This is a genomic window from Nocardioides sp. Soil796 (genome assembly GCF_001429525.1).
GTDB lineage: Bacteria > Actinomycetota > Actinomycetes > Propionibacteriales > Nocardioidaceae > Nocardioides.
On record NZ_LMSQ01000019.1, the window covers coordinates 459,220 to 508,350 of the forward strand.

Here is a 49,131-nt window from a genome sequence, read left to right on the forward strand (position 1 = left end):
CCTCGATGCTGGTCGCCGGCCAGCAGATCTACGTCCCGCTCGGCTGAGCCAGGACGCCACTGAATTTCTGCAGGTCGCCTCGACCCCGGCCTGCGGATGGGGAAGACAAAGGGCGGGACTCCACCACGGAGGCCCGCCCTTTGCGCTCCCCGAACTCCCGAGACCCGACCCGAGAGACTGCTCGAAAACCTTTGCGACACGTTCGAACAGGTGTTTGAAGCCGTCGGGTTTTGGGGCTACGTTGAAAACCCACCAGGAACAGCACTGCGGAAGGCACCCCGATGGCATCGAAGGACAACGTCGCCGAGTTCCCCGACGGCCCCCCGGACGCAACGGGCCTCACCCCCCGCCAGCAGCGCATCCTGAACACGATCCGTGATTCCCTCGAGCGACGCGGCTACCCGCCGAGCATGCGCGAGATCGGCGAGGTGGTCGGGTTGACCAGCTCGTCCTCGGTCTCCCACCAGCTCAAGGTGCTCGAGGCCAAGGGCTTCATCAAGCGCGACCCCAACCGTCCTCGTGCCCTCGAGGTGTTCCTGCCCGAGGTGCTCGCCGCGCGCCGTTCGATCAGCGCGGCAGACGAGTCGCACATCGACGAGACCGGCATCGGTGACGCCATGCCGGCCGCCACCTACGTGCCGATGGTGGGCCGCATCGCCGCTGGTGGCCCGATCCTGGCCGAGGAGCGGGTCGAGGAGATCTTCCCGCTGCCCAAGACCCTGGTGGGCGAGGGCACCCTGTTCATGCTCGAGGTCTCCGGCGACTCGATGATCGACGCCGCCATCTGCAGCGGCGACTACGTCGTGGTCCGCCAGGAGCAGACCGCCCGCAACGGCGAGATCGTGGCCGCTCTCATCGACGGCGAGGCCACCGTCAAGACCCTGCAGCGCAAGGACGGCCAGGTCTGGCTGATGCCGCACAACGATGCCTACGACCCGATCGACGGCACCAACGCCTCGATCCTCGGCATCGTCACCGCGGTCCTGCGCCGCGTCTGAACCAGCCACCACAAAGGCGTCGTACGCCGACCGCGCGGTCGTCGTACGACGCCTTTCGTGATTTCGTCGCACACCGCACGTTTAGTGACATAAGGTGTCCGCGGTTCCGGTCTCGGGACATCCAGATCGGCGGAGCTCTCCGCCACGTTTGTGTTCGGGGGAACCATGCGCGCACCACGCCTCTTCGCCACCCTTCTCACTGCCAGCGTCGTGGGCAGCGGACTCGTCGCCCTGACCAGCGCCCCCGCCCAGGCGGAAGACCTGAACGCCACCCTGATCACGCCCACCACGGGTGACCAGGTCAGTGGCGACCTGTCGATCGAGGTGGCACTGACCGGCACTGACAACGCCATGGTCACCTTCCGCTCCGGGGCCCAGACCAGGAAGCAGATGATCGCCGACTACACGAACGGTGATCCGGTCGACGGCGTGGCTCGCTGGACCCTGCCGAGCTTCGGCCTCGACGCCGGAACGGTCATCACGGTCGCGCCCTGTGGCACGAGCACACCGTCCACCTGCCTGAGCACGCCGACCGACACGTCCACCCTCGACGTCTCCAACCCCGTCACCTGGGACGCCCCTACCGAACCGGTCTTCGTCGACCTCCGATCCGAGGCCCTGCCAAGCGTGACCGTCCACGACGACGGACCGGGAGAGCTCAACCTCCTCTGGGCGAACCAGGCCCAAGGGCCGGCGCTGGTTCGCGACCAGCCACGGCAGCTGACCGCGTCTCCCTACGCCAACGTCGTCTCGGGGGAGCTCGTCGTGCGCCGATGCATCCGTGACACCAGCGCCACGTTCTACGGGGTGTGTGCCACCGAGAACACCAGCGCGGTCGTGACCGCACGGCGCAGCCTCACCATGCACCTCACCACCGACTCTCTCCGCCTCCTCAGCCCCAATGGCGACGGAATCCTCGACACCGCCAAGGTCACCCTCGACACCGAGGGCCTGCCCGGCCAGAGCGCCACCTGGCAGATCGAGACCATCGGAGGTGAGGCCCTGACGGGGCCGATTCCCGTCGAGCTCGACACCCAGGGCAACGCCGTGATCACCATCGACCCCATCGCGGCGGGCGTCACGCCCACGACCGGCCAGCACCGCATCCGGGTGACCACGCAGGCGGTGGACCACGGCCACGAGTTCACCGCCGACACCTTCACGTCGTTCGAGATCGACGTGACGCCGCCGCGGGTCACCAGCCTGGTCCGGCAATGGGCCACCTTCTACCCGTACGACGACGAGTATCGAGACGAGGTGGGCCTGACGCCCAAGGTCGAGGGCCAGGTGAGTGACGCGAAGGTCGAGGTCCTGAACGCGGACGGCGCAGTCGTGGACACCATGCCCGGTCTGGGCGACCAGGGCTTCTGGTGGGACGGACGCAGGCAAGACGGTCGTACAGCGCCTGCCGGCACGTACCGATTCCGGATCACGCTCACCGACCGGGCGTGGAACACCTCCGTCTTCACCGGCGCACCCGTGGTCCTCTCCACGAAGCGTCTTGTCCGCAGGACCTGGGACCGCACGATCTCTGCGCAGGCCTCCCTCCACCTGAACTGGTCCGGCAGATGCTCCTCGCTGCGCAAGCCCGGGCTGCGCCGGATGACCGGTTCGATCGGCTACTACAGCATGTCCCGCTGCTCCGGCAGTAACGTCGACGACCGGACGGCCCTCGCCCTGCACGACGTCAGGATTCCCAACGCCATCAAGTACCACGGGCTGACGATCAGGGCGTACGGCGGCGCGGTCAAGCGGTCGACCGGCCACCGCGGCACCATCTGGATGCTCAACAACACCGACGGCGCGCCGCTGACCCGACGGGCACTTTCGTCGTCATTGACCTGGCACAGCGGCGGCACCGCCAACACCAACCGCATGCGTTACGCCAACGGCTACGTCTACTGGGCTGTCGGCACGGGGTACGGCCAGCGGTACGACGTGAAGTCGTTCAGGCTCACGCTCGAATATTACGTGCTGGGCTGACCACAGCGACCTCCTACAGGACCTTGGTTGGAGGCCGCTACGACGTCAAGAAGTTCCTCATCAAGGTGTTCTACAAGGTCTTGCAATGAGGCCCGACCGCCCGCAGCGTGCCGCAAATCAATCGTGGGAGAATCGCCCAATGCTCCGGACCACAACGCTGACCCTGACCGCCGTGTGCGCCCTCGCCCTGGGCGGCCTCGCCGCCGTACCAGCGACGGGCAGCACCGACGGAGACCACGAGTTCACCTCGGCCGACGGCCAGCGCGTCGACGACTCCGAGCTCTCGACCGCGGCGCGGCTGGCCGGGCAGGCGACCGAGGAGGTCAAGGGCCTGCTCACCGAGGACCCGGCCGCCCGACTGACCGCCGGCGACCGGCTCTACTACGCCGACACCTTCGAGGGCTCCGGCGAAGAGGCCGGCAACGAACCGGTGGCCCGCGCCTCGGCGCCGCTGTCCCAGACGTTCCGGCTGCACTCGCGTCCCGGGTCGCGTCGCACGATCTACCTCGACTTCAACGGCGAGCAGGTCTGCGACTCCGAGTGGAGCGACGGTCTGCGTCCGCGCTGCTACGACGCCGCGGGTTTCGACACCGACGGCCGTTCCGGGTTCAGCGCCGGCGAGCTCCGGGCGATCCAGAGCACGTGGCGCCGGACCGCGGAGGACTACGCGCCGTTCCAGGTCGACGTCACCACCGAGCTTCCGGACGCGGGTGCGCTGACCCGCTCGGGCTCGGCCGATGCGACGTACGGCGTGCACGCGGTGATCACCCGCTCGACCACGGTCCGCAACCAGGTCTGCGGTGGCCCGGGCTGTGCCGGCGTCGCGTTCGTCGGAGTCTTCCCCTACGCGGCGGCCAACAACGCCCGCGTCTTCTGGGTCTTCCCGCGTGAGGTCGACAACCGTCCCCAGCAGATGGGCCTCGTGGTCGCCCACGAGGCCGGGCACACCCTGGGGCTGAGCCACGACGGCAAGAACGGCGACGCCTACTACTCCGGCCACGGCATCTGGGCCCCGATCATGGGCTCCTCGATGCGCCCGCTCACCCAGTGGAGCCGGGGCGAGTACACCGGCGCCACCGAACGCGAGAACGACCTCTCCGTGATGCGCGCCTACGGGGCGCCGTACCGCGCGGACGACCACGCCTACCGGCTGAGCCGAGCCACCGTGCTGCGCGCCGGTGTCGCCCGACCCGGAGTGATCGGCAAGCGCAACGACACCGACGTGTTCCGCCTGCGTACGACGTGCCGCGCCCGGCTGAGCGTCCAGGTCGCCAACGCGCCGTACAGCCCGAACCTCGACGTGTCGCTGACCCTGCTCAACCGCAGCGGTCGGGTGCTGGCGCGGCGCAACCCGCTGTCGGCGGCCTCGGGCTCGCCGACCGGCCTCGACGCGACCTACCTCGCGACCCGGGCGGCCGGCACCTACTACGTGCGGGTCGACGGCGTCGGGGCACGCGACCCGCGCAGCACCGGCTACAGCGACTACGGCAGCCTGGGCAACTACCGCGTGAAGTTCCGCTCGCGTTGCGGCGTGCGCTGAGCTGAGTCTGGGCTCAGTCGGCCGCGAGGCGCTTGAGCGCGTTGCGGGCGATCTGCGGGTCGGTGGTCGCCCACATGGGCGGAAGGCTGGCCTTGAGGAAGTTGCCGTAGCGCGCCGTCACCAGCCGAGGGTCGAGTACGGCGACCACGCCCCGGTCGGTGTGGGTGCGGATCAACCGGCCCGAACCCTGCGCCAGCAGCAGTGCCGCATGCGTCGCGGCGACCTGCATGAACCCGTTGCCTCCTGACCGGTCGGCGGCCTTCTGGCGCGCCGACATCAGCGGGTCGTCGGGACGCGGGAACGGGATGCGGTCGATCAGCACGAGCTGGCACGTGTCGCCGGGGACGTCGAGGCCCTGCCAGAGGCTCAACGTTCCGAACAGGCAGGTGTGCGGGTCGGCGACGAACTGCTTCTGCAGCTCGGCCAGCTGGGCCTCGCCCTGGGCAAGCGTGGTCAGGTGCGGCAGCCTCTTGCGGACCTCTTCGGCTGCGGCCTCGGCGGCCCGCTTGCTGGAGAACAAGCCGAGGGTGCGGCCGTCGGCGGCGTCGATCAGGTCGACGATCTCGTCGAGCTGGGCCTTGCCGAGGCCGTCGCGCCCGGGCGGCGGCAGGTGGCGGGCGACATAGAGGATCGCCTGTTGGCCGTAGTTGAACGGCGAGCCGACGTCGATGCCGCGCCAGGGCAGCACCTCGTCGGTGCGTTCGACGACCTCGGTGGACGCGATGCGCTCGGTGGGCTTGAGACCCAGTGAGGAGGCGACGGTGGTGAAGTCGCCCCCCAACATCAGCGTGGCGGACGTGAAGACCACGGTCTTGTCGGTGAGCAGCTTGTCGCGCATCGGACCCCACACCTGGAGCGGTGCCACGCACAGCTGCGGCCCGCCGCGTTGCGGCTCGCGGTCGTTGCGCCACAGCACGTCGGACTCGAGGTCGGCGGCCATCCGCTCGGCGGTGGCGAAGATCTCCTGCACGCCGGCCTTGGCCTGGTTCTTGCCGGGGTCGGGGTCGTCGGACTCCTTGGGCATCGCGCCCAGGCACGCCCGCGCCCCGTCGCGCAACAGCACCAAGGCGTCGGCGAGCTGCTCGTCGACGCGGTCGATGCGCCCGGCCTCGGTGCGTTCGAGGGCGTCCTTCAACGCCCCGGCAGCGTCATCGAGCTCGTTGGCCTCGTCGCCGTCGACGTACCGCTGGGCACGTCGCGCGGCCCGCTCGACGTCACTGACACTCAGCTCGTCGGTGGCCGCCTGCGTGACACGGGCGGTCACCTCGTGGGCCTCGTCGACCACGACCACGTCGTAGTCGGGGATCATCGGGACGCCTTCGATGGCGTCGATGGCCAGCAGGCTGTGGTTGGTCACGATCAGCTGACTCTGCGCGGCCCGGTCGCGCGCAGCCTCGGCGAAGCACTCCTCCCCGAAGGGGCACTTCGCGCGACTGAGGCACTCGCGGGCGCTGACCGCGACCTGACGCCAGACCTTCTCGGTGTGGCGCGGCGCGTTGTCCTTCTCGCCGGTGCCGCCGGACTTCGCCTCCTCCTCGGCCCACTCGCGCAGCTTGATGACCTCGGCGCCCATCGACCCGGTGGGCAGCTCGACCAGGGCGCCCTGGTCGTCGGGCGCGCCCTCGCGCACCCGGTGGAGGCAGGCGTAGTTGGAGCGGCCCTTGAGGACGGCGTACGACGTGTCGATGCCGGGCTTGGCCTTCAGCGCATCGACCAGCCGCGGGATGTCGCGCTCGACGAGCTGGTGCTGCAGCGCGAGGGTCGCCGTGGCGACCACGACCCGCTTCTTGTGCAGCAGGCTCGGCACCAGGTAGGCCAGCGACTTTCCGGTGCCGGTGCCCGCCTGGACGAGCAGGTGCTCGTCGTCGGCCATCGCCCGGGCGACGGCCTCGGCCATCTGCACCTGGCCCGGGCGCTCCTGACCGCCGAGTGCCTCGACGGCTTCACCGAGGAGGGCGGCAACGGGGGTCAGGGAATCGGGGCTTTCAGGCACCCGGAAACCCTAACCGCCGGCACCGACAAGGGTCGGACGACGGCTCTGTCGGTCGCTTCACCACGAACCGCTCGTCCCTCGCTCCCCTGCCTCAGACGACGGCGCCGGAGTCCTGTGCATCGCGGACCTTGCGCTCCTTCTTCTCACGCGAGAACGGCGCGACCTTCTGCAGCAGGATCAGTGCCGGGGTCGCGGAGAAGACGGACGAGTAGGTACCGATGATCAGGCCGAGGAGCAGTGCGATCGCGAAGTCCTGCAGCGAATCGCCACCGAGCACCGCCAGGGCACCGAGGATGAACATGGCGCCGAGACCGGTGTTGATCGTGCGCGGCATGGTCTCGATGCAGGCCGTGTTGCTGACCTCGGCGAAGGTGCCTGTTCTGGTGCCCTGCCATCGTTCTCGAATGCGGTCGAAGACGACCACGGTGTCGTTGACCGACAGTCCGACGATGGTCAACGCGGAGGCCAGGAAGATGCCGTCGATCGGCTTGTCGAGCCAGGCGAAGATGCCGGTCACGATCAGCACGTCGTGGAACATCGCGCCCACCGCCGAGACAGCGAAGGTCCAGTGGAACCGGAACGCGAGGTAGATCATCTGCGCGATCAGCGCGATGAAGAAGGCCAGCAACGCCTTCTCCTTCAGCTCGTTGCCGAGGCTGGCGGCCACCGTGTCGTCACTGAACTGGGTGGTCTTGCCGGCCTCTGCGGTGAGGCCCTTCTCGATCTCGGCCTTCGTCGCGTCGTCGATGTCGCCGGCACGGATCGAGACCCGCTCGACGTCGTCGCTGCCCTTGACGATCTGTACGACGGCCTCGGGCACTCCCGCGTCGGCCACGATCTCACGAGCCGTGTCGGCCGAGATCGGCTTCGCCGTGGTGTATTCCATGGAACGACCGCCGGTGAACTCCAGGCCGTAGTTGAGCCCGTGCCCGAAGATGCCGACCAGGGCGAGGACCAGCGCGGCACCGGAGATGCCGAGCCAGATCTTGCCCTTGGCCATGATGTTCGGGTTCTTCTTGGTCAACCAGGTGCGGGCCCGTCCGACGTTCGCCAGACCGGTGATCCGCGGGCGCCTGGCAACGGCCTTGGTCGAGACGCCGATCTCGGTGAGCACGCGGGCGATCACCAGCGCGGAGACCATCGAGGCGATGACACCGATCGACAGGGTGACACCGAAGCCCTTGACCGAGCCGGAGGCCAGCAGGAAGAGCAGCGCAGCGGCCAGCAAGGTCGTGACGTTGGAGTCGATGATCGCGGTCCACGCCTTGTTGAAGCCGATCTGGAGGGCACGTCTCATGCCCGCCTTCGGATTCTCGGCGTACTCCTCCCTCGCTCTCTCGAAGACCAGCACGTTGGCGTCGATCGCGAGGCCGATGGCCAGCACGAACCCGGCGAGGCCGGGCAGCGTCAGCGTCGAGCCGAGCGCCAGCAGCATCGCGTAGGAAAGGACGGCGTACGACGTCAGCGCGATCGCCGCGAGCGCACCGACGAGGCGGTAGACGATGATGATGAAGAGGCCGGTGATGATCAGGCCGATGATGCCGGCCTCGGCGGAGGCGTCGATCGCCGCGTCACCGAGGGTCGGGCCGACGGTGCTCTGCGAGATGATCTTGACCGGAACGGGCAGGGCGCCGCCCTCGATCAGGATGGAGAGATCCTTGGCGGCCTTGTTGGAGAAGTTGCCGGTGATGTCGGTCTTGCCGCCCGTGATCCCCACGTTGCACTGGATGTCTTCGTTCACCTGAGGCGACGAGATGATCTTGCCGTCGAGCACGATGGCGATGCGACGCTTGGGGTCACCAGACGGGTTGCATGCCGCCTTGCCCGTGATTTCCCCGTATGCCTTGCCGCCACGGTCGTCGAAGTCGATGCTGACCGACCAGCCGACAGCGTTCTGGGCCTGGGTCGGAGTCGCTCCCTCGATGTCCGAGCCCTGAAGGGCGGCGGGGCCGAGTTCGAGGACCGATGAGTTGTCCTCATCGGGAAGGACTATGTCGCCCTTCTTGGTGGGCTTGGCATCAGGAGATGCTGCCGCTGCGACAACGGGATGCATGCTCAGCTGGGCGGTCTTGCCGATCGCTGCGACCGCGCGCTTGGGGTCCTGCAGGTCGGGCAGCTCGACGAGAATGCGATCGTCGCCGACCCGGGTCAGCGTCGGCTCGGCGACACCGAGAGCGTCGACACGACCACGCAGGATCTCGATCGCACGGTCGACGGACTCTGCGTCGGCCTTGACCTTGTCCGTGCTCTCGGCCTGCAGCATGATCTGCGTGCCGCCGCGAAGGTCGAGCCCGAGACGAGGCTCCTTGTTGAGGGCCAGTGCGACGCATCCGGCGAGAAGGCCGATGACGAGCAGGAGGCGAATGAGCGCACCACGTGACATGAGCGACATCTTCCCCCACACCTCCAAGCGGCCACGAATCGCCCTCTGAACGTGACCCGCTCGTGATCTCCGGGTTGATGCCTACGGGAGCCGGGCGACGACCAGGTCCCCGAAGGCGCGATGCCCGTCACGAGTCAGGTGCAGGCCGCCGTCGAGGTAGGCGAGATCGGCGTCGATCATCGACACGTAAGGCACGTGCGCACGAGCTGCCTCCGAGGCCAGGATGGAGTCCACATGCGCCGCTCCGGGCATGCGGTCGGGCGCCGGAACCGGGCCGACGATCACCACGCGGACGCCCTTGAGCACGCCCAGGACCCGGCGTACGCCGGTGCGCAGGGCGGTCTCCGACGAGTGGACGTCGTTGAGCCCGCCCTCGAGGATGACGAGGTCGGCTCCCCCACGCACTGAGCGCGCGGCACGGTCGGCGTACGACACCCGCCCGCACGGGCTGGCGTGGGCGCTGAAACCGGACCCGGAGAAGCCGTGGACGTGCACCTCGCCGGGCAGCTCCCGGGGCCAGGCCCGCGCCGCGTCCTCCAGGCCGAGGCCGACGGAGTAGGAGTCGCCGATCACGACCACGCGCTGGCCGCGGCCGGTGACGATCTGCTGCCGGTTCTGCGACTCGGCCGCGAACCGCTCGCACTTCGGCACGTCCTCACCTGTCGCCCGCTCGACGAGCGCGTACGACAACGCCGACACGAGCAGCACAGCGAGCAGTACGCCGACCCGGGCCGGCCACCGCGACACCAACGAAATCCCCACGTGCTCATTCTCCGTCGGAGGTGCTCGTTCGACCAATCAGACGGCGTACGCCGCCAGCTCGCCCGCGAGGTCCTCGTGGGCGCGGCCCTTGACCAGGGTGCCCTCGGCGGTGTGCTCGAGGGTCTCGATCTCGCCGCGCTGGTGCAACCGGTTGATCAGGTCGCCGCGCTCGTAGGGCAGCAACGCCGTGAACTCCACGCCCGGACGGGGCAGCTCGGCCTCAACCAGGGCCAGTGCCTCGGCGATGCCCTCGCCGGTCTTCGCGCTGACCACGACCGAGTGCTTCTCGCGCTGGCGCAGCCGGGCCAGCACCATCGGATCGGCGGCGTCGGCCTTGTTGATCACGATCAGCTCGGGGACCTTGCTGGCGTCGATGTCGGCCAACACCTCGCGCACCGCGGCGATCTGGCCCTCCGGGTCGGGGTGCGACCCGTCGACCACGTGCAGGATCAGGTCGGAGTCGGCGACCTCCTCCAGCGTCGAGCGGAACGCCTCGACCAGCTGGTGCGGCAGGTGCCGGACGAACCCGACGGTGTCGCTCATCGTGTAGATGCGGCCGTCCGCGGTCGTCGTACGGCGGGTGGTCGGGTCGAGGGTGGCGAACAGCGAGTCCTCGACCAGCACACCGGCGTCGGTGAGCTTGTTGAGCAGCGACGACTTGCCGGCGTTGGTGTAGCCCGCGATCGCCACCGACGGGATCGCGTGGCGCTGGCGCTCGGCGCGCTTGGTGTCGCGGGTGCCCTTCATCGCCTTCAGCTCACGACGGAGCTTGGCGATCTTGGTGTTGATGCGGCGCCGGTCGGTCTCGATCTTGGTCTCACCGGGACCACGGCCACCGATGCCGCCGCCGTCGGCGCCGACCCGCCCACCGGCCTGGCGGGAGAGGTTGCCACCCCAACCACGGAGGCGCTGCTTCATGTAGCTGAGCTGCGCCAGCTCGACCTGCGCCTGGCCCTCTCGAGACTTGGCGTGCTGGGCGAAGATGTCGAGGATCAGGGCGGTGCGGTCGATCGCCTTGACCTTGAGCTTGTCTTCGAGGTTGCGCAGCTGGCTGGGCGCCAGGTCACCGTCGAGGATGACCGTGTCGGCGCCGTTGGCGGCCACGATCTCGCGCAGGCCCTCGACCTTGCCGCGGCCGATGTAGGTCGCCGGGTCGGGCTTCTGACGACGCTGGTAGACGTTGTCGAGCACCTCGGAGCCGGCGGTCTCGGCGAGCAGGGCCAGCTCGGCCATGGAGTTCTCGGCGTCCTCGATGCTGCCCTCGGTCCAGACACCGACCAGGACGACGCGCTCGAGGCGCAGCTGGCGGTATTCGACCTCGGTGATGTCCTCGAGCTCGGTGCGCAGCCCGGCGACCCGGCGCAGCGCGTGACGCTCGGCCAAGTCCTGCTCGCCGGTGGTCAGCTCTTCGGGGTCGGGACCCTCGGTCGAGACGAGCTCGTCGGCCCCTTCATCGGCGTAGCCCGACTCGAAGTCGTCGTCGTCCCAGGTGTCGGTCTCGGCGAGCTCGGCGTCGAGGGAGAAGTCTTCAGATGCGTTCGTCATATGCCTTCAAGAGTAGGCCGCTCCCCCACGCCGTGCGAGCGAGTTTCAGTTCTGATGTCCGCTCAGCGGCCGCGGTTGATGCGCTCCGCGAGCTCCTCGGCCGAGTCCTTGGTGAAACCGCCGCTGATCTGGGTGCCGTCGTCGAGCTGCTTCCCGCACTCGACCTGGACGACCGGGGCGGAGACGATCTCGTCGTCGATCACGATCGCGATCTGGTTCGCAGGAGGTTCGGCGCAGGCCGCCGCAGCCGTGAGCTCACCGAACTTCTGGTCGCCCTGGTGGTTGAAGTCGAGCATGATCAGCCAGTCCACGGAATTGTCCGGAATCTCCGCCCTGGCGCTCGAGATGTCGTTCGCGACCAGCTCGGGAGGGCCCAGCTCGAGGACCTGCTTGCGGTCCGGATCCTCGAGCACGACGCCGCCCGGGCGGCTCGGCTCGGCATTGACTCCGGACGCGATCGCGACCACCGGATGGATGCTGAGCTTTGCCGGCTTCGCGGCCGACGAGGTCGACACCTTCGCGCGGTCGTCGCTGTCGTCGTCGTTGCAGCCCGTGAGTACGACGAGCAGCAGCACGCCGAGGCAGGTCCCGAGACGGCGCGTCACTTGGGAGGCATCCTGATACCGCCGTCGACGCGGATGACCTCGCCGTTCATGTAGGAGTTCGTCACGCACTCGACGACCATGCTGGCGAGCTCGTCGGGCACGCCGAGCCGCTTGGGGAACAGCACGCTCTCGCCGAGCTTGGCCTTGAACGCCTCGGACTCTGGCCCCTCGCCGTAGATCGGGGTGTCGATCAGGCCGGGCGCCACCGTGTTGACGCGGATGCCCGAGGACGACAGGTCGCGGGCGACCGGAAGGGTCATGCCGACGATGCCGCCCTTGGAGGCGCTGTACGACGCCTGCCCGATCTGGCCGTCGAACGCGGCGACCGAGGCCATGTTGACCACCACACCGCGCTGGCCGTCGGCGTCGGGGTCGTTGCGGCTCATCGCCGTGGCGGCCAGACGTAGCGCGTCGAAGCTGCCGATCAGGTTGATCGCGATCACCTTGCTGAAGGCACCCAGGTCGTGGGCGGAGTCGAACTCGCCGTCGCGACCGATCGTGCGCTGGGCCCACCCGATGCCGGCTGAGTTGACCAGCACCTTGAGGGGTCCGAGCTCACCGGCGGCCTCGACCGCCTGCTTGATCTGCTCCGTGTCGGTGACGTCGACCGCGACGAAGGCGCCGCCCACCTCGTCGGCGAGGGCCTGGCCCTTGTCGGCCTGGAGGTCCGCGACCACCACCTTCGCGCCCCGCGCGGCCAGCTGCCGCACCACGGCCGCGCCGATGCCCGAGGCGCCGCCGGTGACGATTGCACTTGCTCCTGTGATGTCCATGGGTCCGATCGTAGAAGAACGGCCGTGGCGTTCTCCGGCCGTTCGTTCGCCGGACCACCCCCGTTGGTTGTAGTTTCTCCTCACTGTTCCCTGTCGAAAGTCCCCGTCGAAAGTTGGCCCACGCATGACTTCTGCTCAGTTGCACGACTACTGGGACGGGTTCTACGACAGCGTGGCCTCCGGTGGCGTCCCCGGCGAGCCCTCGGCCTTCGCCCGGTGGGCGCACGAGCGGATCGCCCCCGGCGCCCCGGTCGTGGAGCTCGGCTTCGGTACGGCGCGCGACGCGTTCTTCTTCGCGAACAGCGCGCACCCGATCCGCGCCTACGACTTCGCGGAGGCCGCCGTACGCCATGCGCGCGAGCGTGCCGCTTCCGAGGCGCTCGACGCCGAGTTCGACGTACTCGACCTCTACGACGCCGACTCCGTCCTGTCTGCCGCAGCACAGCTGTCCGCGCTGACCGAGCCGGTGGTCTACGGACGCTTCCTGATCCACTCGCTGGAGGACCACGGCCGCACCAACCTGCTCGACCTGGCCGCGAAGGCGCTGGCCGGCGGCGGCGAGCTGCTGCTCGAGTTCCGCACCGGGCTCGATGCCGGCGGCACCCACCTCTTCGGCGACGACCACTTCCGGATCTACCTCGACCCCGACCACGTGGCCGGGGAGATCGTGGCGCGAGGCGGCACGATCACGCACCGCGAGGCGGGGCACGGGCTCGCGGTCTACAAGACCGAGGACCCCCACGTGGCGCGTCTGGCTGCCACCTTCAGCTGAGCCTCGCCAACGCGGCGGCGACCTTCGCGTCGTCGCGGTCCATGGCCGGGACGAGCAGCTCGGAGACGACGTCGACGACCTCCGCGAGGCGGCGGTTGACCATGCGGCACTCCTGCACCTCGTCCTCGAGGGCGGCCACGCGCCGGGTCAGCGCGGCGATCTGTGCACCGGCGGTCCCTTCGGGTTCGGTCTTGCTGTTCCTTCTCATTCGTTCCACCTCACGACCAGTCGACACACATCAGGGTCTTCGTTGCGGAAGCGGGCCAGCCCGCGCCCTTCCACGCGTTCGACGACGCGCCCGCCGCGCGCCTCGATCTCGCCGACGATGACGTCGGGGTCGAGGTGGCGACGCCGGGGCCGACGGAAGACGGTCGGCTCGCCCCTGCTCCGGTGGGTCCGGAACTCCAGGAACGTCCGTCCGCCTCTTCGCTGTGCCATCGACGCCAGCAACCAGAAGTCGCGGCGGCTCTGCAGCGGCAGTCCGTCGATCAGGAACCGGGCGTAGAGATGCGCGGGTGTGTCGGCGAAGGCCAGCCGTGAGCCGGCGATCAGCACCGACCGCGGGCTGTTCAGGTTGAGCGCGCCGAACGTGGCGGACGCCCCGTGCTGGTCAGCCAGGCTCCTGGCCCGTTCGATCGCGCCGGGTGCGAAGTCGAGGCCGGTGACCCGGAAGCCCCGGCCGGCGAACCACACCGAGTCCCTGCCGTTGCCCTGGCCCCGTCGACGACGGTGGCACCGGGCGGCAGCCGCTCGGCGACCCACTCCGCGAAGGCCGACTGCTCCTGCGGCACCCGGTCGGCGTTGGCCGAGCGGTAGAACTCATTCCAGACCCGGCGGCCCCGACGCGCGCCCTGCCAGTAGCCGGCCATGTGACGCGTGATGTCGACCGGGTGCTCGTAGCGGAACGACGGGTCCGGCACTCGCCATCCGGATCCGTAGATCACCTCGAGCAGCTCGTCGGGCCTGGCCGGCGCCACCACCTCGAGGCCCTCCAGCGTCACTGTCGAGGTGGGCAGCAGCGCCGAGCGGTCCAGGTCGCCGCGCACGTTGGGCAGCATGTGCAGCCGTCCGCCGAAGTAGTAGGCACCGAACACGTCGATGCCGACGCGTTGTCCGTCGGGCAGGTGCGCCCAGATCTTGAAGTCGTTGGCCGACATCCGGGCGATCTCGTAGCCGAGCGAGGCCAGCACCCGCTGTGCGGCCCGGGACTCCCGCGCGATGTCGAAGGGATGCGTGTGCCGGCTCAGGTAGGAGACGTCGGCGTCGGAGTCATGGCCGATCAGCCGCCCCTCACGCACTGCGCCGAGCAGGCAACCGAAGCTGAGGCACGCGTCGAGGCCGGCCTTCTCGCGCAGTCCGGCCAGCACCTGTCGGACCACCTCCACGAGCTCGCGCCGTGACTCCGGGCTGGCCGAGGCGAAGCTGGCCTGGAGCCGGCCGCCCTTGTCGACGACCAACGGTTGACCGGCACCGTCGCGCACGGACACCCGGTCGCCGGACGCGCCGAAGGTGACCTCCTCGTCGTACGCCGCGACGGCGGAGCCGATCGGTCGCACCGTCACGCGCGCCACGCCGTCGAGGAAGGAAAGCAATGCGGCCGGCCAGGGCACCACCCAGCCGTCCGCCTCCTCCGCGCCGTCACGGGCGGGGTGGAACGACCACACCCGGACACCGTCGAAGAGGACGTCCATTGCCTGGAGCGTCGGGTCGAGGCGGATGCCGTCACGCGACACGTTCCACCCACGCTCCATGTGACCCTCCCGGTCGTCAGGGAGAAGCGTAGGGACCGCCGCTCGTCAGCGGGCGCGAATCGCCGGAACCGCGGGCGCCCGGTTGAGGGTGCCGGGTTCAGAGGGAGGTGACGCCCTCGGCCACGAGCACGGCCGGGCCGGTCATCAGGACGCGGTCATCCCGGGTCCACGTGATGCTGAGGGACCCGCCCGGCACGTCCACGGTGTACGGCGTACCGCGCTCGGCGCCGTCGGCCCGCGCGGCGGCCACCATGACCGCGCAGGCACCGGTGCCGCAGGACCGGGTCTCACCGGAGCCGCGCTCGTGCACGCGCATCGCGACGTGCTGCTCCCCGCGGCGTACGACGAACTCGACGTTGACGCCCTGCGGATAGACGGCGTGGTCGTAGTCCGGCTCGTCGAACAGCCGGCCTGCATCATCGAGCGAGTCGACGAACGTGACCGCGTGGGGGTTGCCCATGTCGACGTTGACCGCGGCCCACGTGTGCTCCCCGACGGTGACCTTGGAGTCGGAGCCGAAGGTCGGCGTGCCCATGTCGACGGTGATCTGGTCGGCGCCGTCGAAGGTGATCGTCTTGATGCCGTCGCGGGTGGCCACCGGCAACGGGTCGCGCGGGTCGACCGATGCGTGGGTGGCGAGGTAGAGCGCGAAGACGCGGATGCCGTTGCCGCACATCTCCGAGAGCGAGCCGTCGGAGTTGCGGTAGTCCATGAACCAGCGCGCCTGCCCGCGGGCGGCCACGGCAGCCGGGTCGTCGGTGGCATCGGTGCGGACCACCCGGATCACCCCGTCGCCGCCGATGCCGGCTCGGCGGTCGCACAGTCGGGCAACCTGCTCGGCGGTCAGCTCAAGGGTTCCGTTGGCGTCGGGCAGCAGCACGAAGTCGTTCTCGGTGCCGTGGCCCTTCACGAAGGCGTAGTCAGTCACCCGACCATCATCCCATCCCGGTCAGCGCACCACGCGGTAGCGCCCACACATGAACGCACGGTTCTGCGCGACCTCCAGCAGCTCGAGGTCGAGTGCCCGCGGCAGCAGTGGCGCGCCGGAGCCGAGCGTCACCGGGGCGTACTGCACCCAGACCTCGTCAAGCAGCCCCGCGTCGGCGAACTGGCCGACGAGGTCACCGCCGCCGACCAGCCAGATGTTCCTGCCGTCGGCCACCTCGGTGATCTCCGCGTGCACCGCGCGGACGTCGTCCTGGGTGAAGCGGACGTCACCGCCACCGTTCTTGGCCGGCAGCTCGCGGTGGGTGAAGACCCACGTCGGGCTGGTGTAGTCCCAGGTCTCGTGGTTCTTGACGATCCATTCGTACGTCGTCGCGCCCATCACCAGCGCGCCCTTCTCGGCACCGAAGGCCGGGTAGGCCATCGGGCCCTCCATGTCGATGTCCTGCTTGAGGAGCCAGGCGAGGGAGTTGTCGTCAGTCGCGATGAAGCCGTCGAGACTGCTTGCCGTGTAGTACTGGGTCACCATGACGCCAGTCTGCCTGTGTCACGACCCGGATGTCTTGATCAATCTTGCTGCCCGATCGCGGCCAGCACCCTCTCCACGAGGTCCGGCGCATCCCACGGCACCCAGGTGACGCGCGGGTCCTTGCGGAACCACTGGTCCTGGCGCCGGGCGAACCTGCGGGTGGCCACCCGGGTCGACTCCTTGGCCTGCTGGAGGGTGAGCTCGCCGTCGAGGTGCCGGATCACTTCGGGGTAGCCGATCGCCCGCGACGCGGTGACCGCGTCACGCAGCCCGCGCTCGCACAGGGCGGCCACCTCGTCGACGAACCCGTCGTCGAACATCTGGTCCACGCGTTGCCCGATGCGCACGTCGAGGGTCGACCGGTCGATGTCGACGCCGATCTGGTGGGCGCCGTCCATCACGTAGTGCAGCGTGGGCAGGCCCGCGCCGTACGGCTTGCCAGTGAGCGTGATGACCTCGAGCGCGCGCACGATGCGGCGACCGTTGCCGGGGAGAATCCCCTGTGCTGCTTGGGGATCGAGCTCCTGAAGTCGCTTGTGCAACGCTCCGGACCCCTTGGCCTCGAGCTCCTCCTCGAGTGCGCGTCGTACGACGGGGTCGGTGCCGGGGAATTCGAAGCTGTCGAGGATCGCCCGGGTGTAGAGCGCGGAACCGCCGACCAGGATCGGCGCGACCCCGCGCCCCCGCAGGTCAGTGATGGTGTCGCGGGCCAGTCGCTGGAAGTCAGCCACGGTGGCGATCTGGTCGATGTCGAGGAAGTCGAGGAGGTGGTGCGTGATGCCACGGCGCTCGTCGTACGGCAGCTTGGCGGTGCCGATGTCCATGCCCCGATAGACCTGCATCGCGTCCGTGTTGACCACTTCGCCCCCGAGCCGCTCAGCGAGATCCAGGGAGAGACCGGTCTTCCCGGCTGCAGTTGCGCCCACGATTGCGACAACTGGGGGTGAGTGGTCCGGCGACATGGGGCTAGTCTTTCAAACGAATCTCTCGGGTCGCGGCAAGTGCGGCCACAGCAACCGAACGGAGCAGGACATGGGTTTCCTGGACAAGCTCAAGGGCAAGGCATCCGACGCTGTCGACAAGCACGGCGACAAGGTCTCCGACGGCCTCGACAAGGCCAAGGACTTCATCGACGACAAGACCGGCGGCAAGCTGGGCGACAAGGGCGACGCCGCGGTCGACAAGGCCAAGGACGCCCTCGACGGCCTCGACGGAAAGAACGACGACATCAAGTGATGGTCGCCCCGGCCTTCGGCTGAGAATCTGCTGAACGTCTTCGCGGGCCCGGTGCCAAAACGGCACCGGGCCCGTGGACATTTCACGACCGATCGTGTGTGGATTGAGAGGACAAGTCGGGACAACCGACCCAACCTCACTCGGGAGATGGTTCAGGTGACGGAACAGCTAGGAAACCTCGGCGGCCAGGCCGGCGAAGCAGCCAACAAGTACGGGGATCAGATCGGAGACCTGGCCGAGAAGGCCGGCGACTTCATCGACGACAAGACCGGCGGCAAGTACACCGAGCAGATCGACGCGGGCGTCGACAAGGTGAGGGAAAGCCTCGGTGGACAGGGCGACGAGGGCGGGGCATCGCCCGCCGATGCGCCCTCCGACCAAGCCTCCTCCGAAGGCGGCGCCGAGTCCGAGGGCGGCGACTCCGGCGGCTTCGGTGACTCCAGCTCCTCCGAGTCCGAGTCCGAGTCCGGCACAGGAATCCCCTCCGAAGGCGGACAGCCCGAAGGCGGCGACTCCGGCGGCCTCGGCGACTCCGGCACCANTCCGAGTCCGGCACAGGAGTCCCCTCCGAGAGCGGACAGCCCGAAGGCGGCGACTCCGGCGGCCTCGGCGACTCCGGCACCAGCGAAGGCGGTCAGTCCGAGGGCGGCGACTCCGGCGGCTTCGGCGACTCCGGCACCAGCGAATCCGAGTCCGGCACAGGAGTCCCCTCCGAAGGCGGACAGCCCGAAGGCGGCGACTCCGGCGGCCTCGGCGACTCCGGCACCANGGCGGCGAGTCCGGCGGCTTCGGTGACTCCAACTCCTCCGAGTCCGAGTCCGGCGCAGGAGTCCCCTCCGAAGGCGGACAGCCCGAGGGCGGCGAGTCCGGCGGCTTCGGCGACTCCGGCACCAGCGAGAGCGGACAGCCCGAAGGCGGCGAGACCGGCGGCTTCGGCGACTCCGGCACCAGCGAAGGCGGACAGCCCGAGGACGGCGAGTCCCCGACGTACGGCTGAACCACCCACACCAGCACCGGCCCGTCACGAACCTTCCTCGTGGCGGGCCGGTGTTGCGTCCGGCCCGAGCAAGGCAACCCCTAGGCTCACCGGCATGACTGATCGTTTCGTGGTGGTGCCCGCGTCGTACGTCTTCCTGCTCCGCGAGGGCGAGCACGGCACCGAGGTGCTGCTGCAGTGGCGGCAGAACACCGGCTACATGGACCAACGCTGGGCGGCGGCCGCCGCCGGCCACGTCGAGAAGGGCGAGACCGCGTTCCAGGCCGCCCAACGGGAGGCGACCGAGGAGATCGGCGTCACCGACATCGCCCTCGAGTTCCTCACGTCGATGCATCGCACCCAGGGCGGCGAAGCGATCGACGAGCGCATCGACTTCTTCTTCACCGCCCGCACCTGGTCGGGCGAGCCGACGATCATCGAACCGCTCAAGTGCGGTGAGATCCGCTGGTTCCCGCTGGCGGACCTGCCCGACGAGGTGGTGCCCCACGAGTTGCAGGTGCTCCGCGGGCTCAAGTCCGGCGACGTGCCGCCGTACACCACCCACGGGTTCTCCGTCAGCTGATGCAGGCATCACCTGCGCATCGTTAGGGTCGAGGCACAGGCCGAACCAGCGAGAGGAACGCACATGTCAGAGTCCGAAGAGCAGGCCGCGCCCGACACCGAGGAAACCGCCCATGGCACGGAGGAGGGCACGGGGGACGGCACGAGCGACGTCGGCGCGATGCCCGAGGCAACCACCGAGGAGCCCGAGGTCTACCCCGGCGGTGCGGACTCCATCGAGGGGCCGGAGCACGGCGACACCCCCGGAGACCCGGTGCCCCGCGACCTCGATCCGGAGGACAACCCGGCGATCGGCGAGGACGAGGTCCCCGACGAGATCAAGCAGCTGGACGACAAGCAGCAGGAGCCCGACGAGGGCACCTCCGGCGAGGACGACACTCCCCCGGAGCCCTCCGCCTGAGCGGGCTGGCTGAGCGGGCTGGCTGAACGGGCTGGCATCTGACAAGGATGCGGTTTGCAGTCATCAGGTGACTTCAGATCGCATCCTTGTCGCTTCAGCACCGTGCTGCACGGCGGTCTGCGCTCACGGGACTGGTTGTCCACAGGCCAGTCGAGCGGGACTGGCAAAGGCGTCCAGCACGATCGACGATCGAGCGCATGGAAAGACTCGCTGAACTGCTGCGTGATCAGGATGGTGTGGTCAGTCGACGCCAGGCCCTCGATCGCGGTGTCACGGACAACGACCTTCGCCGGCTGGTGCGCAACCGTCTCCTCACGCCCGTGCATCCGGGCGTGTACGTCGACCACACGGGGCCCATGACCTGGCACCAGAAGGCCTGGGCCGCAGTCCTCTACTCGTGGCCGGCCGCGCTGTCCCACGACTCGGCCCTGCGCGCCGCTCAAGGACCCGGGCGTCGCACCGACTCCCACGGCCCCAGAGCCGATCAGCCTGCCCACAGCACCGACGCACCGATCCACGTGGTGATCGCGGCGCGGCGCAAGGTGTCGACCCAGCCCGGCATCGTGATCCACCGGATGACCGGCCTCTCCTCGCGCGTGCAGTGGAACCGGTCGCCACCCCGCCTGAGAATCGAAGAGGCCGCGATCGACCTCGCCGCCGAGGCATGCACCGAGTTCGACGCGGTCGCCGTGCTCGCGGGCATCGTCTCCTCGCGTCAGTCCACGCCACCTCGGCTGCTCGAGGCACTCGACGGCCGCACGCGCATCGCGCGACGTGAGTTCCTGCACGACGTGCTGCAGGACGTGGCTGCCGGAACGTGCTCGGTGCTCGAGCACGGCTACCTCACTCGAGTCGAACGACCGCACGGCCTGCCGATCGCCGTACGTCAGGCCGTGGACCTCTCCCGCGGCACGCTCTATCGCGACGTGCTCTACAAGGACTACGGCCAGGTGGTCGAGCTCGACGGGCGCATCTTCCACTCCGGTGCCCGCAACAGGGACCACGACCTGGACCGTGATCTCGATGCCGCAGCCGACGGCCTGGGCGGTGTGCGCCTCGGGTGGGGCCAGGTCTTCGACCGGGCCTGTCGCACGGCCGCGAAGTTGGGAGCGATCCTGCAGCGTCAGGGCTGGCCCGGCGACTTGCGGCGGTGCCCCGAATGCGGCGCGGCCAGCACTCGACTGCTGCCCCCGGGCGCCTGATCGGATCAACGTGGAAGATCCCAGTCACCCGATAACTGCGATCCTCCGCGTTGTCCGATCGGTCACGAGATCGAGCAGCCAGGTGCGTCAGCCAGCGGCGCGGGAGCCCCGATCGACGGCATGCCGAGGCCCACACCGGTCGGTGCAGCGGAGCGCCCCTCCCACGCGTCGCCGGCGCGGGTACGACGCACGGACAGCACCGGGCCGTCCGCGATGAGGTGGTGCGGTGCCGCCTGGGTGAGGGTCACGGTCACCATGTCGCCGGGGCGGACACCCTCAGCGGCCTCGGGGTTGAAGTGGACCAGCCGGTTGTCAGGACCCCGACCGGAGAGCCGGTGCGTGGCGGCGTCCTTGCGGCCCTCGCCCTCGGAGACCATCAGCTCGACGGTGCGGCCGACCAGCGCCTCGTTCTCCTGCCAGGCGATGTCGTTGACCACCGCGACGAGGCGCTGGTAGCGATCGGCCACGACCGCCGGTGAGACCTGGTCGTCGAGCGTGGCGGCGGGAGTGCCCGGGCGCTTGGAGTACTGGAAGGTGAAGGCGCCGGAGAACCGGGCCTCGCGCACGACGTGCATCGTCTCGAGGAAGTCCTCCTCGGTCTCGCCGGGGAAGCCGACGATGATGTCGGTGGTGATCGCCGCGTCGGGCATCGCCGCACGGACCCGCTCGATGATGCCGAGGAACTTCTTCTGCCGGTAGGACCGACGCATCTCCTTCAAGACACGATCGGAGCCGGACTGCAGCGGCATGTGCAGCTGGGGCATCACGTTGGGTGTCTCGGCCATCGCCTCGATGACGTCGTCGGTGAACTCGGCCGGGTGCGGCGAGGTGAAGCGCACCCGCTCGAGTCCCTCGACCTCGCCGCAGGCACGCAGCAGCTTGGAGAATGCCTGGCGGTCGCCGAACTCGACGCCGTACGCATTCACGTTCTGGCCGAGGAGGGTGATCTCGGTGACGCCGTCGGCGACCAGCGCCTCGACCTCGGCCAGGATCTCGCCGGGGCGGCGGTCCTTCTCCTTGCCGCGCAGCGCCGGCACGATGCAGAACGTGCAGGTGTTGTTGCAGCCGACCGAGATCGACACCCACGCGGCGTACGCCGAGTCGCGCTTGGTCGGCAACGTGGAGGGGAACACCTCGAGGGACTCGAGGATCTCGACCTGGGCCTCCTGCTGCACCCGGGCCCGCTCGAGCAGCACCGGCAGCGAGCCGATGTTGTGGGTGCCGAACACGACGTCGACGTACGGCGCCTTCTCGGTGATCGTGGCGCGGTCCTTCTGGGCCAGGCAGCCACCGACCGCGATCTGCATGTCGGGATTCTTCGCCTTGATCGGCGCCAGGTGCGACAGGTTGCCGTAGAGCTTGTTGTCGGCGTTCTCGCGCACGGCACACGTGTTGAAGACGACGACGTCGGCCTGCTCACCCTCCGGAGCAGCGGCGTACCCCGCGGTCTCGAGCAGGCCGGTCAGTCGCTCGGAGTCGTGGACGTTCATCTGGCACCCGTAGGTGCGGACCTCATACGTGCGTGCGCTCATAACGGGTCAAGGGTACGGCGGCAAGCGTGGCGGCACCCAAAGCACAGTGGATCGCCCAGAGCGAGTCGGCCAGAGTGGATCGGTCAGAAGGGCGCGATCTTGGCCGCCGGCGTGAAGATCTCGTCCAGGGCGGCGAGGTCGTCGAGGCTCGGCACCCATCCACGCGCGCGAGCGTTCTGACGGACCTGTTCGGGCGTGGTCGCTCCGGCGATGACCGAGGCGACCGGGTCCTGGGCCAGCAGCCACGAGAACGCCACGGTCACCTCGTCGAGATCGCGCTCGGCGGCGTAGGCACCGAACGCCTTCAGCTGCGCGTAGTCGGCGTTCTCCAGCACCGCGGGGCGACTCGCCAGCCGGGACCCCTCCGGCACCGAGCCGTCGGAGTACTTCCCGGTGAGCAGGCCGTTGGCCAGCGGGAAGAACGGCAGGACGCCCAGGCCGTAGGCGCGTGACGCCGGCAGCACCTCGAGCTCGGCGCGACGATCGAGCAGGTTGTAGTGGTTCTGCGCCGAGACGAAGCGCTCGGCCCCGAGCTCCCTCGCCGCGAACTCGGCCTCGGCGATCTGCCACCCGGCCCGGTTGGAGTGCCCGAGGTAGCGAACCTTGCCGGACTTCACCAAGGTGTCGAGCGCGGCCAGCGTCTCGTCGATCGGGGTCAACGGGTCGGGGGTGTGGAACTGGTAGAGGTCGATGTAGTCGGTGCCGAGCCGGCGCAGGGAGGCCTCGACCGCCTGGATCACGTAGCGCCGCGAGCCGCGCGCCCCGAAGTCCGGGCCGTTGGCACCGCGGGCGTCCATGCCGAACTTGGTGGCCACGACCACCTCGTCGCGCCGGCCGGCCAGCGCCTTGCCGAGCCGCGTCTCGGACAGTCCACCCTCCGCGCCGTACGAGTCGGCGGTGTCGAAGAACGTCACCCCCGAGTCGAGGGCGGCACCGATCAACGCGTCGGTGCCTTCCTGGGTGTACGTCGCGGTGTTCTCGCGCCCGAGGTTGTTGCAGCCCAGGCCGATGGCGGAGACCACCAGACCCGAGTCGCCGAGACGGTGGTGGCTCATGTCGCTCATGCTCAGATGCTAGTCACACCTCTCGCGCGAGACACGATTCGGTCTCAGTCTCCACAGGCGCGCGAAGTTGTGGCCGCGACCGCCCGGAAACCGCTACGTTACTGGGATGACTGTGACGGAACACGGGGCCACCGAGGCAGCGACCGGTCAACCGCTCGTCGTGCTCGACGGCGTGAACAAGTGGTACGGCGACCTGCACGTGCTGCAGGACATCAACGTGACCATCAAACGCGGCGAGGTCGTCGTCGTGATCGGGCCTTCCGGGTCGGGCAAGTCGACGCTGTGCCGCGCGATCAACCGGCTCGAGACCATCCAGAAGGGGTCGATCACCCTCGACGGCAAGGCGCTCCCCGAAGAGGGCAAGGCGCTGGCCGCCCTCCGGGCCGACGTCGGCATGGTCTTCCAGAGCTTCAACCTCTTCGCGCACAAGACGATCCTCCAGAACGTCACGCTCGGGCCGATCAAGGTCCGCAACAAGAAGAAGGCCGAGGCCGAGAAGCGCGCCAAGGAGCTCCTCGACCGGGTCGGCATCGGCCACCAGGCCGCGAAGTATCCCGCTCAACTCTCCGGTGGCCAGCAGCAGCGCGTGGCGATCGCCCGGGCGCTCGCGATGGACCCCAAGGTGATGCTCTTCGACGAGCCGACCTCGGCGCTCGACCCCGAGATGATCGCGGAGGTCCTCGACGTCATGGTCGACCTGGCCAAGCAGGGCATGACGATGGTCGTGGTCACCCACGAGATGGGCTTCGCCCGTACGGCGGCCGACCGGGTCATCTTCATGGCCGACGGCGCGATCGTCGAGGAGAACACCCCCGAGGAGTTCTTCACCAACCCGCAGTCCGATCGCGCCAAGGACTTCCTCGGCAAGATCCTCAAGCACTGACCCAAGAACTGCACAGCTCAATCTGCACAGCATCGAAACCCGTGCCGGGGACCCGGCCACCACAATGGAGGAGCAGCAATGCGCGCGACCAAATGGAAAGCAGTCCTCGTGGCAGCCAGCCTGGCGCTGACCCTGTCGGCCTGCGGGGAGGACAAGGCCGACAAGGGTGTGGCCGACGTCGAGAAGAGCGACTTCGCCGAGGGAACCACCATGGCGAAGCTCCAGGACGCCGGGAAGATCACCATCGGCACGAAGTTCGACCAGCCGCTCTTCGGACTCAAGGGCCCCTCGGGTGACCCCGAGGGCTTCGACGTCGAGATGGGCAAGATCATCGCCGCCAAGCTCGGCATCGAGGCCGACAAGATCGAGTGGGTGGCGACCCCCTCCGAGATCCGCGAGACCTCCATCGCCGACGGGCGGGTCGACATCGTGATCGCGACGTACACGATCAATGACGAGCGCAAGAAGCAGATCGACTTCGCGGGCCCCTACTTCAACGCCGGCCAGATGCTCATGGTGAAGGCCGACAACGACGACATCAACGGCCCGGACGACTTGAAGGGCAAGACCGTGTGCAGCGCCCGCGGGTCGACGCCGGCGCAGAACATGGCCGACAACTACCCGGACGTGAAGCTCGAGCTGCCCGCCGAGTACAGCGACTGCCTCGAGCCGCTGCGCAACGGCCAGGTCGACGCCCTCACCACCGACAACGTCATCCTCTCGGGCTACGTCGCGCAGAACGAGGGCGACTTCAAGCTCGCCGGCGAGCCGTTCACCGAGGAGCCCTACGGCATCGGCCTCAAGAAGGGCGACGACGAGTTCCGCGAGTTCATCAACACCGTGATCGAGGACTCCTACGAGAACGGCGAGTGGGAAGCCGCGTGGAAGAAGACGGCGGGCACCGTGCTCGAGCTGCCCACCGAGTTCCCCAAGGTCGACCGCTACTGATCTGGCCCTGAGCCGACGCTGGTCGTCCCGGGAGCCATCCCGGGACGACCCGTGTGAAGGAGCACGATGGACAAGCTGGTCGACAATCTCGACCCGATCCTCGAAGGATTCTGGACCACCATCCAGCTGACGATGGTGGCAGCCGTTGCCGCGATGATCCTGGGGACGATCCTGGGCACCATGCGGGTCTCGCCGATCCCTCCGCTGCGCTGGCTGGGTGCGGCGTACGTCGAGATCGTCAGGAACACGCCGTTGACCCTGGTGTTCTTCTTCATGGTCTTCGTGGCGCCGCAGGTCGACATCCTGGTGGAGTTCAAGACCAGCGCCTACGTCGCGCTCTCGGTCTACACCGCGGCGTTCGTGTGCGAAGCGGTCCGCTCCGGCATCAACAGCGTCTCGACCGGTCAGGCCGAGGCAGCGCGCGCGATCGGCATGACGTTCACCCAGAGCATCAGCACGGTGATCCTGCCCCAGGCGATGCGCACGATCATCCCGCCGCTGATCAACATCTTCGTCGCGCTGACCAAGAACTCGAGCGTGGCGGCCGGCTTCTTCGTCACCGAGCTGTTCGCCAGCGGGCGCGACCTCAACCTCCGCTACCCCTCCGACGGACTGTGGTTCCTCGGCGGCGTCGCGTTCTTCTACCTCCTCATCACCATCCCGGCCGGCATCGCCGCCGGTCAGCTCGAGCGGAAGGTGGCGATCGCGCGATGACCTCCGTCCTCTACGACGTACCCGGGCCGCGCGCCCGGCGGCGCATCCTGATCGGCAGCATCATCGGCGGACTGCTCGTCCTCGCGCTCCTCGGCCTCGGCTTCAAGCGACTCTCCGACAACGGCATCATCGGCTCCCACGTGTGGGAGGTGCTGACCTACCCCGACGTGTGGGACGCCCTCGGACGCGGGTTGGTGGCCACCTTGAAGGCGGCGGCTCTCTCCGCAGTCCTCGCCGTGCTCCTCGGCGCAGTGCTCACCGCCCTGCGCCTCTCGCCCACCCGAGTGCTGAGCTGGCCGGCCGCAGTGTTCACCGAGGTGTTCCGCGGGCTCCCGGTGCTGCTGCTGATGTACTTCCCGTTCGTCATCTGGACCGACGTCTCCCCGTTCACGGCCGTGGTCATCGGGCTCACCCTCTACAACGGAAGCATCATCGCCGAGATCCTGCGGTCGGGCGTGGCTGCGTTGCCGAGTGGTCAGCGTGAGGCCGGCCTGGCCATCGGCCTGACGCCGCTGGCGACGTTGCGGGCCATCGAGTTCCCCCAGGCCGTGCGCATCATGCTGCCCACCCTGGTCAGCCAGATCGTGGTGCTGCTCAAGGACACCTCACTCGGCTACATCGTCACCTACACGGAACTGCTCACGACAGTCAGGGAGTTGCGCAACTTCTACGGCGGGCAAGTCACCAACGACGGGGTCCTCTTCGGCAGCCAGGTGCTCTTCCCGATCTTCATCGCCGGAGCCGTCATCTACGTCGCGGTGAACATGTCGATCTCGCAGTTCGCCAGCTGGTTGGCCCGCCGCGGCAACAAGAAGGCGGCAACCGCGCCCCGGCGCGACACGGGCATCGAAGCGAACACCGGGGGCGGCGCCTGAGGTTTCACGGCTTCTGACATCGGGCATCACCGGGATACCATGCGGGAGCTCTAGACATCTCAGGGGGACACGTGCACAGGAACGCTCGGGCATCCGTGGCCACATTGTGCGCGGTGCTGTGCCTGGCCACGGCCGGCTGCTCGGACGACTCCGACTCGGATGACGACCGTCTCGACCTGTCGGATTCTCCCAGCGCCTCGTCCAGCGAGACAGCCAGGGACGACTCCTCGGACGGCTCCGGCGCGGCGGAGATCCCGACGACGTACCGCAGCGTCGGGCTGGAGTTCACCAAGCTGCCCGAGGCGACCGGCGCCAAGCGCGAGGCCCTCGAGACGTACGTCGCCTACGAGCGCGGTCAGCGCCAGCTGAGCCGCACCGCGAAGCTGAACCCCCTGATCACCGACAACGCCGCACCGTCCGTGGTCGACGTCATGACCTCCACTGTCGCCCACCTCACGAGCACCGACACGCGTTACTCGGGCATCGCCCGGATCAGCGTCGACTTCGACGGCTTCAGCGCGCGCCAGGCGGTGCTCTCCCTGTGCACCGACGCCACCGACCTGTCCCTGGTCACGAAGGGGCAGAAGCGGCCCGTCGAAGGCCGCGAGAGGGTCCGCGGCCGCGCGACCCTGTCCAGCACCGGTGGTGCCTGGACTCTGACCGACTACACCACCTTGGACGAATCATGCTGACTTCGCTTCGCATCCCCATGGCAGCCACCGTCGCCGCCTTCGGCCTGGTGGCCCTGGGCGCAACGATGGAGTCGGCGAGCGCGTGCGACGGGGCCAACGTCGGTTGCGTGGACAATCCCGGCAACGGCACCGTCACGGTCAGCGTCACCGGCTCCCTGGTCCGCGGCGGCAGCCCCGGGTCGGGCGGCGGCAGCACGACAGTCTCGGTGCCGGTTCCCTGCTACCGGACCCCACTGTGGACCGGCAAGGAGTACTTCGACGGCATCAAGGACGGCACCATCACCGGGGCTGGTTGGGACGAGTGGAACCCCGAGCCCTGGGCGCCGTACGCCGGCTACAAGCAGCACAAGAACGACACCGAGGGCCGCTGGTACGTCCCGACGTGCACCATGCTGGACAGCTTCGAGAACTTCGAGGAGTTCGACAAGTTCTCGCTGAACTACTTCCTCAACAACACCGGGGTCTACGTCGAGGCCGGCGAGCAGCCGCCCGTCCCGCCGGTGCCCCCGGAGGTGCTGCTCAAGGCGGCCACCGACTCGATGACGATGCCCGAGCCGGCCTTCGACTACAACCCGGACATCACGGGGAACCTGGACACGTTGGTCAACCTCGACACGTGGTTCTGGTTGCGCGACCCGACCGGTTCCGGATACGTCGCAGCGACTGCGGGCAACAACTCCGTGCGGGTCGACGCGACCCTGGACCGCGTCGCGTTCTCGGCCGGCCGGGCAGGTTCGGTGGCGTGCGACGACACGGGAACGGCCTGGGCTCCGGGCGCCTCGAGCACCTGCACGCTGGCATTCCAGAGGCCCGGGGAGCACCAGGTCACCGCCGAGACGGAGTGGGGCCTCACCTGGTCGTTCAACGGTCAGGCCCGCGGCGCCATCGACCCCGTCGGCGCCGTGTGGAGCGACGTACTCGTGGTTGCCCAGTCCCAGTCGCTGGTGACCGAGGTCGACTGACCGTCAGCCCTTCGGCGGCTTCGGGGTCACCCAGAGCTTGATGACGCCGTTGAAGCACTCGACACCCGACGTCGTGACCGCCTTGACCCGCACGTGCAGGTCGGGGTCGTCGCCGGTCCACTGCTCGGGGTCGGTCTCCGCGATGATCGTGATGTCGGAGTCGGCCTTGGCGGTGTAGTTGATGTCCATCCCCTTGGGGATCCACCGCTTGTCCTTGGGAATCGTCACCTCGGCCAGTGCACCCATCGCCGCCTCGGCGCCGTTGCACAGCGCGATCGCGTGCACGGTGCCGATGTGGTTGTGCACGGCCCGGCGCTTGGGGAAGGTCAGCTCCACGTGGTTGGGCTTCACCACCTGGAAGGTCGGCCGGATCGTCGCGAAGTACGGCGCCTTCTGACTGAACGCGAGCGAGAACGCCTTCTTGCCCATCGGTACGGCAGAGGCCTTGTTCCACATGTCCTGGATCGTCACCATGCCCTCATGTTACCGGTAGGTAATGGATCCGCGAGTGTTGTCCGCGCCACAGCGGGCTGCCCAACCTACGGCTCCGTAGGTTACGGTTGAGTCGGTAGAGAATCACCGATCCTGGAGCCACCTTGACCGCAACACAGACCGGCCCGGCCCTCGACACCGCGGACCGCGCGACCCGCGGCGGAGACGAGCAGTCCCGCCTCGAGCAGATCACGCTGGCCCTGTTCATCCTGGTGCCGTTCGTCGCACTCTTCGCCGCCGTACCCATCGCCTGGGGCGGCTGGCTGAGCTGGCTCGACGTCGGCATCGCCGTGACGATGTACTGGATCGGCCTGCTCGGCGTGACCGTCGGCTTCCACCGACTCTTCACCCACAAGTCGTTCAAGCCCAACCGCGGAGTGAAGATCGGCCTCGCCATCGCGGGTTCGATGGCCGTGCAGGGTCCGCTGGTGCGCTGGGTGGCCGACCACCGCAAGCACCACAAGTTCTCCGACCGCGACGGCGACCCGCACTCGCCGTGGAAGTACGGCACGAACATGCGCGCGCTGACCAAGGGCATGGTGCACGCCCACATCGGCTGGCTCTTCGACGAGGAGCAGACCCCGCAGCGCAAGTACGCCCCCGACCTGATGAAGGACAACGACCTGGTCCGCATCTCGAAGGACTTCTGGTTCTGGACGCTGCTCTCGCTGGCCATCCCGCCGATCATCGGCGGTCTGGTCACCATGTCGTGGGCCGGCGCCCTGACCGCGTTCTTCTGGGGCTCTCTGGTGCGGGTCGGCCTGCTGCACCACGTCACCTGGTCGATCAACTCGATCTGCCACACGGTCGGCAATCGCCCCTTCATCTCGCGCGACAAGAGCTCCAACGTGTGGTGGCTGGCCATCCCCTCGGGCGGCGAGTCGTGGCACAACCTGCACCACGCAGACCCGACCTGCGCCCGGCACGGCGTGCAGCGCGGCCAGCTCGACGTCTCCGCCCGGGTCATCTGGGTCTTCGAAAAGCTCGGATGGGTCGACGACGTGCGCTGGCCGGTCAAGGAACGCATCGAGGCCAAGCTGGTCAAGAACCAGCAGGCCGCTGCCTGAGCAGGACCTGCTACCGCCCCTTCGCGACGCGGTTGCGCACCCACGTCTCGTTGACCCGACGGAACGCCGCCTGGTCGAACGTGACCTCTGCGTCGTCGTCCAGGTCTGACGCCGCGCTCATCGAGGCGCGGATCAACAACGGCGGCTTCAGCACGTAGGTGGTGGCCCACGGCCCGTACTCGGAGGGCTCCAGCGAAGTCACCGAGTCGGGCACGATCTTGAACTCCACGGACTCGTCGACGCCGAAGGTGGGCGCTGCCTGCGCGTCCGAGTAGCTGCGCGCGACCTTCTTCAGGGTGCTCCGCGCGGTCGACAGCGACACCCGCACCCGCTTCCCGGCGTACGTGCAGAGCAGCTTCTGGTTGCGGTCGTGGCCGACGGCGTACTGCACCTGACCGACCACGTCCGTGACCAACTTCGAGTCCGGCGACGGGCAGGTGCGCGGCACGTTGATCGGATGCTCGTGCATCCCCGGCGTCACCTGGTCGAGCAGCGTCTTCAGGAGCCGTTCGGCGGTCGTCCGGTCGCCCCGGAACCAGCCCGAGCCGACGAACACGGTGTAGTCACCCTTCCGCGCCCAGGCGTCGAAGCCGTACTTCGTGTCGCGCAGGTAGAGCGCTTCGTCCCCCACGCCGTTGATGGTGATCAGCTTCCCGCTGTAGTCGGCCCTGTCCCGCAGGTTGGCCGCGAACTTCCGGCCGGGCACCAAGCTGTAGCCGTAGTAGATGATCGCGACACTGTCGTTGCCGGTGACGACGCAGCGGACCAGGCGCGAGTCGCCGGGCTCCATCTCGGCGCCGATGCCGGTCACCTTCTCGGCACCGATCACGGAGAACCGGTCGGCGACCGAGAGCAGGCGACACGGGTCGACAGGGGCGTGCCGCGCCTTCTCGGCCGCGGCACTGCGGCTGGCCGCACCGTCCTGGGAGTGTCCCGCGGGATCGTCCGACCCGGCCTGGGCGCTGCAGCCAAGGACAGCCAGCAGCGCACCGGCGACCACCAGGGCGAGGGCACCACGCCGGGATCCAGACACGTTCATGGAACAGGATCTTCCCTCACCCGGGTCGGCCAAACCGAACGAACTGCGAAGATGGACCGGTGGCCACCTCGAACAGCTCCCGCAAGTCCGCACCCCGGAGCCGGATGACCGCGGCCGAACGCCGCGAGCAGTTGATCGAGATCTCCCGCGCCCTGTTCGCCGAGCGCGGCTTCGACGGTGCGTCGATCGAGGAGGTCGCCAGCCGCGCCGAGGTCTCCAAGCCGGTGGTCTACGAACACTTCGGCGGCAAGGAGGGCTTGTACGCCGTGGTCGTCGACCGCGAGGTCACCCACCTTCTCGGCATGATGCGCGGCGCCCTGACCTCCGGCACCTCGCGCGCGCTCATGGAGCAGGCGGCGCTCACCCTGCTCGACTACATCGACCAGCAGCCCGACGGCTTCCGGATCATGGTGCGCGACTCCCCCATGGGCTCGCAGGGCGCCAGCTTCCAGTCGATCATCGGCGACACGGCGAGCCGGGTCGAAGGCATCCTGGTCGACCAGTTCAAGAAGCGCGGCCTCGACCACAAGACCGCGCCGATGTATGCCCAGATGCTCGTCGGCATGGTCGGCACGACGGGCCAGTGGTGGCTCTCCGCCGACCGCAAGCCCGACAAGCGCGTGGTCGCAGCACACCTGGTCAACCTGGCGTGGAACGGGCTCAGCGGCCTGGAGAAGAAGCCCAAGCTGTTCAGCGAGGACTGATCAGGGTTGGCGCCCGGCGAACGCCGCGAGGCGGTCCACGGCAGACGCGTCGTCGGCCACCTCGACCTGCGGCTGGAAGGCCTCGCCGCGCAGCTCGTCGGTCAGAGAGGCCGACATGAAGTCGAGCCCACACTGCGCCACGCCCTCGTCGAGCTGACGCTCCCAGCCGATGGCCTTGGCGAGGTCCCAGGTGTGCACGGCGAGCTCCGCCACGGACATCGGCGCCGGCGGACCGTCGCCGTCCTCACCGACCTCGTGCCAGTGGTGGATCAGGTCGTCACCCGCCGCACGGAACGACGAGGCCCACTCGACCCCGAGAGGCGGGTCGTTCGACCAGTCGACCTCTTCACCACGGGCCGCCGCCAGGAACTTCGCGGGCGCTCCCGCAAGGTGCGCGGCGAGGCGAGAGACGTCCCAGTCGGAGCACGGCGTCGGGTCGGCGAACTGGTCCTCGTGGACGGCGGCGAGCACGTCACCGGCCTGGTCGATGGCTCGGGACAGGGTCTGGATGGAACCGGATGGTGATGTCATGGCGGTGCCTCCTCGCCACCCACACTAGTGGGCCGGCGTGAGGACCTCGACCCTGTTTCCGTGGGCATCACGGGTGTGGAAGCGCAGGTGGCCGGCGAACGTCCCGCGCTCGTTCCAGTCGACGTCGAACCCCAGAGCCTGCAAGCGGGCGCCGACGTCCTCGAGCTCGTCGATGGTGTCCAACAGAAGGGCAGGGTGTGCCTTCTTCGCAGCGACGAACGGGTCCTCGACCCCCACGTGGATCTCGGCGGCGGTCTCCCCGCGGTCGTCGTACGCACGGAACCAACAGCCGCCGCGCTTCGCCAGCTCGGCGGGCTTCTCGACCTCGGTCATGCCGAGCCCCTCGCCGTAGAACCGGCGGGCTCCGACCTCCCCGCCGGGTGGGCAGGCAACCTGGACGTGGTGCAGTCTCATGCCGACCTCCTCGCGACGACGAAGATGCGCCGGAACGGCAGGACGACGCCGTACGGCGTCTCGGGGTAGGCCGCGCGCAGCCGGGTGCGGAACTCCTCGGCGAACTCCTCGCGCAGGCCGTCGGGCAGCGCCTGGAGGGTGGGCCGGGCGCCGGTTCCGGTCACCCAGGTGAAGACCGGGTCCTCCCCGGTGAGCACGTGGAGGTACGTCGTCTCCCACGTATCGACCTCACAGTCGAGCGCCGCCAGCTTCTCGAGATAGACCGCCGGATCGTGCGAGGAGGGTACGGCCACGCCAGCGAGGTGTGCGGCGTACTTCTCCTGGTCGGCGATCTCGGTGCGGATCGTGTGGCTCGGCTCGCCGAAGTTGCCCGGCACCTGGAAGGCGAGCCAGCCGTCGGGGGCCACCGTGTCGACGAGGTCCGGCAGCAGGTCGAGGTGCCCGGGCACCCACTGCAGGGTGGCGTTGGAGACCAGCACGTCGACGGTCGGGCCGGAGGTGACCCACTCGCGCAGGTCCTGGACGGCGAAGTCGATGCCGGGCGCGTCCCTCCGGGCCCGCTCGATCATCTCCGGACTCGAGTCGACGCCGGTGACCTCGGCAGCCGGCCACCGCTGGGCGAGCAGCGCAGTCAGGTTGCCGGGTCCGCAGCCCAGATCGACCACCCTGCTTGGGGATTCGGCGCCGATGCGCTGGACCAGCTCCACGAAGGGGCGGCCGCGCTCGTCGGCGTAGGTGAGGTACTGCTCGGGACTCCACTGGTGGCTCATCGCGACTCCTCGATTTATCTTGACGTCAAGACACTTCATTCTGACTCCGCCTATGTCTCGATGTCAAGATTCTTGACGATCCGTTACGATGCTGCCATGCGCGACGAAGTGGACGACCTGGTCGATGCCTGGGCACGCGAACGCGCCGACCTGGACCTCGGCCCGGTCGAGGTGTTCAGCCGGATCAGTCGCCTGGCGCGCCACCTCGACCTCGCGCGGCGGACCGCCTTCACCGACCACGACATCGAGTCGTGGGAGTTCGACGTGCTGGCCGCCCTGCGGCGCGCGGGCGGCGACTACGAGCTCTCCCCCGGCAAGCTGATCAAGGAAACCCTGGTCACTTCCGGCACGATGACCAACCGCGTCGACCGGCTGACCGCGCGCGGCCTCGTCGAGCGCCTCCCCGACCCGAACGACCGGCGCGGCGTGCTCGTGCGACTGACCCCCGAAGGACGTACGACGGTCGACGGCGCGTTCGCCGCCCTCCTCGAGGCCGAGCGCGACCTGCTCGGTGACACCTCGGCCCGCGACCGCAAGCAACTCGCCACCCTGCTCCGTCGCCTGATGGTCCCCTTCGCCGACCCGTCGTGAACTTCCATCGACCTGTCGCCAGTTCTCGGTGACCTGTCGCCAGTTCTGCCCGACCTGCCGCACGTCACCGGCCCCCGTCGACCTCGAGGATCTCCAGGTCCAGTGCGGAGCCTTCCCCGTCGATCGGCTCGAGTGAGACGACGACACCGGTGCGCACGTCCAGGGCCACGTCGTACGCCGAGGGGTAGGACCGCTCCGGATCCGGCTCCCAGTCGTCGTACTCGTCGCGGTCGGAGATCTCCGACCAGAGCAGCGCACAGCACCCACACGTCGGGTCATAGCCCTCGACGGGCCTGATCCGCGCGCGCCACACGGGACGGCCGTGGTGCGTGTCGACCCTCAGGTCGCTGATCGTCGTGGACTCGGAGAGCTCGCGCGGGTCGAGCATCGCCACCCAGAAGTAGTTGGTGTACATCGGGTCGCCGTAGTCGATCGAGACGAAGTCATCGCCTTCCTGGGCGAACGAGTCCGGCCTCGAGGCAACCAGCCCGTCGGAGCGCCGTACCGGCTCGACCTCGTGCGGCCAGCGGTGGATGATCTCTGGCGTCCTTTGGGGCCCGCCGTCGGCCGTGGACGACATCCAGACCACGCCTCGAGCCTGCCCCAGGTCCTCGCGCTCGATCGTCTGTCGGCCGTCGGCATCGACGACTCGCAGTTCACCGGGCCGGTTCACCCAGGCCTCGACCGGCTCCTCACCGTGACGAGTGAAGTGCAGGCTCTGCCAGAGCCACGGCGAGCTGCGCGCCAGGGCCCGGAAGGCGTCCTCGGTCAGGTCCATGCCCACCATTCTCACGAGGCGGGCAAGAGGTTATTCGAGGATCTCGGCGGCCTCGAGCCACTCGAGCTCGAGTTCTTCCTTCTCCGCATGCAGTACGTCGAGCTGCCCACTCAGCTCCGCGAGCTTGCCGTAGTCGGCGGCGTGCTCGGCGATCTGGGCGTTCAGCGAGGTCTCCTGCTCGGCGATCTTGGCCAGGCGTCGGTCGATGCGCTCGACCACCTTGCGAGCAGCGCGTTCCTCGGCGCTGCCGGACTTGGCCTTCTGCGCCGCCCCGGGGCTTGCGTCGGCGGTCGACTCACCGGGTCTCGACCCGCTCGCGCCGCCTCGTTCCTCGGCGGCGTCGCTCGCTCGACCTTCGCGAGCCCACGCTGCCCGCTCGTCCCTCGCGCGCAGCTGCTCGCTTCGCCGTTCGAGGTATTCGTCGACCCCACGCGGGAGCATCGAGATCTTGCCGTCGCCGAGCAACGCCCAGACCGAGTCGGTGACCCGCTCGAGGAAGTAGCGGTCGTGCGAGACCACGATCAGCGTGCCGGGCCAGCCGTCGAGGAAGTCCTCGAGCACGTTGAGGGTGTCGATGTCGAGGTCGTTGGTGGGCTCGTCGAGGAGCAGCACGTTGGGCTCGGTGAGCAGCAGCCGCAGCATCTGGAACCGGCGTCGCTCGCCACCGGAGAGATCACCGATGCGGGCCGTCAGCCGGTCACCGGTGAAGCCGAAGCGCTCGAGCATCGAGGTCGCCGTGATCTCGCCGTCGACGGTCTTGGTGATCCGGCGGATCGACTCGACGCTGGGCAGCACCCGCTGCTCGGGGTCGAGGTCGTCGAGCGCCTGGGTCAGGTGTTGCAGCGCGATCGTGCGCCCGTGCTTGACCTTGCCGGCACTGGGAGCGAGGTCTCCGGAGAGCAGCGCGAGCACCGAGCTCTTGCCGGCCCCGTTGACACCGACGATGCCGACCCGGTCCCCGGGACCGAGCCGCCAGGTCGCGTGGTCGAGCAGCTGCCGCTCGCCGCGGAAGAGGTCGACGTTCTCCACGTCGATGACGTCCTTGCCGAGCCGTTGGGTGGCGAACTTCTGCAGCTCCATGCGGTCGCGCGGCGGCGGGACGTCCTCGATCAGCGCGTTGGCAGCGTCGATGCGGAACTTCGGCTTCGACGTGCGGGCCGGGGCGCCGCGGCGCAGCCAGGCCAGCTCCTTGCGGGCCAGGTTCTGCCGCCGGGTCTCCGACGCGTTGGCCTGGCGGGTGCGCTCGGCCTTGGCCAGCACGTAGGCGGCGTACCCGCCCTCGTAGGAGTCGACGACGCCGTCGTGGACCTCCCAGGTGAACTGGCAGACCTCGTCGAGGAACCAGCGGTCGTGGGTGACCACGACCAGGGCCGACTGCAGCGTGGTCAGGTGGCGGGCCAGCCAGGCCACCGCCTCCACGTCGAGGTGGTTGGTCGGTTCGTCGAGGATCACCAGGTCGTGCTCGTCGAGCAGCAGCGCGGCCAGCGAGCAGCGGCGACGCTCACCACCGGAGAGGCCCAGGACGGCCCGGTCGAGGGAGACCCCGGCGAGCAGCACCTCGACGATCTCGCGGGTCACCGGGTCGGCCGCCCACTCGTGGTCGTCCTTGCCGCCGAGCACGGCCTCGCGCACCGAGTGCGTGTCGACCAGTTCGTCGCCCTGGTGCAGGTAGCCGATGTGCAGGCCCCGGGTCTTCGACACCCGCCCGGTGTCGGGCTCCTCGAGGCCGGCCATCACCTCGAGCAGGGTGGTCTTGCCGTCGCCGTTGCGGCCGACGATGCCGATCCGCTCCCCACGCGAGATGCCGAGGGACACCTCGCTGAGCAGCGGACGGACGCCGTACGACTTGGAGACCTTCTCGAGGTTGATCAGGTTGGCCATCAGAGCACCGTCGCTCCGGGGACGGGGCCGGTGGCCAGCACCGCACGGCCGTACGCCGACAGCGCGGCTGCGACTCGTGTGGCGTGGTCGGCGTCCTCACACAGGAACAGGCAGGTCGGCCCGGATCCGGAGACCAGCGCCGCGAGGGCCGACGCGTCGAGCCCGGCCTGCAGGGGTGCAGCGAGGGCCGGACGCAGCCGCAGCGAAGCGGGCTGGAGGTCGTTGCCGACCGCCTCGGCCAGTGCGCGCACGTCTCCGCTTGCCAGTGCCTTGACCAAGGCGTCGGGGATCTCGGGGTCGGCGATCGTGAGGCCGTCGTGGAGCGCGTCGTACTCCGCGTAGACCGCGGGCGTCGACATGCCCTCGTCGGAGGTGAGCACCACCCAGTCGTAGCGACCGGTGTCGGTCAGCGGAGTGACAACCTCGCCGCGTCCGTGGCCGGCGGCCGAGCCCCCGACGAGGCCGAACGGCACGTCGGAGCCGAGCCGGCCGGCGAGGTCGAGGAGCGTCGACAACGGGGTGTCGAGGCCCCAGAGCGCGTCACAGGCCAACAGCGCGGCGGCACCGTCGGCGGAGCCGCCGGCCAATCCGCCCGCGACCGGGATGCCCTTGTCGATGTGGAGCGCGACGGGGTGCGCGACGGGGTGCGCGAGGTCGGCATGGTCGGCCAGCAGCTTCGCGGCACGCAGTGCGAGGTTGGTGTCGTCGAGCGGGACTGCCGCGACGTCGATGCCCGCACCGGCCGTGCAGGTCACCGACCACTCCTCGGCCGGGATCGCGGTGACGGTCGAGAACAGCGAGATCGCCTGGTAGGCGGTGGCCAGTGGGTGGAAGCCGTCCGGGCGCACGGGGCCGACGCCCAGGTGCAGGTTGATCTTGGCCGGGGCGCGCACGGTCACCTCGGGTCGGGTGGAGTCAGGCATGCAGTCCCTCGGCGATCCGGGCGAAGTCGTTGACGTCGAGCACCTCTCCGCGCGCCATCGGGTCGACGCCGGCATGGGCCAGGGCCCGCTCGGCGGCCTCGGCGGAGCCGGCCAGGTTCTTCAGGGTGGAGCGCAGGGTCTTGCGGCGCTGCGCGAATGCGGCGTCGACGACCGCGAAGACCTCCTCGCGGGTGGCCTTCGTGGCCGGCTGCTCGCGGCGGGTCCAGGCGACCAGCCCGGAGTCGACGTTGGGGGCCGGCCAGAACACGTTGCGGCCGACCGCACCGGAACGGCGTACGTCGGCGAACCAGGCGGCCTTGACCGACGGGACGCCGTACACCTTGGAGCCGGGAGGGGCCGCGAGCCGGTCGGCGACCTCGGACTGGACCATCACCATGCCGCGCTCGAGGGACGGCAGCAGGGTGAGCATGTGCAGCAGCACCGGCACCGACACGTTGTAGGGCAGGTTGGCCACCAGCGCTGTCGGAGCCGGCCCGGGCAGCTCGGTGACCCGCAGCGCGTCGGCGTGCACGACCTCGAAGCGGTCGACGTGGTTAGGGGCGTACGTCGCGATGGTGCGGGGCAGTGCCTCCGCGAGCTTGTCGTCGATCTCGACGGCCAGCACACGCTCGGCCACGTCGAGCAGGGCCAGGGTCAGCGAGCCGAGACCGGGGCCGATCTCGAGGACGACGTCGCTGCCCGTGATCGCGGAGTCCCGGACGATGCGGCGACACGTGTTGGCGTCGATGACGAAGTTCTGGCCCTTCTGCTTCGTCGGCCGGATGTCGAGCGCGGCAGCCAGGGAACGCACTTCCGCCGGGCCGAGAAGTCTCGGCCCGGCGGAAGAGTGTTCTACGTCCGGCATGGGGGTCAGCCTAGTGCCGACCGGCCCGGAAGCCCTTACTGCGGCAGGCCCAGGCTCGACGAGCACGCCGGCCAGGCGCCGTACCCGCCGGAGGCGTCGCGCACCTTGGTCGCAATGGCGATCTGGGTCTCGCGGCTGTTCTCGCTCGGCAGGCCCGTGCCGCCGTACGACTGCCAGGTGCCGAGGTTGAACTGCAGGCCGCCGTAGTAGCCGTTGCCGGTGTTGGTCGCCCAGTTGCCACCGGACTCGCACTGAGCCAGGGCGTCCCAGACGGTGTTGCCCCCGGCGAAGTTCGACGTGGTCTCCGGGCGCTCCTTGGTGCCCACCTTCACGATCTCGTCCACAGGCTGCTTGGTGACGTCGGCGGTGATGACCTTGGTGGCGAAGAGCTTGCCGTTGCGGTACTCGAGGCGGTAGGTCACGTTGCGGGCGCCCGCGGAGCCCTCACGGACGGTCTCGGACTCGTCGTCGTACATCGAGTCGTCGGACTTCTCGATCGTGTCGAAGTCGATCGCCTCGCCGCCGACGGCCTTGCGGACCACGCGCACCTTGGTGACGGTGATCTTGGTGCCTTCCTTGACCTCGCTCTTGCGGGCAGGCTTGACGATGTCGTCCTTGTCGACCTTGACGTCGAGCTCCTTGAGCACGTCGGCAACGGTGAACCCGGCGATGTTCTTGGTGAGGCGCTTGCCGTTGCCGACCTTGATCGTCAGCTTCTTGGGGGTGACGATCTCGAGGCGCAGGCCGCCACGGGAGATGTCGGCGTTGCGGCTGGTGGAGAGGTCGGCGCCGCCGAAGCGCATGCCGAGCTCGTCGAGGGCCTCGTCGACGCTGTCCGAGTTGACCCAGTACGTCGCGGGCTTGCCGTCGACGGTCAGTTCGAGCTGGCGGCCGAAGCGCACCGAGATGCGGGTGCCCTCGTTGACCTTCTCGTCCGGGCCGGGCAGGACGATGTCGTGCTCACCGATCTTGATGTCTTCGTCCTCGAGGACGTCGGCGACGGTGTCGCCGGTCGAGTGGACCGTCTTGGTCTCACCGTCGAGGGAGAGGGTGACTTCCTTGTTCATCTTCGCGTAGCCGTAGCTGGTGCCGATGAGCGCCAGGGCCACTGCGGCGACGAGTACTGCGAGGAGGGTCTTGCTCTTGCCGAGGAGTGCGATTCGGTTGCGCACAGGTCTCCAGACTTAGAACGTCCCGGTTCTCGGAGACCAGCGCGACCGCACGGCGCCAGCCTGCGGAGGATCTTGCTGGGCAGCCGTTCGGGGCCACCGGTGCACTGGTCGGTCTCTCATCCGATTCCGGCCATCAGCCATCGACCATAAGCGCGACAATCGGGACACGCCAAGCCGACGAGGCCCGGATCACCCCCGCTGTGACCGGGCTCTCCCCACCCCTGAAATGCCTGTCTTCGCAGGTCAGGACGGCTTTTAGGGGGTCTTTCGAATGGCTATTGCCGCTCACCAATTTCCGTAGACTGCGGTGGTGTTCTGGTCGACCGCGGCGCAGAGTTCGGACAGGTCGTCGCCGCGTACGTCGGCCATCAGCCGCATCGTCATCGGGATTAGATAGGACGCGTTCGGACGCCCGCGATAGGGATGCGGGGTGAGGAACGGGGCGTCCGTCTCGACCAGGATCCGGTCCTGCGGGGTGATGGCCAGCGCGTCCCGCAGCGGTTGCGCGTTCTTGAAGGTGACCGTGCCGGCGAAGCTGAGGTGAGCGCCCTTGTCGAGGCATCGCTTCGCGAAGTCTGCGTCGCCGGAGAAGCAGTGCATCACCCAGCGGTCGGGGGCGCCCTCCTCGTCGAGGATCGCGAGGACGTCGTCGTGCGCGTCGCGGTCGTGGATCATCAGCGTCTTGTCGAGACGCTTGGCGAGGGCGATGTGCCGGCGAAACGACTCGTGCTGGGCCTCGCGGCCGTCCTCGTCGGTGCGGAAGTAGTCGAGCCCGGTCTCGCCCACCGCACGCACGAGGTCGTCCTGGGCGAGCGTTTCGATCTCCTCGAGCGCAGCGTCGAGGGTCCCCGCCACGGCCAGGCGCGGTGCCTCGTTGGGGTGGAGGGCGACCGCGGCCACGAGTGCGTCGTACTCGTGCGCTGCCTTGACCGCCCACCGAGCACCCGGCAGGTCGCAGCCGACCTGGACGATGCGGGTGACGTTGGACTTCGTTGCGGCTTCGAGGGCCTGCTCGGTGCGGAACCAGTCGTCGCCGTCGACGATGTCGAGGTGGCAGTGGTTGTCGGCCACCGGGTGCGGCAGCGGCTCCGGCGCCGGCGGACGGGTCATGTCGCGCTTGCTGCCGCTCTTCTCCTCGGTCGTCGCGCGCTTGCGGGTCGGCTCCTCGATCACGCCTTCACCCTAGGTCGTGGTTGTCCACAGGCTCTCGGGTGACCCTTTTCGTGACCCGTCTGGCCGACTTAGAGTGAACGGCGTCGCCGCTCGGGGCGGCGTCTCGGAAAGGTCGACACCTTGCGCCTCCGCACCACCGCCGGCATCGGGCTGGCCGCGCTCCTGCTGGCATCGCTCGCGGCGTGCATGGACGACGACTCCGGCGCGAGCCCGTCTGACCCCGACTCGAGTACGACGACTGCCAGCACGTCACCCACGGTCGAGCCGAGCCCGACTGTCACGGACACCGGGCCGAGCATCCCGGCTGACGCCCAGGGCACGGACGAGGCCAGCGCGAAGACGTTCGTGCGGTTCTACTTCGCCACGCTCAGCGAGGCCATGCAGACCGGTGACACCGAGACGTTGGAGCAACTCGGGAGCAAGCGCTGCGTTTCGTGTCGCAAGCTGAGCAACCTGATCAGCGACACATATGCAAAGGGCGGCTACTACGAGACACCCGGATGGCGCGTTCGTCAGATGTTCGACGAGAAGCAACTCCGCCTGGGCCGCTTTTCATTCTTGCTGTCCACCATTCAAGCCGAGAGAACGCTCTTCGGAACCAACGGCGAACAGGTGGACACTCAGCGCAGGTCCGAAGTCCCGATGCGCGTCATCGTGGAACCGAAGGCAGGTAGATGGCGCATTGAGCGGTTGGACATCATCCGATGATGGCCCTGGGAACTGCCGTACTTGCGGCTGTCGTCAGCCTCAGCGCGGGTAATTCGGGCAATGACAGGGACCCGGAGGTCCAGCCCGGCGACAACAGTCTTACGTCGCAGCTCACCGAGGTCGTGATCAAGGAAGTGGGGCAGGTCCCCGATCCACGTTTTCCAGATCAGAGCCCGGCACCCAACACCCAGGCCGGCACACCATGTACGGCTGACGGAGCGGGAGAAGACTGTTACTCCGTTGTCCGGTGCTCACCCGAAGCCAGCTCGGCGACCGGTGGACGAGTGAAGGTCATCGAGTTCGGCGGCATGGGCTCACTCGGCGAATGCTCGCCGTCCGAAGGCGGACCCGTCGTCACGAGCACACTGGTGCTGAGGGCGTTCCGGCGGATTCCGGTGCCGGTCTCGAAGGTGCTCATCCAGCCGCCGGGCGGCAAGACACTGGTCAACTTCGACACCCTGTTCCGCACCGAGGCCGAACCCTTCAATCGCACCGTCACGCTGCTCGGCAGCAAGGTCGAGCTGGCCATCACGCCGAGCTCGTTCACCTGGGTCCACGGCGACGACACCACCCAGACGACGTCCTGGCCGGGTCGCGCCTACGAGCAGCGCCTGCCGATGACCAGCTACATCTCCCACGTCTACGAGCACACCAGTGATGCCTACAGGGTGCGGGTCGACACGACGTACTCCGCGCGATACCGGGTCAACGGTGGGCCCTGGCTCGATGTCGATGGCACGGTCACTCGACCGGGGAGCTCTGCGAACCTGCGCGTGGTCGAGGGGCGTCCGACGCTGGTCAGCAACTGACTCAGCGGTGGACGGCGTCGTAGACCTCGCGCTTGGGGACCCCGGCTCGCTTGGCGACGGCCAGGATGGCGTCCTTGCGGGACGAGCCCTCGGCCTCGAGGTCGGCGACGGCCGTGCGCCACACGTCGGGGTCGTGGTCGAGCGCCGGTGCATCCGGGGCGCCCTGCACCACGAGGGTCACCTCGCCACGCAGTCCGTCAGCAGCCCAGACTGCGAGTTCCCGCAGCCCACCCCGGCGTACCTCTTCGTAGGTCTTGGTCAGCTCCCGGCACACGGCACCGGGCCGGTCGTCGCCGAACGCGTCGGCCATCGCCTCGAGCGCGACCGCCGTGCGGTGTGGCGCCTCGAAGAAGACCATCGTGCGCTGCTCGGCGGCAAGAGCGGTGAGTCGGCGGGAGCGCTCACCCGCCTTGCGGGGCAGGAATCCCTCGAAGCAGAACCTGTCGACCGGCAGCCCGGACACGGCCAACGCGGTGAGGACGGCACTGGGCCCCGGCACTGCCGTGACCCTCACGCCCTCGGCGACCGCCGCCGCGACGAGGCGATAGCCCGGGTCGGAGACACTCGGCATGCCGGCATCGGTCACCAGCAGCACCCGGTCCCCGGCAAGGAGTGCTTCGAGCAGCACCGGCGTACGCGCGGACTCGTTGCCCTCGAAGTAGGACACGACACGTCCGTTGATGGTCACGCCTAGGTCGGAGGTGAGCCGTTTCAGCCGTCTGGTGTCCTCCGCGGCCACCACGTCGGCGCGCCCGAACTCGGCCACCAGTCGCGGCGGAGCGTCGTCGACCTGGCCGATCGGGGTCGCGGCCAGCACGAGTACGCCGGGTTCGGTGGAGGTCACGGGCCCATCATGCCTGCCTGCGTAGCATGGCTCCCCGTGACCACCCCGCCCGCCGACGTCGAGACCCTCTCGCGTGACGTCGACGGCGACCCGCTCCCCTCCATCAAGGAGCGGTGGCGTCCGCTGGCCCGACTCGAGGACCCGTTGGTCGGCTGGATCGCTGCTCTCGCAGTGACCGCGCTCGCCCTGTTCCTGCGACTGTGGAAGCTCGGCACTCCCAAGGAGTTCGAGTTCGACGAGACGTACTACGCGAAGGACGCGTGGTCGATGCTCAACCACGGCTACGTGCGCAAGTACGTCGAGGACGCCGACAAGATGATCCTCAACGGCCAGACCGACAAGGCGTGGGACGGCTCGGACCCGTCGATGATCGTGCACCCCGAGGTCGGGAAGTGGATGATCGCGGCCGGCGAGAAGGCCTTCGGCATGGACCCGTTCGGCTGGCGCATCTCGGCCGCGATCGTCGGCTCGCTGATGATCCTGGTGCTGTGCCGGCTGCTACGCCGACTCACCGGCTCCACCCTGCTCGGCTGCGTGGCGGGCCTGCTGCTCTGCTTCGACGGGATGCACCTGGTGCTCTCGCGACTCGCACTGCTCGACATCTTCCTGGCGTTCTGGCTGCTGTGCGCGGTGACCGCCCTCGTCGTCGACCGGGACTGGACCCGCGAACGGATGGCCCGACTGCCCGGCGGCAGTTGGGGTCCGACGAGGGGGCTGTGGTTCCGTCCGTGGCGGCTGGTCGCCGGCATCTGCTTCGGCCTGGCGATCGGCACGAAGTGGAGCGCGCTCTACCCGTTGGCCGCGTTCGGCGTACTCATCTGGTTGTGGGACGCGTCGGGCCGGCGTGCACTCGGCGTACGACGGGCGACGCTGAAGTCGGCACTCATCGACGGGATCCCGGCCTTCGTGCACCTCGTCGTGGTCGCCTTCATGGTCTACGTCGCGTCGTGGACCGGATGGTTGATGCACGCCGACAAGTACGAGCAGGCGTTCTCGCAGACGCAGTACACGCAGTTCGTCTCGATGAACGACAAGTGCGAGGAGAAGCGCGACGAGTCGAAGCAGTGGCCGACGGCGAAGCAGAAGGACGCCAGCGGTGTCGGCGAGGTCGTCCAGTCCTTGCGCTCCCTGGCGTCGTACCACCACGACGTCTACGTCTTCCACACGCACTTCCTGAACTGCAGCACGCACATCTACGAGTCCGACCCGCGCGGCTGGCTGATCCTGAACCGCCCCGTCGGGGTCAACGTGGAGAACGACATCCAGCCCGGGGCCCAGGGATGCCAGGCGGAGAAGGGCAGCACCTGCCTGCGCGAGGTCATCCTTCTCGGCACCCCGATCCTGTGGTGGGGCGGCGCCCTGGCCTTGGTCTGGGCGGTCGTCGCCTGGGTCGGTAGGCGCGATTGGCGCTACGGCTTCGCCGTGGTCGGGACGCTGGCCATGTGGCTGCCGTGGGAGATCAACGACGAGCGGCCGATCTTCTCGTTCTACGCGTCATCGATCCTGCCGTTCACGATCGTCGCGCTGACGCTGACCATGGGCGACCTGCTCGGGCGGGAACGCGGGCCGTCGAAGCGGCGCACGATCGGCACCATCATCGGTGGCTCGTTCTTCATCCTGGTGGTGGCGAACTTCGCGTGGTTCTGGCCGATCTGGACCAACGAGCTGCTCACCCGCTCCGAATGGCTGGACCGCATCTGGTTCGCCCGGTGGATCTGACGTGACGGCACAGCAGGACCGCGTCTGGACGCCGTGGCGCTCGGTCTTCGCGTTCGGCATCGTCAGTCTGGCCGCCGACATGGTCTACGAGGGCATGCGGGCGATGGCTGGGCCCCTGCTCGGCTCGCTGGGCGCCTCGGCGTTCACCGTCGGCATCGTCACCGGGGCCGGCGAGGCCATCGCGCTGGCCCTGCGGCTGGTCACCGGACGGATGGCCGACCGCACCGGCCGCTACTGGCGGCTGACGTTCGTCGGCTACGCCATGACGGCGATCTGCGTGCCCCTGTTGGCGATCACGCCCTTCCTCGGGGTGGCGGGTCTCGGGGTCGCCACCACGCTGATCCTGCTGGAGCGCACCGGCAAGGCGGTTCGCAGCCCGTCGAAGTCGGCGCTGCTGGCCCAGGTCTCGAAGTCCGTCGGGCGTGGCCGCGGGTTCGCCGTACACAAGGCACTGGACCAGGTCGGAGCGTTCGCCGGCCCGCTCCTGGTCGCCGCGGTCGCCGCCGCCACCGGCCACCTGTGGCTGGCCTTCGCGGTGCTCGCCGTCCCGGGCCTCCTGTCGCTGGTGCTGCTGGCGCAGGTGCAACGGCGTACGACGCTCTCCGACGAAGCAGCACCCGCGCCGGCCATCGGCGAGCAGAGGGAGCCGGCGAAGCTGCCGCTCGCGTTCTACGTCTTCGCGACCTCCTGTGCTGCGGGAACCCTCGGACTGATGACGTTCGGCGTGATCTCGTTCCACCTGGTCGACGCCGGGCTGGTCGGCGTGGCCGTCGTGCCGGTCATCTACGCGCTGGCCATGGCGGTCGAGGCCGTCGCCGCACTCGGCACGGGTTTCGCCTACGACCGTTGGCGTGCACGGGTGCTCTACTGCCTGCCGGTGCTCATCGCGATCGTTCCGCCGCTGGCGCTGGCCGACCACCTGACCGGCGTGCTCCTCGGAGTCGCGGTGTGGGGCCTGGCCACCGGCATCCAGGACTCCACGGTGAAGGCCCTGGTCGCCGACCTCGTGCCGTCGTCCGGCCTGGCCACGGCGTACGGCGTCTTCGCGGCGTTCCAGGGCGGTGCCGCCCTCATCGGTGGTGCGCTGTCCGGCGGCCTCTATCGCGACCACCTCACCCTGCTGGTGGCACTCGTCGCCGGGTTGCAGGTGCTCTCGCTGGCCCTGCTCGTGATCACCCGTCGCGCCGTGCTCCGCGCGGAGCCATAGGCCAAGATTCGGCACCCGTCGGACCGTGCGACAGGTAAGTCGTCGCCACCACCGTCCCCCTGGGCGTGCGTCCGCCCATGGAGAGACCTCCTTACCTGCCCGAGGGGCCGCCCGACTCCGCCACCGCGGCCACGTTCGTCGTCCTCCTGGGCGAGGCCTGAGGCAAGCTCGCGTCAGCGCACGATGATGCCGGCATAGGGCTTGGGGTCGAAGTACGTCGTCTTCGGTGGCATCACCTGGCCGAGATCGGCGACCTCCCTCAACTGCTCGAGGGTCGGCGGCGCCAACACGAACAAGGCTCCCCCGTCCCGGTCGCAGAGGCTGACGAGTTGACCCAGCGGAGACGTCACCGAAATGCTCTCCGTCCGCTCGACCATCGCGGCTCCGAGCAGCGGGGTCAGCACGTGTTGTTCGAGGATGGTGAGATCGAGGCCGCCCACTCCGGCGGGACGGTCAACGGCGGGCTCGACCCGCAGCCAGGTGCCGTCGACGTACACGCTGGTGCCGCCGGTGGGGGTCTCACCGAGCGCGCACTCACTGACGTCACAGCACCCGGCGAGCAGGAGCCGGAGCTGGTCGGGATCGACCGGGCCACGCACCCGTCGGCGGAATGCCCGCAGCCGAAGACCATGCTGGGGGTAGAGGACGCACAGCAGTGCGGCCTCCGTCGGTCGGCCCGCCCGCTCCCAGAGCGCGAGGCTGGCGGCGACACGGTGGTGGCCGTCGGCGATGTAGTGAACGGACCGGTCCAAGGCATCAGCGAGCAGAACACTGGCGGCGTCGGAGACTCGCCAGACTGTCTGACGCCAGCCGTCGGGGCCGATGAAGTCGACCAGTGGTGACCCGTCCAGCGTCTCCTCCACGGTCCGGTCGACGTCCGGTCCCGCGGCGTGCAGCAGCGTGACCAACTCCGTGCGCCTGGGCACCGAGGCGAAGTGTTCGACGAGCCCCTTCACCCGAGCAGGACAAACCGCCTCGTGGCCCCGAACCCGTCCGTCGGCGAAGGCCAGGACGCTGACGTCGGCAACCACCCCGACGTGCTCGTCCTCACCGTGCTGGAGCCGGTAGACAAGGATCCCGGTCGTCGGAGGAAGGTAGTCGTCTTCAGCCGGCGCATGCATCGGATCCCTTCGGGTGCCCCTGCCGACAACAAGGGTGTCCGTCATCGGTGTGACGTTGTGGGCCGCGCTCTCCGGTCGCACGACGCGCGCTTCAGCGGGCCGGACCGTGCGGCTCATGACAGACCTGCCAACGGTGTCGCCGAGACACCGAGGACCTCTGGGATCGCAGCCATCTCGTCCAGCAGGGACGGAGGCACGGAGCCGGCGACGTCCATGGAGGCCACAGCCGCCTCCCCACCACGGAAGACCCGGTTCTCCATGTTCTCGACGTTCAGTCCGGCTGTCCTCAGCAGTTCGAGCAGTCGGGCCAGAACACCCGGGCGATCGAGGTGGCGGACCGTGAGAGTCACCGCGCCCAACCGACTGGGCTCGAGGTTGACGCAGTTGCGAACGGCCCCTCGGACGAACGCATCCACGATCTCAACCACTCCGGCGGCGGTCGCGGTCTGGGCCTGGACGGTCGAGGCCCCGATGTGGTGGGTCCCGACGACGCCCGGGTGCTTGGCCAGTGGGGACTCCCAGGCGCTGCTTCCGCCGGCGGGCTCGTCGCGGTAGACGTCGAGGCCGGCCCGGACCGCGCCCACCTCGAGCGCCTCGAGCAGGGCGCCCTCGTCGACGAGATCACCACGTGAGGTGTTGAGGAGGATCGCGCCGGGGCGCATCCAGCCGAGGAACTCCCGGCTCACGAGGCTCTGGGTGCTCGTGGTGGAGGGGAGGTGCAGGGAGACGATGTCGGAGGACCTGACGAGTTGTTCGAGAGTGGGCACGAGGGTGATGCCCAACTCGGCGATCCGAGACGCAGCGGACGACCCACGGGGCTTGTCCAGTGCCTGCACTGCGATCCCGAAGGCAGCCGCGCGCTGGGCGACGTCGAGGCCGATGGAACCGAGTCCGATGATCGCCATGGTGGAGCCGAGCAACCCGGAGGCCTTGCTGTAGGCCTTCTTCCGCCATGCCCCGGCGCGCAGGTCGGCGACGTTGTCGGCGATCCGACGGTCGACGGCAAGCAGCAACCCCATGGTGAGTTCGGCGACCGCGGCCGAGTTCCGTCCGGGCACGTTGGCCACCAGTACGCCGCGGGAGGCGGCAGCCGCGGTGTCGATCGTGTTGGTGCCGGCCCCCGCGCGGATGACCAAAGCGAGCCGGTCTGCGGCCGCGATGACGTGTTGGGTGACCTTGGTGCTGCGCACCACCAGGATGTCGAAGCCCGGAATGGCCCCGATCAGGTCGGTCTTGCCCAAGGAGGTGTCGACGACGCACTCGTGACCGCGTTGCTCGAGTTCGTCCAGGGCCTGCTGCGGCAGCGTGTCCGCAACGAGGATGCGAAGACCCGTGGGCGGGGTCCGCGAGGGTGAAGGTTGCATCGCGACCTCCCGCGCGAGGCGGTCGGCCCACCGATCGGGCCGTGTCGACGTCACGCTAGCCCCTGCATCGCGGTTCTGCCACAGGAATGCGCGGGTCGGGTGATCTCGATGTCGAGGGCGGCGTCGTCGAACTTCCTGCCGCGGCACGCTGCACCGTAGTCCGCGATCTAGACGCGGTTGGTGTGTTCGGCGATCGACAGGGCGAAACGTTGTTCGAGGTGTGTGCCGTCGATGAGGGCGTCACCGAGTGCCTCGTGGACGGGGTGGGTTCCGGTGGGGTCGACGAGTCGGTGGGCCTTGTGGGGTGAGCGCCA

At 68.9% G+C, this 49,131-nt stretch carries 50 protein-coding genes (1 of these 50 only partly in view); 23 read left to right on the forward strand and 27 right to left on the reverse strand.

Going from position 1 to position 49,131, the window contains the following annotated elements:
- The 4 genes from ASH02_RS19330 to ASH02_RS19345 all read left to right on the forward strand — a co-directional run.
- Positions 1 to 47, forward strand: the end of a protein-coding gene (locus ASH02_RS19330) for a LysM peptidoglycan-binding domain-containing protein (RefSeq protein ID WP_057295327.1). Its footprint begins 313 nt before the window's first position; 47 of the gene's 360 nt are visible here — the last part of the coding sequence; the start codon falls outside the window, past its left edge; the stop codon is at positions 45 to 47.
- A gap of 234 nt (positions 48 to 281) precedes the next feature.
- Entirely contained in the window at positions 282 to 998 is a 717-nt protein-coding gene (gene lexA / locus ASH02_RS19335) for a transcriptional repressor LexA (RefSeq protein WP_056682055.1), read from the forward strand.
- Between the two features lie 165 nt (positions 999 to 1,163).
- Complete coding sequence (locus ASH02_RS19340) at positions 1,164 to 2,981, forward strand: FlgD immunoglobulin-like domain containing protein (RefSeq protein ID WP_056682057.1); 1,818 nt, start codon at positions 1,164 to 1,166, stop codon at positions 2,979 to 2,981.
- A 139-nt stretch (positions 2,982 to 3,120) separates the two neighbouring features.
- Positions 3,121 to 4,521, forward strand: coding sequence for a zinc-dependent metalloprotease family protein (locus ASH02_RS19345; protein ID WP_056682060.1), 1,401 nt, complete (start codon positions 3,121 to 3,123; stop codon positions 4,519 to 4,521).
- A gap of 13 nt (positions 4,522 to 4,534) precedes the next feature.
- Here the strand turns inward: ASH02_RS19345 and ASH02_RS19350 are convergent, their stop codons facing one another.
- From ASH02_RS19350 to ASH02_RS19375, 6 genes are all read right to left on the reverse strand, one after another.
- On the reverse strand, positions 4,535 to 6,514 hold the full coding sequence (locus ASH02_RS19350; RefSeq protein WP_056682063.1) for an ATP-dependent DNA helicase: 1,980 nt from the start codon (positions 6,512 to 6,514) through the stop codon (positions 4,535 to 4,537).
- A gap of 91 nt (positions 6,515 to 6,605) precedes the next feature.
- Complete coding sequence (gene secD, locus ASH02_RS19355; RefSeq protein ID WP_056684936.1) at positions 6,606 to 8,897, reverse strand: protein translocase subunit SecD; 2,292 nt, start codon at positions 8,895 to 8,897, stop codon at positions 6,606 to 6,608.
- Between the two features lie 81 nt (positions 8,898 to 8,978).
- The gene (locus tag ASH02_RS19360; protein ID WP_156393643.1) at positions 8,979 to 9,659 is read right to left on the reverse strand and encodes an SGNH/GDSL hydrolase family protein; all 681 of its coding nucleotides are present in this window, start codon (positions 9,657 to 9,659) and stop codon (positions 8,979 to 8,981) included.
- 36 nt (positions 9,660 to 9,695) lie between these two features.
- Positions 9,696 to 11,204 (reverse strand): GTPase HflX, encoded by a 1,509-nt coding sequence (gene hflX / locus ASH02_RS19365; RefSeq protein WP_056682069.1) that lies wholly within the window; start codon positions 11,202 to 11,204, stop codon positions 9,696 to 9,698.
- 62 nt (positions 11,205 to 11,266) lie between these two features.
- Positions 11,267 to 11,809, reverse strand: coding sequence for a SecDF P1 head subdomain-containing protein (locus ASH02_RS19370; protein ID WP_056682072.1), 543 nt, complete (start codon positions 11,807 to 11,809; stop codon positions 11,267 to 11,269).
- A complete protein-coding gene (locus ASH02_RS19375; protein ID WP_056682074.1) occupies positions 11,806 to 12,582 on the reverse strand; it encodes an SDR family NAD(P)-dependent oxidoreductase in 777 nt (258 codons plus the stop codon). The genes ASH02_RS19370 and ASH02_RS19375 overlap by 4 nt, the downstream gene beginning before the upstream one ends.
- 124 nt (positions 12,583 to 12,706) lie before the next feature.
- Between ASH02_RS19375 and ASH02_RS19380 the strand changes: the two genes are divergently transcribed.
- Positions 12,707 to 13,354 carry a class I SAM-dependent methyltransferase gene (locus ASH02_RS19380; RefSeq protein WP_156393644.1) on the forward strand — a complete coding sequence of 216 codons (648 nt, stop codon included), beginning with the start codon at positions 12,707 to 12,709 and terminating at the stop codon, positions 13,352 to 13,354.
- Here the strand turns inward: ASH02_RS19380 and ASH02_RS19385 are convergent.
- The 5 genes from ASH02_RS19385 to miaA form a co-directional block, all read right to left on the reverse strand.
- The gene (locus ASH02_RS19385; protein WP_056682081.1) at positions 13,347 to 13,562 is read right to left on the reverse strand and encodes a DUF6752 domain-containing protein; all 216 of its coding nucleotides are present in this window, start codon (positions 13,560 to 13,562) and stop codon (positions 13,347 to 13,349) included. The genes ASH02_RS19380 and ASH02_RS19385 overlap by 8 nt on opposite strands.
- A 361-nt stretch (positions 13,563 to 13,923) precedes the next feature.
- Positions 13,924 to 15,105 (reverse strand): hypothetical protein, encoded by a 1,182-nt coding sequence (locus ASH02_RS19390; RefSeq protein WP_057295328.1) that lies wholly within the window; start codon positions 15,103 to 15,105, stop codon positions 13,924 to 13,926.
- A 97-nt stretch (positions 15,106 to 15,202) separates the two neighbouring features.
- Positions 15,203 to 16,033, reverse strand: coding sequence for a diaminopimelate epimerase (gene dapF, locus ASH02_RS19395; RefSeq protein ID WP_056682089.1), 831 nt, complete (start codon positions 16,031 to 16,033; stop codon positions 15,203 to 15,205).
- Between the two features lie 21 nt (positions 16,034 to 16,054).
- Positions 16,055 to 16,579: a dihydrofolate reductase family protein gene (locus ASH02_RS19400; protein ID WP_056682092.1), complete on the reverse strand. Its 525-nt coding sequence runs from the start codon at positions 16,577 to 16,579 to the stop codon at positions 16,055 to 16,057.
- 38 nt (positions 16,580 to 16,617) lie between these two features.
- Positions 16,618 to 17,541, reverse strand: coding sequence for a tRNA (adenosine(37)-N6)-dimethylallyltransferase MiaA (gene miaA / locus ASH02_RS19405; RefSeq protein WP_056682095.1), 924 nt, complete (start codon positions 17,539 to 17,541; stop codon positions 16,618 to 16,620).
- Positions 17,542 to 17,611: 70 nt separating this feature from the next.
- Between miaA and ASH02_RS19410 the strand changes: the two genes are divergently transcribed.
- The 5 genes from ASH02_RS19410 to ASH02_RS19430 all read left to right on the forward strand — a co-directional run bounded on the left by ASH02_RS19410 (position 17,612) and on the right by ASH02_RS19430 (position 20,975).
- On the forward strand, positions 17,612 to 17,815 hold the full coding sequence (locus ASH02_RS19410) for an antitoxin (RefSeq protein WP_056682099.1): 204 nt from the start codon (positions 17,612 to 17,614) through the stop codon (positions 17,813 to 17,815).
- Between the two features lie 147 nt (positions 17,816 to 17,962).
- Positions 17,963 to 18,356, forward strand: a 394-nt coding sequence (locus ASH02_RS27130; protein WP_156409825.1) for an antitoxin, incomplete at its 3' end; no start/stop codon positions are given.
- A gap of 550 nt (positions 18,357 to 18,906) precedes the next feature.
- On the forward strand, positions 18,907 to 19,374 hold the full coding sequence (locus ASH02_RS19420) for an NUDIX hydrolase (protein WP_056682105.1): 468 nt from the start codon (positions 18,907 to 18,909) through the stop codon (positions 19,372 to 19,374).
- A 63-nt stretch (positions 19,375 to 19,437) separates the two neighbouring features.
- Positions 19,438 to 19,773 carry a hypothetical protein gene (locus ASH02_RS19425; protein ID WP_056682108.1) on the forward strand — a complete coding sequence of 112 codons (336 nt, stop codon included), beginning with the start codon at positions 19,438 to 19,440 and terminating at the stop codon, positions 19,771 to 19,773.
- 197 nt (positions 19,774 to 19,970) lie between these two features.
- Complete coding sequence (locus ASH02_RS19430; protein WP_056682112.1) at positions 19,971 to 20,975, forward strand: type IV toxin-antitoxin system AbiEi family antitoxin domain-containing protein; 1,005 nt, start codon at positions 19,971 to 19,973, stop codon at positions 20,973 to 20,975.
- 62 nt (positions 20,976 to 21,037) lie between these two features.
- Here ASH02_RS19430 and miaB read toward each other — a convergent pair whose 3' ends face one another.
- Both miaB and ASH02_RS19440 read right to left on the reverse strand, forming a co-directional pair.
- A complete protein-coding gene (miaB, locus tag ASH02_RS19435; protein ID WP_056682114.1) occupies positions 21,038 to 22,507 on the reverse strand; it encodes a tRNA (N6-isopentenyl adenosine(37)-C2)-methylthiotransferase MiaB in 1,470 nt (489 codons plus the stop codon).
- Between the two features lie 83 nt (positions 22,508 to 22,590).
- Positions 22,591 to 23,571 (reverse strand): aldo/keto reductase, encoded by a 981-nt coding sequence (locus ASH02_RS19440; RefSeq protein WP_200951151.1) that lies wholly within the window; start codon positions 23,569 to 23,571, stop codon positions 22,591 to 22,593.
- A gap of 106 nt (positions 23,572 to 23,677) precedes the next feature.
- On the opposite strand from ASH02_RS19440, the gene ASH02_RS19445 reads away from it, so the two are divergent.
- The 6 genes from ASH02_RS19445 (at position 23,678) to ASH02_RS19470 (ending at position 28,645) form a co-directional block, all read left to right on the forward strand.
- On the forward strand, positions 23,678 to 24,454 hold the full coding sequence (locus tag ASH02_RS19445) for an amino acid ABC transporter ATP-binding protein (RefSeq protein WP_056682118.1): 777 nt from the start codon (positions 23,678 to 23,680) through the stop codon (positions 24,452 to 24,454).
- Positions 24,455 to 24,532: 78 nt separating this feature from the next.
- A complete protein-coding gene (locus tag ASH02_RS19450) occupies positions 24,533 to 25,402 on the forward strand; it encodes a glutamate ABC transporter substrate-binding protein (RefSeq protein ID WP_056682121.1) in 870 nt (289 codons plus the stop codon).
- A 66-nt stretch (positions 25,403 to 25,468) separates the two neighbouring features.
- Entirely contained in the window at positions 25,469 to 26,116 is a 648-nt protein-coding gene (locus ASH02_RS19455) for an amino acid ABC transporter permease (RefSeq protein ID WP_056682125.1), read from the forward strand.
- Positions 26,113 to 26,991 carry an amino acid ABC transporter permease gene (locus tag ASH02_RS19460; protein ID WP_056682128.1) on the forward strand — a complete coding sequence of 293 codons (879 nt, stop codon included), beginning with the start codon at positions 26,113 to 26,115 and terminating at the stop codon, positions 26,989 to 26,991. The genes ASH02_RS19455 and ASH02_RS19460 overlap by 4 nt, the downstream gene beginning before the upstream one ends.
- A 95-nt stretch (positions 26,992 to 27,086) precedes the next feature.
- A complete protein-coding gene (locus tag ASH02_RS19465; RefSeq protein ID WP_156393645.1) occupies positions 27,087 to 27,683 on the forward strand; it encodes a hypothetical protein in 597 nt (198 codons plus the stop codon).
- A complete protein-coding gene (locus ASH02_RS19470; protein ID WP_156409813.1) occupies positions 27,677 to 28,645 on the forward strand; it encodes a hypothetical protein in 969 nt (322 codons plus the stop codon). Before ASH02_RS19465 ends, ASH02_RS19470 begins: the two co-directional genes overlap by 7 nt.
- A 3-nt stretch (positions 28,646 to 28,648) precedes the next feature.
- On the opposite strand, the gene ASH02_RS19475 is transcribed toward ASH02_RS19470, so the two are convergent.
- Entirely contained in the window at positions 28,649 to 29,119 is a 471-nt protein-coding gene (locus ASH02_RS19475) for a hotdog fold domain-containing protein (protein WP_056682136.1), read from the reverse strand.
- A gap of 122 nt (positions 29,120 to 29,241) precedes the next feature.
- On the opposite strand from ASH02_RS19475, the gene ASH02_RS19480 reads away from it, so the two are divergent.
- Positions 29,242 to 30,204 (forward strand): acyl-CoA desaturase, encoded by a 963-nt coding sequence (locus tag ASH02_RS19480; protein ID WP_056682139.1) that lies wholly within the window; start codon positions 29,242 to 29,244, stop codon positions 30,202 to 30,204.
- Positions 30,205 to 30,214: 10 nt separating this feature from the next.
- On the opposite strand, the gene ASH02_RS19485 is transcribed toward ASH02_RS19480, so the two are convergent.
- The gene (locus tag ASH02_RS19485; protein WP_056682141.1) at positions 30,215 to 31,243 is read right to left on the reverse strand and encodes a hypothetical protein; all 1,029 of its coding nucleotides are present in this window, start codon (positions 31,241 to 31,243) and stop codon (positions 30,215 to 30,217) included.
- Positions 31,244 to 31,302: 59 nt separating this feature from the next.
- Here ASH02_RS19485 and ASH02_RS19490 point away from each other — a divergent pair, with 59 nt between their 5' ends.
- On the forward strand, positions 31,303 to 31,947 hold the full coding sequence (locus ASH02_RS19490) for a TetR/AcrR family transcriptional regulator (RefSeq protein ID WP_235539086.1): 645 nt from the start codon (positions 31,303 to 31,305) through the stop codon (positions 31,945 to 31,947).
- On the opposite strand, the gene ASH02_RS19495 is transcribed toward ASH02_RS19490, so the two are convergent.
- Genes ASH02_RS19495 through ASH02_RS19505 form a run of 3 tightly spaced genes read right to left on the reverse strand, consistent with a single transcriptional unit; the run spans position 31,948 to position 33,662 of the window.
- Positions 31,948 to 32,478, reverse strand: a complete 531-nt coding sequence (locus ASH02_RS19495; RefSeq protein WP_056682147.1) for a TIGR03086 family metal-binding protein — start codon at positions 32,476 to 32,478, stop codon at positions 31,948 to 31,950.
- Positions 32,479 to 32,502: 24 nt separating this feature from the next.
- The gene (locus tag ASH02_RS19500) at positions 32,503 to 32,892 is read right to left on the reverse strand and encodes a VOC family protein (protein WP_056682150.1); all 390 of its coding nucleotides are present in this window, start codon (positions 32,890 to 32,892) and stop codon (positions 32,503 to 32,505) included.
- The gene (locus tag ASH02_RS19505; RefSeq protein ID WP_056682154.1) at positions 32,889 to 33,662 is read right to left on the reverse strand and encodes a trans-aconitate 2-methyltransferase; all 774 of its coding nucleotides are present in this window, start codon (positions 33,660 to 33,662) and stop codon (positions 32,889 to 32,891) included. The genes ASH02_RS19500 and ASH02_RS19505 overlap by 4 nt, the downstream gene beginning before the upstream one ends.
- A 96-nt stretch (positions 33,663 to 33,758) precedes the next feature.
- On the opposite strand from ASH02_RS19505, the gene ASH02_RS19510 reads away from it, so the two are divergent.
- Positions 33,759 to 34,253 carry a MarR family winged helix-turn-helix transcriptional regulator gene (locus ASH02_RS19510; protein WP_056682156.1) on the forward strand — a complete coding sequence of 165 codons (495 nt, stop codon included), beginning with the start codon at positions 33,759 to 33,761 and terminating at the stop codon, positions 34,251 to 34,253.
- A 64-nt stretch (positions 34,254 to 34,317) separates the two neighbouring features.
- On the opposite strand, the gene ASH02_RS19515 is transcribed toward ASH02_RS19510, so the two are convergent.
- The 6 genes from ASH02_RS19515 to ASH02_RS19540 all read right to left on the reverse strand — a co-directional run bounded on the left by ASH02_RS19515 (position 34,318) and on the right by ASH02_RS19540 (position 40,982).
- Positions 34,318 to 35,031, reverse strand: coding sequence for a hypothetical protein (locus ASH02_RS19515; protein ID WP_156393647.1), 714 nt, complete (start codon positions 35,029 to 35,031; stop codon positions 34,318 to 34,320).
- Between the two features lie 30 nt (positions 35,032 to 35,061).
- Positions 35,062 to 36,912, reverse strand: coding sequence for an ABC-F family ATP-binding cassette domain-containing protein (locus tag ASH02_RS19520; protein ID WP_056682162.1), 1,851 nt, complete (start codon positions 36,910 to 36,912; stop codon positions 35,062 to 35,064).
- Positions 36,912 to 37,835: a 4-(cytidine 5'-diphospho)-2-C-methyl-D-erythritol kinase gene (locus tag ASH02_RS19525; protein ID WP_056682165.1), complete on the reverse strand. Its 924-nt coding sequence runs from the start codon at positions 37,833 to 37,835 to the stop codon at positions 36,912 to 36,914. The genes ASH02_RS19520 and ASH02_RS19525 overlap by 1 nt, the downstream gene beginning before the upstream one ends.
- A complete protein-coding gene (rsmA, locus tag ASH02_RS19530; protein WP_056682167.1) occupies positions 37,828 to 38,700 on the reverse strand; it encodes a 16S rRNA (adenine(1518)-N(6)/adenine(1519)-N(6))-dimethyltransferase RsmA in 873 nt (290 codons plus the stop codon). The genes ASH02_RS19525 and rsmA overlap by 8 nt, the downstream gene beginning before the upstream one ends.
- A 35-nt stretch (positions 38,701 to 38,735) precedes the next feature.
- On the reverse strand, positions 38,736 to 39,872 hold the full coding sequence (locus ASH02_RS27320; RefSeq protein WP_057295332.1) for a resuscitation-promoting factor: 1,137 nt from the start codon (positions 39,870 to 39,872) through the stop codon (positions 38,736 to 38,738).
- A gap of 285 nt (positions 39,873 to 40,157) precedes the next feature.
- Positions 40,158 to 40,982, reverse strand: coding sequence for a TatD family hydrolase (locus ASH02_RS19540; RefSeq protein ID WP_057295409.1), 825 nt, complete (start codon positions 40,980 to 40,982; stop codon positions 40,158 to 40,160).
- Between the two features lie 183 nt (positions 40,983 to 41,165).
- Between ASH02_RS19540 and ASH02_RS19545 the strand changes: the two genes are divergently transcribed.
- Together ASH02_RS19545 and ASH02_RS19550 are read left to right on the forward strand one after the other, a co-directional pair.
- The gene (locus tag ASH02_RS19545) at positions 41,166 to 41,753 is read left to right on the forward strand and encodes a DUF6318 family protein (RefSeq protein WP_057295333.1); all 588 of its coding nucleotides are present in this window, start codon (positions 41,166 to 41,168) and stop codon (positions 41,751 to 41,753) included.
- A gap of 284 nt (positions 41,754 to 42,037) precedes the next feature.
- Positions 42,038 to 42,562: a hypothetical protein gene (locus ASH02_RS19550; protein WP_056682176.1), complete on the forward strand. Its 525-nt coding sequence runs from the start codon at positions 42,038 to 42,040 to the stop codon at positions 42,560 to 42,562.
- 1 nt (position 42,563) lies between these two features.
- On the opposite strand, the gene rsmI is transcribed toward ASH02_RS19550, so the two are convergent.
- Positions 42,564 to 43,406: a 16S rRNA (cytidine(1402)-2'-O)-methyltransferase gene (gene rsmI / locus ASH02_RS19555; protein WP_057295334.1), complete on the reverse strand. Its 843-nt coding sequence runs from the start codon at positions 43,404 to 43,406 to the stop codon at positions 42,564 to 42,566.
- A gap of 36 nt (positions 43,407 to 43,442) precedes the next feature.
- Between rsmI and ASH02_RS19560 the strand changes: the two genes are divergently transcribed.
- A complete protein-coding gene (locus tag ASH02_RS19560) occupies positions 43,443 to 45,125 on the forward strand; it encodes a dolichyl-phosphate-mannose--protein mannosyltransferase (RefSeq protein WP_057295335.1) in 1,683 nt (560 codons plus the stop codon).
- A 1-nt stretch (position 45,126) separates the two neighbouring features.
- Positions 45,127 to 46,332, forward strand: coding sequence for an MFS transporter (locus tag ASH02_RS19565; RefSeq protein WP_057295336.1), 1,206 nt, complete (start codon positions 45,127 to 45,129; stop codon positions 46,330 to 46,332).
- A 173-nt stretch (positions 46,333 to 46,505) separates the two neighbouring features.
- On the opposite strand, the gene ASH02_RS19570 is transcribed toward ASH02_RS19565, so the two are convergent.
- Positions 46,506 to 47,453, reverse strand: coding sequence for a DUF1015 family protein (locus ASH02_RS19570; RefSeq protein WP_056682186.1), 948 nt, complete (start codon positions 47,451 to 47,453; stop codon positions 46,506 to 46,508).
- A 113-nt stretch (positions 47,454 to 47,566) separates the two neighbouring features.
- Positions 47,567 to 48,817 (reverse strand): phosphoglycerate dehydrogenase, encoded by a 1,251-nt coding sequence (locus tag ASH02_RS19575; RefSeq protein WP_082563957.1) that lies wholly within the window; start codon positions 48,815 to 48,817, stop codon positions 47,567 to 47,569.
- Positions 48,818 to 49,131: the final 314 nt, after the last annotated feature.

What these genes read in the sequence shown, in the direction of transcription:
- ASH02_RS19440 (WP_200951151.1), bottom strand. Translation starts at nt 23,571, where the DNA reads ATGAGCGACATGAGCCACCACCGTCTCGGCGACTCGGGTCTGGTGGTC.
- ASH02_RS19515 (WP_156393647.1), bottom strand. Translation starts at nt 35,031, where the DNA reads ATGGACCTGACCGAGGACGCCTTCCGGGCCCTGGCGCGCAGCTCGCCG.
- hflX (WP_056682069.1), bottom strand. Translation starts at nt 11,204, where the DNA reads ATGACGAACGCATCTGAAGACTTCTCCCTCGACGCCGAGCTCGCCGAG.
- ASH02_RS19540 (WP_057295409.1), bottom strand. Translation starts at nt 40,982, where the DNA reads ATGACCCGTCCGCCGGCGCCGGAGCCGCTGCCGCACCCGGTGGCCGAC.
- ASH02_RS19375 (WP_056682074.1), bottom strand. Translation starts at nt 12,582, where the DNA reads ATGGACATCACAGGAGCAAGTGCAATCGTCACCGGCGGCGCCTCGGGC.
- ASH02_RS19500 (WP_056682150.1), bottom strand. Translation starts at nt 32,892, where the DNA reads ATGAGACTGCACCACGTCCAGGTTGCCTGCCCACCCGGCGGGGAGGTC.
- ASH02_RS19525 (WP_056682165.1), bottom strand. Translation starts at nt 37,835, where the DNA reads ATGCCTGACTCCACCCGACCCGAGGTGACCGTGCGCGCCCCGGCCAAG.
- secD (WP_056684936.1), bottom strand. Translation starts at nt 8,897, where the DNA reads ATGTCACGTGGTGCGCTCATTCGCCTCCTGCTCGTCATCGGCCTTCTC.
- ASH02_RS19485 (WP_056682141.1), bottom strand. Translation starts at nt 31,243, where the DNA reads ATGAACGTGTCTGGATCCCGGCGTGGTGCCCTCGCCCTGGTGGTCGCC.
- ASH02_RS19400 (WP_056682092.1), bottom strand. Translation starts at nt 16,579, where the DNA reads ATGGTGACCCAGTACTACACGGCAAGCAGTCTCGACGGCTTCATCGCG.
- ASH02_RS19390 (WP_057295328.1), bottom strand. Translation starts at nt 15,105, where the DNA reads ATGGAGCGTGGGTGGAACGTGTCGCGTGACGGCATCCGCCTCGACCCG.
- ASH02_RS19460 (WP_056682128.1), top strand. Translation starts at nt 26,113, where the DNA reads ATGACCTCCGTCCTCTACGACGTACCCGGGCCGCGCGCCCGGCGGCGC.
- ASH02_RS19410 (WP_056682099.1), top strand. Translation starts at nt 17,612, where the DNA reads ATGGGTTTCCTGGACAAGCTCAAGGGCAAGGCATCCGACGCTGTCGAC.
- ASH02_RS19385 (WP_056682081.1), bottom strand. Translation starts at nt 13,562, where the DNA reads ATGAGAAGGAACAGCAAGACCGAACCCGAAGGGACCGCCGGTGCACAG.
- ASH02_RS19420 (WP_056682105.1), top strand. Translation starts at nt 18,907, where the DNA reads ATGACTGATCGTTTCGTGGTGGTGCCCGCGTCGTACGTCTTCCTGCTC.
- lexA (WP_056682055.1), top strand. Translation starts at nt 282, where the DNA reads ATGGCATCGAAGGACAACGTCGCCGAGTTCCCCGACGGCCCCCCGGAC.
- rsmA (WP_056682167.1), bottom strand. Translation starts at nt 38,700, where the DNA reads ATGCCGGACGTAGAACACTCTTCCGCCGGGCCGAGACTTCTCGGCCCG.
- ASH02_RS19520 (WP_056682162.1), bottom strand. Translation starts at nt 36,912, where the DNA reads ATGGCCAACCTGATCAACCTCGAGAAGGTCTCCAAGTCGTACGGCGTC.
- ASH02_RS19570 (WP_056682186.1), bottom strand. Translation starts at nt 47,453, where the DNA reads ATGCATGCGCCGGCTGAAGACGACTACCTTCCTCCGACGACCGGGATC.
- ASH02_RS19510 (WP_056682156.1), top strand. Translation starts at nt 33,759, where the DNA reads ATGCGCGACGAAGTGGACGACCTGGTCGATGCCTGGGCACGCGAACGC.
- ASH02_RS19475 (WP_056682136.1), bottom strand. Translation starts at nt 29,119, where the DNA reads ATGGTGACGATCCAGGACATGTGGAACAAGGCCTCTGCCGTACCGATG.
- ASH02_RS19455 (WP_056682125.1), top strand. Translation starts at nt 25,469, where the DNA reads ATGGACAAGCTGGTCGACAATCTCGACCCGATCCTCGAAGGATTCTGG.
- miaA (WP_056682095.1), bottom strand. Translation starts at nt 17,541, where the DNA reads ATGTCGCCGGACCACTCACCCCCAGTTGTCGCAATCGTGGGCGCAACT.
- ASH02_RS19445 (WP_056682118.1), top strand. Translation starts at nt 23,678, where the DNA reads ATGACTGTGACGGAACACGGGGCCACCGAGGCAGCGACCGGTCAACCG.
- ASH02_RS19340 (WP_056682057.1), top strand. Translation starts at nt 1,164, where the DNA reads ATGCGCGCACCACGCCTCTTCGCCACCCTTCTCACTGCCAGCGTCGTG.
- ASH02_RS19505 (WP_056682154.1), bottom strand. Translation starts at nt 33,662, where the DNA reads ATGAGCCACCAGTGGAGTCCCGAGCAGTACCTCACCTACGCCGACGAG.
- ASH02_RS19575 (WP_082563957.1), bottom strand. Translation starts at nt 48,817, where the DNA reads ATGCAACCTTCACCCTCGCGGACCCCGCCCACGGGTCTTCGCATCCTC.
- ASH02_RS19495 (WP_056682147.1), bottom strand. Translation starts at nt 32,478, where the DNA reads ATGACATCACCATCCGGTTCCATCCAGACCCTGTCCCGAGCCATCGAC.
- ASH02_RS19430 (WP_056682112.1), top strand. Translation starts at nt 19,971, where the DNA reads ATGGAAAGACTCGCTGAACTGCTGCGTGATCAGGATGGTGTGGTCAGT.
- ASH02_RS19345 (WP_056682060.1), top strand. Translation starts at nt 3,121, where the DNA reads ATGCTCCGGACCACAACGCTGACCCTGACCGCCGTGTGCGCCCTCGCC.
- ASH02_RS19380 (WP_156393644.1), top strand. Translation starts at nt 12,707, where the DNA reads ATGACTTCTGCTCAGTTGCACGACTACTGGGACGGGTTCTACGACAGC.
- ASH02_RS19450 (WP_056682121.1), top strand. Translation starts at nt 24,533, where the DNA reads ATGCGCGCGACCAAATGGAAAGCAGTCCTCGTGGCAGCCAGCCTGGCG.
- ASH02_RS19425 (WP_056682108.1), top strand. Translation starts at nt 19,438, where the DNA reads ATGTCAGAGTCCGAAGAGCAGGCCGCGCCCGACACCGAGGAAACCGCC.
- ASH02_RS19470 (WP_156409813.1), top strand. Translation starts at nt 27,677, where the DNA reads ATGCTGACTTCGCTTCGCATCCCCATGGCAGCCACCGTCGCCGCCTTC.
- miaB (WP_056682114.1), bottom strand. Translation starts at nt 22,507, where the DNA reads ATGAGCGCACGCACGTATGAGGTCCGCACCTACGGGTGCCAGATGAAC.